Consider the following 57,162-nt stretch of genomic DNA (forward strand, 5'->3'; position numbering starts at 1 on the left):
AGACCTTCCCGGACGCCAAAGGCGACATCCAGCGCGGTCTGGAAGTGGCGGAATACTGCATCTCCGCACCGCAGATGCTCAAAGGGGAATACACCGACGCCGCAGGCCCGGGCATCGACATCTACTCCATGCGCCAGCCACTGGGCGTGACCGCGGGCATCACCCCGTTCAACTTCCCCGCCATGATCCCGATGTGGATGTTTGCGCCGGCCATCGCCTGCGGCAACGCCTTCATCCTGAAACCCTCCGAGCGTGACCCATCCGTGCCTCTGATGCTGGCCGAGCTGCTCGAAGAAGCGGGTCTGCCAAAAGGCATCATTCAGGTGGTGAACGGCGACAAAGAAGCCGTCGACGCGATCCTCTATGATGACGTAATCCAGTCTGTTGGCTTCGTGGGCTCCACCCCGATTGCCGAATACATCTACGGCACCGGCTGCGCACAAGGCAAACGTGTACAGTGCTTCGGTGGCGCCAAGAACCACATGATCATCATGCCCGACGCCGACATGGACCAGGCCGCAGACGCTCTGGTCGGTGCAGGCTACGGTGCGGCAGGCGAACGCTGCATGGCGATCTCCGTGGCTGTGCCTGTGGGCGAAGAGACCGCAGACAAGCTGCGCGACAAGCTGATCCCACGCATCGAGAAGCTCAAAATCGCACCTTACACCGCCGGTGACGATGTAGACTACGGCCCGGTTGTGACTGCCGCCGCCAAAGAAAACATCCTGCGTCTGGTGCAATCCGGCGTGGATCAGGGTGCGGATCTGGTGGTTGATGGCCGCGACTTCAACCTGCAGGGCTATGAAGACGGCTTCTTTGTGGGTCCGCATCTTTTTGACAATGTCACCAAAGACATGGACATCTACAAAACCGAAATCTTCGGCCCGGTTCTGTCCATGGTGCGCGCAAAATCCTATGAGGAAGCTCTGGGTCTGGCGATGGATCACGAGTACGGCAACGGCACCGCGATCTTCACCCGTGACGGCGACGCCGCCCGTGACTTCGCCAACCGCGTGAACGTCGGCATGGTGGGTGTGAACGTGCCGATCCCTGTGCCGCTGGCCTACCACACCTTTGGCGGCTGGAAGAAATCCGCCTTTGGTGACCTGAACCAGCACGGCCCGGATGCGTTCAAATTCTACACCCGCACCAAAACGGTGACCTCCCGCTGGCCATCTGGCATCAAAGAAGGCGGCGAGTTCCACTTTAAGCAGATGGATTGATCGAAAAACCAATCTGTGTTCATCTACCGGAAGGGGCGGCTTGGCTGCCCCTTTTTTGGGTCAAACATGGGGTGTGAATGTCGGTCTCTTTCAAAATACTGTCCTCTCTGGGCGTGGTCTATGTGCGCTATGAGGGCTTTGCGAATATGTCTGACACGCTGACCGCCTTTGCCGAATACGCCCAACATCCGGAATTCCGCCCCGGCCAGAAGCAGCTGGTGGATCTCACCCATCTCACCGGATGGGACGAAGACTTTCTCGAACTCATGAAAATACAGGCCCAAAAGGCCGACGCCTTCACCGGCAACAACGCCCAGACACTAATCGTCTACCTCGCCCCCACACCCGCAGGCCAGAAACTAGCCCGCATCGCCCTGCGAAGCTGGGAGCCTTTCCCCGCTGTGGTGCCCATGGTGCAGGAAAAAGAGCAGCCCGCCCTGTCGATCCTTGGCCTGCCATATGACACGATCAACCAGCTGTTGAGCCGCGCTGTTTGAGCGCCCGTCAGCTCTTAAATTTTTAGACATTTTGTCCGTATTGGAGCGCCCATACCCCTGCGTTTTAGGGTGGCGTTAAACCCGTCACCTCAGTAGTGATCGCCAGTTCGTCACCACACGAAGAGTCCCTATGGCGCGCGCGACACTCCCAAACCTCTCCACAGTCACAGCCCTCTTTCAGGCGTTTCTGCTCGCTGTCCTTATGTTCAGCCTGCCTCAACCCGCGCAGGCGCAAAACGCCGTTTCCGGCGTGCATTTTGACCTGAGAGAGCGTGACTTTCACGAAACACCTTATGCGATGCTCAACGGTGACTGGTGGTTTGAATTTGGCGCACACCTGACGCCGGAAGAGGCCCATGATGCTTTCATAGCAGATAATCTGGACGCCATCGCCGTGCCATCTGACTGGCGCGACACGCTCACAGAGGCCAACACCAACCCGTTCTCCCACGGCATCGCTACCTATCTCAGCCGCATCTCCTTGCCGGAAGATCCCCACAACCATCTGATACTTGTGTTGCCCCGCGTGGCCGATGCCTATGTGGTCTATTGGATCCCGGCGAATGACCCCGCGAACTGGCACGAACTTGGCGAAGATGGCACCCTCAGCGGCCCCATCGTGCCCGCCCACACCATGCGCGCCTACAGCCTCGAAGACTTTAGCGACGGCTACCTCATGGTGCATGTGCGCAAAGAGCTGCAAAGCTACGGCGGCATTCTCCGCGCGCCCTATATCGCACAATCCGGCGCGTATCAGAACTACCTGCAGATGCTGCGCCTCAGTGACGGCATGGTCATGGGCATCACGCTCTTTGTCTCGATCTTCAACCTGTTCCTGTTCCTGCTCTACCGCAAAGATCCGGCCACATTGATCCTGGTGCTGGGGGGCTTCGCACTGTTTTTGCGCGCCCTCACCATGACCGGCACGCTGGAGATCATCCTTGGCATGAACCTGCGCAGCTTCCTGACACGGCTGGAAATCGCCGACATCCTGCTCATTGCCTGGACCACCTACGCCATGCATCAGGCACTGCTGTGGCGTCGCTTCAGCAATCTGAAAGGCCCGATCCTGGTCGGCATGGTGGGCATGCTCGGCGCGGCCTTCATCTTCACAGCCCCCCTGCCGCAGGTCACCGAAGCCATCTCTCTGGTGCACCTCTATTGTTTCGCAACCTTTGTGCTGATCCTGGCCACCAGCGCCCGCGCCATCAGGCTCAAACAGCCGGACGCATGGTTCTACTCCGTTGGTTGGCTTTTACCGATGACTGCTGGCCTCCATGACATCTACAGCAGCAACCACTTTGGCGGCGTCTATCTCGCCAATCCGGCGTTTGTGATCTTCATCTCGGTCTACAGCTGGAAGGTCGGCCACCGCGTGATCACCGAACTCAACCGCGCAGAATTCCTGCGTCAGGCCCGCAAGAACCTCACAGAGCTGCATCAAAACGCCATGGCCTCCGCGCGCCATGACCAGCTCACCGGCCTCTTGGACCGCCACGCCTTCGACGATGAGCTGCTGCTGGCCTGGCAGGAGAAAGACAGCTGCGACGATGGCCTCTCCCTTGTGGTTCTGGAAATCGACTCATTCCAGGCAATCGCAGCCACCCACGGCCAAGAAGCCGCCGACATGACCCTGCGCAGCGTTGCCGAGCTGCTCAGCCATTCATTGTTGCGCAAGACCGATCGGATCTGCCGCTACCAAGAGGCCTCCTTCATGTTCCTGCTGCCCTGCGCCAATGGCAGCAAAGCCCGTGAGGTTGCCGAGCGCGTGCGCCACCGCATCAAATTGCACGAAGTCACCCTCGACGCCGGTGTCCACCTGCGCCTGCAGGCCAGCTTTGGCCACGCCACTGCCGAGCCCAATGCCGAGGGCCACTGCCATCAGTTGGTCCAACAGGCCCAACTGGCGCTGGACCACGCCCAGACCTGCGGCACCGGCATGATCGCGGGCTTTGATGCACTGACCACCGCGCAGAAAGCGCGGCTGCACTACCGTCTGACCTCGCTCGAAGCCAACAGTGACATCGAGGCCGCACACGTCGAACAGCACAGCCAAAGCTGGACCAAAGCCAGCTGACGCCCTCTGCATTTTTGCAAAACCACTCTGCGTTTTCGCCGCGCAATCCTTGGTATTTTGCCGCTTTCTCCCTTTGCAATGCATCGGGATCGGTGTTAATTTAACAACTGTTCAATTCGCGGAGGGGAGGCCGCGAAGCGCGCAGCTTTTGGCGGCTTCGGTCTCTTCCAGCATCAGCACCGCATCCGGCGCAACCTGCGCCTGGAATGTGACCAGAGGAAGAGACATGGATTTTGCACTGACCGAAGAACAGACCCTGATCTTTGATATGGCCAAAGGATTTGGCGAAGAGCACATCGCGCCTTTTGCCCAAGACTGGGAAGCCGCAGGCACCATCCCCAAAACCCTCTGGCCTCAGATCGCAGAGCTGGGTCTGGGCGGCATCTATGTGTCAGAGGCCTACGGCGGCTCTGGCCTCTCCCGCCTTGACGCCACATTGGTTTTTGAAGCCCTCGCCATGTCCTGCCCCTCCGTTGGCTCCTTCCTGTCGATCCACAACATGTGTGGCGGCATGATCGACAAATTCGGCTCTGAGGAGACCAAACAGAAATGGCTGCCCGACCTCTGCGCCATGAACAAAGTCTTCTCCTATTGCCTCACCGAGCCCGGCTCAGGCTCTGACGCCTCCGCCCTAAAAACCCGCGCGGAGCGCAGCAACGAAGGCTATGTGCTCAACGGCACCAAAGCCTTCATCTCCGGCGGCTCCTATTCCGATGCTTACGTTTGCATGGTGCGCACCGGTGAGGACGGCCCCAAGGGCATCTCCACCGTGGTGGTTGAAGACGGCAGCGAAGGCCTGTCCTTTGGCGCATTGGAAAAGAAAATGGGTTGGCTTGCCCAACCCACCTCTCAGGTCCAGTTTGACGATTGCAGAGTGCCCGCCGACAATCTGATCGGCGAGGAAGGCAAAGGCTTCAGCTACGCCATGAACGGTCTGGACGGCGGCCGCCTCAACATCTCCGCCTCCGCCCTTGGCGGCGCACAGAAAGCGCTCGATATGACCGTGCAATACATGTCAGAGCGCAAAGCCTTCGGCAAATCCATCAACCAGTTTCAGGCGCTGCAGTTCCGCCTGGCCGAATATGAAACCAAGCTACAGGCCGCCCGCACCTTCCTGCGTCAGGCCGCTTGGAAGCTCGACAACGGCGACCACGAGGCCACCAAATTCTGCGCCATGGCTAAGCTCATGGTGACCGACGCCGCCTTTGAAGTGGCCAACGGCTGTTTGCAACTGCACGGCGGCTACGGCTATCTCGCGGACTATGGCATCGAGAAAATCGTGCGCGACCTGCGCGTGCACCAGATTCTGGAAGGCACCAACGAAATCATGCGCCTGATCATTTCCCGCCAGATGATCGCGGCGTGACCCAAAGACGGAGCGCAGACGTGTCTGACATCCACATCCGCAAGGCGGGCCAAACCGGCCGCATCACCTTCACCCGCACCAAGGCGCTCAATGCGATGTCCTATGACATGTGCCGCGCCATCGAAACCGCGCTGGATACATGGCGCGCGGATGATGCGGTCAAGATGGTTGTGATTGATGCAGAGGGCGACAAAGCCTTCTGCGCGGGCGGCGACATTGCCGAACTTTATGACACCGGCACCAAGGGCGATTTTGCCTTTGGCCAGACCTTCTGGGCCGATGAATACCGCATGAACGCCAAGCTGTTTGAATTCCCCAAACCTGTGGCCAGCTTCATGCAGGGCTTCACCATGGGCGGCGGCGTTGGCGTCGGCTGTCACGGCTCCCACCGCATTGTGGGCGACAGCAGCCAGATTGCCATGCCCGAAGTTGGCATCGGCCTTGTCCCTGATGTGGGCGGCTCACTCATTCTGGCACAGGCTCCGGGGCGTCTGGGCGAATACCTCGGCCTCACCGCGGCCCGTCTCGGCGCGGCAGACGCGATCTACACAGGTTTTGCCGATTACTACATCCCCGAAGACAGCTGGCCTGATCTCATCGCCTCACTGGAAGACACCGGCGATTGGGAGCTGATCGACGCCGCCGCACAGCCCGTCGCATCCGGTCCGCTGAAGCAGCAGAGCGATCAGATCAACGCCCATTTCGGCGGCGAGCGCCTGAGCGACATTCTCACCTCACTGCAAGACAGTGACAGCGACTTTGCCAAAGACGCGCTCAAGAAACTCTCGCGCAACTCTCCCATCGCCATGGGGGCGGCGCTGGAAATCATCCACCGCGTGCGCGGCCTGCCTGAAATCCGCTTCGCTCTGGATCAGGAGTACCGCTTCACCTTCCGCGCTATGGAACACGGCGATTTTCTGGAAGGCATCCGCGCACAAATCATCGACAAAGACCGCAATCCGCAATGGAAATACACATTGCAAGCGCTCCCGCCCATGGCTGTCACCAATATTGTGCTGCCGCTTGGCGCGGATAAGCTGACGTTTGAATAAGGGAGGCAATCGCCATGAAGATCGGATTTATTGGACTTGGCAACATGGGCGGCCCCATGGCGGCCAATCTGGCCAAGGCGGGCCACGAGGTCACAGGCTTTGACATGGCCGATGTCACCATCGAAGGCGTCACCATGGCCCCTTCCGGTGCCGAGGCCGCTGCGGGGGCTGATATGGTCATCACCATGCTGCCCAACGGCGCGATCCTGCGCGCTGTGGCGGCGGAAATCATCCCCGTGATGTCGCCCGGTGCAGGCTTTGTGGATTGCTCCACCGTGGATGTAGACAGCGCCCGTGCAGTGGCAGGCCACGCCGTTGCTGCCGGGCTTCTGCCGGTTGACGCACCTGTTTCCGGCGGTGTTGGCGGCGCCGCAGGCGGCACGCTGACATTCATGGCAGGCGGTTCTGCCGAGGCTTTCGCCAAAGCCGATCCTCTGTTTGACATCATGGGGCAAAAGGCCGTGCATTGCGGCGACGCGGGCGCTGGTCAGGCCGCCAAGATCTGCAACAACATGATCCTGGGCGTGACCATGATTGCCACCTGCGAAGCCTTTGCGCTGGCCGACAAGCTGGGGCTCGACCGCCAATCCATGTTTGACGTGGTCTCCACCTCCTCGGGCTACAGCTGGACCATGAATGCCTACTGCCCTGCCCCCGGCGTCGGCCCGCAATCCCCGGCTGACAACGACTATCAGCCGGGCTTCGCCTCCGAGCTCATGCTCAAAGACCTGCGCCTGTCCCAACAGGCGGCGGAAAGCGCGGATGCAGACACGCCTATGGGGCAAGCCGCCGCCGCGCTCTATGAACAGTTCGTGGAAAACGAAGGCGGCCTTGGCACCGATTTCTCCGCCATGTTGCCCCGCTTTGAGAAACGCGGACGCGGTTAACAAAGCGCCAGCACAGCGATCAGCCAAAGTTAACAGCCGCGCCTCTCAAGGCGCGGCTTTTCTTATTTTTAAGAGCCGTTTCTTGGTTACCAAATCCCGTGCCTGCCCACAAAATTGGTTAATCTTTCCCAACCATTGCCCCGTTTGCGCCTTTTTTGACCGCATAGCTGTTGTTGCCAAAACGGAAACAAAAACCGCACGGCACAAGAGCAGACCGCTGAGAGGGGCATCAGATGGCGATCGCAACGGAACTGAACATCAACACATCGGCCACCGCCGATGCCATGGCTGCCGAAATCTTCGGTGATCCTTCCCGCATCGTTTCGTCACAATACTTCGGAGACACGCTCAGCTCGGGCATTTACGCCGGCGCCGACAGCACCAGCCCCGGCGTCGCCCCGGCTGACAGCGGGGTCATCCTCTCCACCGGCTATGCCCGCGATTTCACCAACAACAGCGGCACCACCAACACCAATGTGCGCGGCAACACCTCCACCAACACCAGCGGCGAAAACAACAACGCGCTGTTCAACGCCGCCGCTGGCACCAACACCTTTGACGCCTCTTATATGGTGATTGATTTCAACGGCTCCGCAGGGGAGCTGCTCACCATCGACTTCGTGCTCTCCTCCGAAGAATACCCTGAATTTCTAAGCTACAACGACGCCATCGGGGTCTGGGTGAACGGGGTGGAAGCCCAGATCTCCGTGGGCGACGGCTCAGCCTCCATCGGCAACATCAACGACGCCAATGAAAACATCTACGTCGACAACAGCAACGATCAGTTCAACACCGAAATGGACGGCTTCACCGTCACCCTGACCTTCGTGGCCCCTCTGCAGGACGGGGTGAACGAACTGGTCATCGGCATCGCGGATGCCACCGATAGCAACTACGATTCCAACCTTCTGATCGCAGGCGGCTCGGTGCAGACCGCCATTGTGGCGCAGGATGACGAGGTCTCCATCAAATTCGGCGGCAGCAAAACCCTCGACGTTCTCGACAACGACAACTCCACCGCAGGCCCCACCCTGACCATCACCCATATCAACGGCATTCCCGTCAGCGCGGATCCCAGCACCGGTCTGCCCGACAGCGTGATCCTCGACACCGGGCAGGAGGTGACCCTCAACCCCGATGGCACCCTCACCGTGGATGCCGACACCGACAATGAAACCGTCTATTTCAACTACACCATTGAGGATTCCGCAGGCGAGACCGACACCGCGCTTGTGGAGATCGAGCAGCGCCCGCCCTGTTTCACACCCGGCACCCTGATCCGCACCGCAGCCGGCGATGTTTTGGTCGAAGACCTGCGCGCAGGCATGCTGGTGGAAACATTAGACTCTGGCCTGCAACCCATTGTCTGGATTGGAAAATCCGAAATTCCACCCCGCCCGGACTCCCTGCCGATCCGCATCAAGGCTGGTGTGTTGGACAATGACCGCGATCTGGTGGTCTCCCCACAACACCGCGTGCTGATCTATGGCGCGCGCGCCGAACTGCTGTTTGGCTGTGATGAGGTTCTGGTCAAAGCAAAAGACCTCGTGGACGGGCGTGATGTCACCATCTGCGAGAGCACCTCTCCGGTCACCTATTTCCACATCCTCATGTCCCAGCATGAGTTGCTTCTGTCCGAAGGCCAGTGGAGCGAGAGCTTTCAACCCGGCATGCAAACCCTGCGCAGCTTTGACCCGATCGCCAACCGCTCCCTGCGCGCAGTGATGAACCGCCGCAGCATCGCCCTCAGCGACATTTCAGCCCGCCTGAGCCTGCGCAGCTACGAGGCCCGCGCGCTGATGGCCGCCTGACGGACCTCCAATACCAATCAACTCCCCGAGGCCATGGCCTCCAGCGCCAGCCGTGTCTCTTCATCCGCCGGAAACAGCATCTCAATACGCAACTCCGACAACGCGATGTCCTCGGTCGAGCCAAACTGCGTGATAGTCGAGAAAAAAGACATCCTCACCCCGCCCAACTCATAAATCGCCGGAATAATCGCAGGCTTCATCCCCTCCATAGCCCGCGCTTCCTGTGTCAACAGCGCCGACATTCGCGTGATCGCATCCTCAAGCACATCGTCCTGACCAAAATGCGCGCTTTCCACCCGCAATCGCGCCACCATGTGCCCAAGGATTTCCTCATAGTTTACAAGCGCCTGATGCAGCACATCTGAGCCAATCATCATCTCAATCAGACTGTCGCCACAGGCCACCCCAAGCCCCGCCAGAATCTGCTCCGCCACAGAGTTCACCGCCACCAGACGCCAATGCCGGTCAAGCGCCATGGCCGGATAAGGCGCATGCCGCTGCAACGTCCAATCCACCGCCGCTTGCACCGGCGCCATCTCTTCCGCACTCAGGTCACGCTTGGCATAAGCCGGGCTCAATCCCGCCGCCATCAGCAGCCGGTTGCGCTGCGCAATCGGCACATCCAACTGCTCACAAAGGCGCAGCACCATGCCTCTGCTTGGGCGCGACCGCCCGGTTTCCAAAAACGAGATATGCCGCGCGCTCACCCCGGCAGACAGCCCTAGATCCAGCTGGCTCACCCGCCGCGCCTGCCGCCATTCCTTCAACGTTGCTCCAAACTCCAGCCCCACAGCGCGCCTCCCAGCTTTCCGATCACCATACCGCAGATCTGCGCCCACGCACTTACCTCAGAGGTAATTGTTTTGCCGCAGGAAGACGCGCAGCCTCCGGTCATCAGACAAAGGAGCACCTAAAATGACACAAGATCGCGTCATCACCTCTCTCAAATGCGGCTGCGGCCTCTCCATCGCCATGGGACTCGGCGCCCTGCTCGCGCTGCTCACCCAATCCTTCGGCCTGCTCAGCTGGTTCAGCGATCTGGTCCACCTGCCGCTGGATGGCCAGCAGCGCTTTTCGGACAAAACAGATCAGGTCCTCGCAGCCATCGGCGGCGGCGTGCTCGTCGGCCTCGGCGTGACACTGTGGCAGGTCACCACGCAGGTCTATGCCAAAGACCCGCAAACAGGCGGCAAAATCATCGCCTACGGGATCTGGAGCTGGTTTGTGGTCGACAGCCTCGGCTCCATCGCCGCAGGTGCGTGGTTCAACGCGGTGCTGAACCTCGGCTTCCTGCTGATGTTCATCCTGCCACTCCGGCTGGCAAACTCAGCAGACGCCCTCAAAGCCGCCTCCCACATTTGACCCAAACAAATACAGGCTTCAGCGCAGCGCGGCCCCTTCAAGGGCCGCCCTCTTCTCATTCGTCAAATATCCTGGGGGTGAAGGCCGCAGGCCGAGGGGGCAACGCCCCCTACCTCACTTCGCAGACCTCCCTCAGCGCCAGCGTTACTCCGCCGCCACCTTCTTCTTCGGAGCCAGCATGTCTTTCAGATAACGCCCGGTATGGCTGGCCGCGACTTTGGCGACCTTTTCCGGCGTGCCTTTGGCGACAATCTTACCACCGCCGTCACCACCTTCCGGGCCAATATCAATGATGTGGTCTGCGGTCTTCACCACATCCAGATTGTGCTCAATCACCACCACGGTATTGCCCTGATCCACCAATTCATGCAGCACTTCCAAGAGCTTGCGCACATCCTCAAAATGCAGACCGGTGGTCGGCTCATCCAGAATATAGAGCGTACGGCCGGTGGAGCGCTTCGCCAGTTCCTTGGAGAGCTTCACCCGCTGCGCCTCACCGCCTGACAAGGTCGTCGCCTGCTGGCCCACCTTGATGTAGCCCAGCCCCACCCGCATCAGCGCGTCCATCTTGTCGCGAATGCTCGGCACCGCTTTGAAGAACTCCTGCGCCTCTTCCACGGTCATATCCAGCACATCGGCAATGCTCTTGCCTTTGAACTTGATCTCCAGCGTCTCGCGGTTGTAGCGCGCGCCTTTGCAGGTCTCACATTCCACGTAGACATCCGGCAGGAAGTGCATCTCGATCTTGATGACACCGTCGCCCTGACAGGCCTCACAGCGCCCGCCTTTCACGTTGAAGCTGAAACGCCCCGGCTTATAGCCGCGCGCCTTGGCCTCCGGCAGCCCGGCAAACCAGTCGCGGATCGGCGTGAACGCCCCAGTGTAAGTCGCCGGGTTTGACCGTGGCGTGCGTCCGATCGGACGCTGATCGATGTCGATCACCTTGTCCAGATGCTCCAGGCCCTTGATGGTCTCACAAGGCGCGGGCGTCTGGCGCGCGCCGTTGAGGCGCATGGAAGCGGTTTTAAACAGCGTCTCAATGGTCAGCGTGGATTTGCCGCCACCAGACACCCCGGTTACACAGACAAATTTGCCCAGCGGGAAGTCCGCCGTGACCTTCTTAAGGTTGTTGCCCGTGGCCTTCACCACGCTCACGGTCTTGCCGTTGCCTTCACGCCGCTCGGTCGGCACCGCAATCTCTCGCGCGCCCGAGAGATACTGCCCGGTCAGCGATTTGGGATCGGCGGCAATATCTGCTGGCGTGCCTTTGGAGACCACCTGCCCGCCATGCACACCGGCCCCCGGGCCAATGTCAAAGACATAATCCGCCTCGCGCACCGCCTCTTCATCATGCTCCACCACAATCACGGTGTTGCCCTGATCGCGCAGGTTCTTCAGCGTCGTCAAAAGCCGGTCATTGTCACGCTGGTGCAGACCAATCGACGGCTCGTCCAGCACGTAGAGAACCCCGGTGAGACCAGAGCCAATCTGGCTGGCCAGACGGATGCGCTGGCTCTCCCCACCGGACAATGTGCCACTTGAACGAGACAGCGTAAGATATTCCAATCCCACGTTATTCAGGAACCCAAGCCGCTCCTGGATTTCCTTCACAATCGCCCGCGCGATCTCTTGCCGCTGCGGCGTCAGGCTCGCAGGCACGCTCTCAATCCAGGCCAGCGCCTCGCGGATCGACAGCTGCACCACATGGCCCACATGTTTCTCCGCAATCCGCACCGCAAGCGCCTCTTCGCGCAAACGGTGCCCGCGGCAGGCCCCGCAAGGGCGGTTGTTCTGATAGTTCTCAAACTCTTCGCGGATCCAATTGCTGTCGGTCTCGCGATAGCGGCGTTCCATATTGGGGATCACCCCCTCAAACACCCGCGACACCTGATAAACGCGCCCGCCTTCGTCATAGCGGAATTCGATTTCCTCATCGCCAGAGCCATACAGGAAGACCTGCTGGACCTTTTTGTCCAGATCCTTCCACGGGGTGTTCTTGTCAAAGCCGTAGTGCTTGGCGAGGCTTTCAATGGTCTGCAGGAAGTAAGGCGATTTGCCCTTCCGCCACGGCGCAAGCGCCCCGTCATAGACCTTCAGCGTGACATCCGGCACCACCAGACGCTCATCAAAGAACAGCTCTTTGCCCAAGCCGTCACACTCCGGACAGGCCCCAAAAGGCGCGTTGAAGGAAAACAGCCGTGGCTCAATCTCGGGGATTGTGAACCCACTGACCGGACAGGCAAATTTCTCACTAAACGTGATCCGCTCCGGATCGCCCTCCTTGGGGGCGGTCTCCAACACGGCAATGCCATCGGCCAGATCCAGCGCGGTGCGCAAGCTGTCCGCCAGCCGGGTCTCCATGCCTTCGCGCACCACCAGACGGTCGACCACCACGTCAATGTCATGGCGGAATTTCTTATCCAGCGTCGGCGGCGTGTCGAGCTCATAGAACTCCCCATCCACTTTCACCCGCTGAAAGCCCTGCTTGCGCAGCTCAAGGAATTCCTTGCGGTATTCGCCTTTGCGGTCCCGCACAATCGGGGCCAGCAGATAGCCGCGTGTACCTTCCTCAAGGCCCATAATGCGATCGACCATGTCCTGCACCTGCTGCGCCTCAATCGGCAGGCCGGTGGCAGGGGAATAGGGCGTGCCCACACGGGCAAACAGCAGACGCAGATAATCGTAAATCTCCGTCACCGTGCCCACAGTGGAGCGCGGGTTCTTGGAGGTCGTCTTCTGCTCAATCGAAATCGCCGGGGACAGCCCGCTGATGTGATCCACATCCGGCTTTTCCATCATATCAAGGAACTGGCGCGCATAGGCGCTCAGGCTCTCCACATAGCGCCGCTGCCCTTCCGCATAGATCGTGTCAAAGGCCAGCGAGGATTTGCCGGAACCCGACAGGCCAGTGATCACCACCAGCTGATCGCGCGGAATATCCACGTCGATGGATTTCAGATTGTGCTCGCGCGCCCCGCGCACCTCGATATTTTTCAGCTCGGCCATCAATACCCCCAACGGCTGCGGCAGCAGACAGCGGTCCCACGGACTCACTGCCCCTCAGTTATCGCGAACATACAGAGAACAAAACCATTCGCCAAGCCCGTTCGCAAGGCCCACACATAATCAGGGATGATTACGTTTTGAACCCCTCACCGGATGACGCTTTTTCGCACACGGGCGCGTGCCAATCCCAGATGTGCAAACGCCCCCGCCAAAAGCGCCCCAAGGATCACCCCAATCATCCCGCCATAGCCGGAAACCGCCAGAACACCCAGAAGGATCGGCGTGCCAATCGTGTTGCCCAGATTGCCCGCCTGCGCAAACACCCCGTTTGCATCCGCGCGGTCAGCGGCTGTCTCGTTTAGCACAGGCACCAGCGCAAAGCTCGCCCCTTGGATCAAGCCAAGCGCCCCGGCAAAGATCAGGCACACCAAGGGCGCGCCCGGCAGGACCAGCAACATGGCCGCCGCAGCCGCAGAGGCCAGAAAGCCGCAGACAATCACCTGCAAAACAGACAGATAGCGCAGCAGCCACACGCCCAGGGTCATCGAAGTCACCATGCTCATAAACGGCATCGCCCCCACGGTGAAAGTCCGCCACTCCGGCGCGATAAAGGGCGGGATCAGGGTCAGCAGGCTCACAAAACAGAAGGTATAAAACAGCCAGCCCACCGCAGCGGCATTCAGAAACGGCGAGCGGTAAATCTCCCAATGCCGCTTCAACAGCCCGCGAAGGCTCAACCCGCCCTGTCCGCTTGGCGCATCCTCTGGCAGCTTGAGCAGGCTTACCGCCACCACGCTGCCCGCCATCCAGATCGCATGAGCCAGAAACATCGCCTGCACGCCATAACTCGCCACCAAGGGCCGTCCGACCCAGGCAAACAGCGCAAAGGCCACGCCAAAAAACGTGCCCCACAACGTCAGCGAAAAGGCGCGTTTTTCCTCCGGCGCTACGCGCGCAATCAACGTCGGTGCCGCCACCACAATCGCCAGATGCGCCAACCCTTCGACCACGCGGCTCACAAGGAAGGCATCAAACGACACCCCCATGGCCTGCACAAAAGACACCATCGCGCTTAAGGTCAAGCCGCCAATCAACGTCCGGCGTATGCCGATGCGGCTCGCCAAAACGCCAGAGACCACGCCCAGCAAAATCCCCGCCGTTCCAAGGATCGACAGCGCAAAGCCCAAACTGGCCCCCGCCTCGGGATAGAGCAAACCAATCTGATCAAAGGTCACGCTGATCTTGGCAAACTGCCCCGCCGCGCCAATGCCTGCGAGCCAGATCACCACAACCGGCCAATACCATTGTGTTCCGGCCACCCAAACACTCCTTTGAACACCTCCGCCAGAGCGGAGGCGCATCTCAAATTCTCTTTTCTTTCAATCAGATGTGGATCACACGATCATAAGCATCGAGCACGCTTTCATGCATCATCTCACTCAGCGTCGGATGCGGGAAGACGGTCTCCATCAGCTCCTCCTCCGTGGTCTCAAGCTGCCGCCCGACCACATAGCCTTGGATCAGCTCGGTCACTTCCGCGCCCACCATATGGGCCCCCAGAAGCTCGCCGGTTTTGGCATCAAACACCGTCTTCACCATGCCCTCAGGCTCACCCAACGCAATCGCCTTGCCGTTGCCGATGAAGGGGAAACGCCCGACCTTCACGTCATAGCCCAGCTCTTTCGCCTTGGCCTCGGTGTAGCCCACGCTCGCCACCTGCGGATGACAATAGGTACAGCCCGCAATGCTTTCCGGTTTCACCGGATGCGGTTTGCCACCGGCAATCAGCTCCGCCACCATCACGCCTTCATGGCTCGCCTTATGTGCCAGCCAGGGCGCCCCCGCGATATCGCCAATCGCGTAAAGCCCCTCCACACCGGTGGCGCAATATTGATCGGTCACCACATGGGTCCGGTCAATCTTCACCCCCAGCGTTTCCAGCCCGAGGTTTTCCACATTCCCGACAATCCCCACAGCCGAGATCACCGTATCAAACTCCTGCGTCGTAAGTTTGCCACCGGTCTCGATATGCGCGGTCACCTTATCCTTGGCGCGGTCCAGTTTCTTGACCATGGATTTCTCAAGGATCTTCATGCCCTGTTTTACAAATTGCTTTTTGGCAAAGGCACTTATCTCCGCATCTTCAACCGGCAAAACGCGATCCATAACCTCCACAACCGTGGTCTCCGCGCCCAGCGTGTTGTAAAAACTGGCAAACTCGATGCCAATCGCACCAGAGCCAATCACCAGCAGTTTCTTGGGCATATGCGGCGGCACAAGCGCATCCTTGTAGGTCCAGACCCGCTTGCCGTCCCCCTCAAGCCCAGGCAGTTCCCGCGCCCGCGCGCCGGTGGCCAGCACGATGTTCTTGGCGCTCAGCGCCTCAACGCCCTTGTCACTTTTCACGGAGACCTTGCCTTTGGCGGGCAGCGTCGCCTCGCCCATAAAGACCTCAACCTTGTTCTTCTTCATCAGAAAGGCCACGCCGCTGCTCAGCTGTTTGGCCACTCCGCGCGAGCGTTTCACGACGGCGTCAATGTCATAGCCGATGCCCTCCGCCTTTAGGCCAAAATCCGCGGCCCGCTCCATCAGGTGGAACACCTCGGCAGAGCGCAGCATCGCCTTGGTTGGAATACAGCCCCAGTTCAGACAGATCCCCCCCATGTGTTCGCGCTCCACAATGGCAACCTTCAGCCCCAGCTGCGCCCCCCGGATCGCGGCAACATAGCCGCCCGGCCCCGCACCAATGACGATCATATCAAAGGTCTTCTCTGCCATGGTGCTGCTCCTCGCCTGCCAAGTCTTGCTTCAAGATCGGAGCCTACTGGGATTCTCAACCCGCTTCAACAAAGCCGCCCGCGCGCATGACGGGCAAATTTCCGCTAGAGATCGCGTCGCTTTCGGCGCACATTGCGCGCAACAGTTAGTCCCGCAATCCCCCGTAATCCCCTGTAATCTCCGGAGCGCTCCCATGAAAAAAACCATAAAAGACCTGCTGCTTGCCCTGCTCAACGCCACCCTCATTCTTGTGGCGCTGTGCCTGTTTCTGCTCTGGCAGCTGTCAGGCACCGCCGAACGTGTGGTCGAAAGCTTCGCGCAAAATCTGCAGATTGTGAAACCGATGCAGGAGCGGGTCGCAAACCTGCAAGCAGAGGTCAGCGGATTGCGCAGCGATCTCGCCGCCCTGTCAGAGCAAGGGGCCGCGCAAAACCTGCCGGGCTCTGCCGCCCTTCAGGCCCGCGCCAACGCGCTGCAATCCCAACTGGAGGACATCAACAGCAACCTGCGCACGCTGGCGGACACGCCAGATCGTCTGATGAGCGCAGGTGTCGAGCAGCTGTCGGCGCGGGCAAGTGCGGGCTTGGGCAAGCTTGCCGCCTGCCACCTGCCGCAAACCGACGACGCGCCGATCAACTCTGGCTCATAAGACCTGCTGTGGCTTACTGTGCGGCCTGCAAAAGCCGCACGGTGTGGCCATAGCCGCCTTTTTCAACATAAGCGGTTTCCAGCTCTGTTGAGGGCCGCGCCAGCGCCGCATTGCGATAAGGGAACCGGCCAAACTGGCGGATCACTTCGCGATGGGCCTGTGCATGCAAAAGGTTGCTCTCGCAATCTTTCATACGGTCCACAAACATCCGCACACATTGCTCCTGATCACACAGGTTTTCCGAGTGCATCAGCGGCAGAAAGAAAAACTGCCGCGCCGGGCCGTCAATCCTCTGATCCCACTTCTTGTGCAGCGCTGATTTCGCCGCACAGAGCGCCTTCCGGTCCGTGGCAAAAGCGGTGCCGCTGCCCCGGAACATATTGCGCGGGAACTGATCTGTGACGATCAGATAGGCCAAGGTGCCGCTGGCATAGGTCAGCCATTGACCCAACCCGCCATCACGCGCCTTTTCCCATGTGCTCATGAACCTATTACGAATGGTCTCATCCAACACATCAGAGACCTCATACCACCCCTTCGGACCAACCTCATCAAGCCAGAACGAAAGAACTTCTTCGGGACGAACCATGCCCCCACTCCTTCTCAAATTGCTCCCCCCCAAGGAGCTTCGTAATAAAAATGTTACACACAAACTTCGAGGGCTGAACAGTCACAAATTGCAACGGTGCGACACAGGGCGCGATTGGGGCAACACAGGTGCCCCAATGACACGCTCGCCTTATCCGGCAGTCGCCTCTTGCTCTTCTTCCATAGCGGTCTCAATGGCCACTTCCTGTGCCACCTCAACAACCAGCGGCGAGGCATGCGGCATCACTGCCGTGAAGCTGGCGGTGTCTTCCACAGCCGCCGCCGGACGGCGCGTGGTGCGATAAAGCGCATAGACCGCAAGGGCTGCAAGCAGGAACACCAGATAGATAAAGAAGCCGCTCGGCCCCACCAGATCCATCGCCGTACCGGTGATCATCGGACCGGCAATCGCGCCAACCCCATTCACAAACACCAGACCACCGGAGGCCGCTGCCATGTCCTCATAGTCAAGGAAGTCATTGGCGTGGGCAATCAGCATGGAATAGAGCGGGTTGGAAAAACCGCCAATGATCAGCGCGGCAATCAACAGCAGATAGTAGCTGTCCCCCGCCACAAAGCCGATTGCGCCCCCCGCTGCGCCAACAACGGACACAAACATAATCAGGCGGCGGCGGTCCATCCGGTCACTCAACCAGCCCAGCGGATACTGGAAGATCGTCGCCCCCACATAAAAGGCCGCAATAAACACACTGAGCTCCGTCAGGGTCAGCCCGGCACGGGTCGCAAATACCGCCGACATGCCAAACTGCGCAGAGAACACCCCGCCCAGCAGGAACATGCCCACCACCCCAAGCGGGGAGTTGTGAAACAGCTCTTTCAGGCTCATCGGCTTGGTGGTCTCAAACGCCGGTGTCGGCGAAATCGACAGCAGAATCGGCGCAAAGGAAATCGAAACCAGCACCGAGGGGATCACAAACAGCAAAAATCCTGTGGCATCAGGCACGGTCATCAGCCCCTGCGCGGTCACAATCCCGATCATCTGCACGATCATATAGAGCGACAACGCCTTGCCGCGCGTCTCATTGCTCGCGGCGTTGTTGAGCCAGCTCTCCGCGGTCACATACACGCCGGAGAAACAGAACCCCATGATCACCCGGCCCAGAATCCAGGCAATCGGATGCTCCAGCGTCGGGAACAGAATCAATACCGCCGAGATCATCGAGCCAAGCGCCGCAAAGACCCGCACATGCCCCACCCGCCGGATCATCTCCGGGGTCATCCGGCTGCCGCCCAGAAAGCCGACAAAATAGGCCGACATCACCATCGACATCTCAAAGGTGGAGAATCCCGCACTCTCGCCGCGAATACCCAGCAGCGTGCCGTGCATGCCGTTGCCCACCATCAAGAGCAACATCCCCAGAAGCAACGCCCAGGCGCCTTTAAAAAACTCAACCATTCTGAGACCTTCTCACCTTTGCATCCATTTGCAAATGCCGCGTGCACCCTATCGCTGTCAATCACGACAAACAGATGTCGTTTTGCACGCAGCCTGAATTATTTATCAGCGCAGCACCATCATCGCCTGCGCCTGCCCTGCCACCAGAGCCGTTTTCTCATTCCCGAAATATCCCGGGGGTATGGGAGCTGGCCCCCATTTAGACCTGTGTGTGGGGGCTGGCCCCCACTTAAACCTGCGTGTGGGGGCTGGCCTCTACACCATCCGCGCAATGCCGGCCCCTTTAGGGGATCAACAGCGACGCATCCCCGTAAGAGAAGAACCGATAGCCCTCTTTCACCGCGTGGTCATAGACAGTGCGGATCCGGTCCTGGCCCAGCAGCGCACTGACCAGCATCATCAGGGTCGATTTGGGCAGATGGAAATTGGTCATCAACGCATCCGCCACATGAAACTCAAACCCCGGATAGATGAAAATATCCGTGTTGCCTTCCCATGGTGCAATCTCTCCATCCGCCGCGGCGCTCTCAATCAGACGCAGCGCGGTGGTGCCCACCGGGATCACCCGCCCGCCAGCGGCCTTGGTGGCCGCAATCTCCGCTGCCGCCGCCTCGGTCACACGCCCCCATTCGGCGTGCATCTTATGCTCTTTGACGTTGTCGACCTTCACCGGCAGGAACGTCCCCGCGCCCACATGCAATGTCACATGGGTGAAACTCACACCGCGCGCCTTCAGCGCCGCCAAAAGCGCCTCGTCAAAATGCAACGAGGCCGTTGGCGCGGCCACCGCCCCGGAGTGTTTTGCCCAAACAGTCTGATAGTCTGTTTTGTCTTTGTCATCCGCCGCACGTTTGGCAGCGATATAGGGGGGCAACGGCATATTGCCTGCCGCCTCCAAAGCGGCGTCAAAATCATCGCCCTGCAGATCAAACTGCACCACGCCCTGCCCGTCTTCCTTAGAGAGCAGCCGCCCCTTCAGACCAGCAGCAAAGATGATCTCTTCACCCTCACGGATTTTCTTCAACGGCTTGATCAACGCAGCCCAGGCCCCACCGGCGCGCGGCTCCAAAAGCGTCACCTCCATGCGCGCCTGGGTCTCGCCCTCCGGCCCGCTGCGCACACGATAGCCTGACAGGCGCGCCGGAATAACCTTGGTGTCATTTAACACCAGCCGGTCACCGGGCTGCAGCCATTCCAGCAGGTCAGTCACCACCCCGTCGATGATCTCATCACCCTTGGCCACCAACAGCCGTGCCGAGCTGCGCGGCTCCGCAGGGCGTGTGGCAATCAAAGCCTCCGGGAGGTCGAAGTCAAAATCAGAAAGCTGCATCAGAGTTTGCGCCGTATGCTGTGTCAGTTGGAGGGGCTGGCGAGTCAGTTGCTCAGGTCCGGAGGCGGACGGCGGAAAATCTCTCTAAAGAAGCCCGGCGTCAAGGCCGAGAGTGGATTGACCGAAATGGATGTATCGGAGGTCGGACCCCGCATCCGGTAGTTGAACCCAATCAACCCCTCACCGCGCCGCGCAAAAGGCCGCCCCACCACATTCACCGCGTAAATCGGCGAAATCGTGCCCTGCATGTCAAACCATTGCTGCGCAAAACTGTAGGTGCCATTGGCCGAAAGACCGATAGAGGGGCCAACCGCACTGCTTTCCCCGACAATCAGCTGCGCGGGGGTGATGCGGAATTTGGCAAACACATCGGAGAAAAACAGCCCCGGCCCATTAAGCTGATCAATCAGCCCCACCACACTGATCGCATTCAGCAACGCCGCAATTGCCGGCACCTGCTGCACCCGCACCGATTTGATGCTCAGCCGACCATCATATTCCCCCTTGGCGCCGCGCGGGATCAGATCCAAGGTCATATCGCCGTTCTTGGCGGCTTTGATCACACCCATGGAGGCTGCTATCTGCCCGCCCTGACTGGATTTTACCTGCACCTGCGTGCCGTTGGCATGTGGCGCCAGCAGCCCGATCACCGCAGGTCCACCGTTGAAATTGCCGGAAAACCGCCCGGACAACCCGCCCTGCGTGCTCAGCTCAGCTGACATCGGCGCAAGCCGGATGCCATCGGTCACCACCACCTCATCAAGCTGCGCAGTGATCGGCCCGCTTGCATTGGCCGTTCCTGCCGCGCCGCCTGCACCGCTGCCGCCAGTGTCGGGCATATTGCGCATGTCCAGACGCCCACTGGTCAACTCAAGCGCAGGGGGCGCTGTGCCGCGGCCGCGCAGCCGCCCCGTGCCGCTCAACCAGCGCCCAACGGTCAGCTTGTCCAATGTGGCCACACCCAGCCCGCCGCTTGGGGCAATGGTGATATCACCTTCTGCCGCCAGACCCGGCGCTTCAAAGCGCACGCTGTCGATGGTGGGCGGCTCCTTCACTGTCATCTCAATGGCCAGGCTGCCGGGTGTCTTCGCCGCTTTGCGCCAGCCGATGGGCGGCACCGACATGCGCACGCCCACCAGATCGGAGGTCAACGTCAGCTTAGGCGGCACATCGCGGATGATCTCCATGTCATAATTCAGCGTGCCTACCTCAGAGACGGTGCCCTTGGGCAGCCCAACCTCAAAAGCCTCCAGCGCCGCTTCACTCAGCTCCGCCGTCCCCGTCAGCCAGCTGCGCCCTTCGTTCTCCTTGCCGCCAAACATGTGCCAATGCGCGGTGACAGGGATATCCGCCAGAGTGCCCGTACCCTGCACATCCACCCGCTCCGGCGTCGCATGCACCGTGAAATTGCCCTTCATCTCCTTGTCGGGGATGAAATGCGTGCTGGTCACATCCAACAGATCGCCGGAAATGTCGTAATGCACTTCCTCGACCGGCAGCTTATCCTTCAAGAGCATCTCTACATGCCCGGCCAGCACCGCGCGCCCGGGGGCAAAATCCACCGGCAGTTTCGCCTTGGTGAAAAGCTTCAGCGGCTCGCGATCCAGAAGCGACAGCACCGCGGTGATCGGCCCCTCGGCCTTCACGTCCGCCCGCCCCGGAGAGGGTTTCAGCCGCATGTCGAGCACGGTGAAGCTTGATCCGGTCACATCAATCCGGCCCCCCTGATCCGCTTCCACATAGCCTTCTTCCACAGCGACCTGAAACTTGTTGTCTTTGACAATGCCAAAGCCCACGCCGCCCTCAATCGGTGGCATGGTTTTCACCGCCCGCACCACCGCGTCCTCAAACTGGAAGCCGACGTAAAGATCGGGTGGCTCCGCCCCGCGAGACCGCACCGCCAGATCCACATTCTTGATCCGCGCTTGCCGGATATTCTCCGCCACCCATTTGCGCGGCTTTGGCTCCAGACTCTTGGGCCAGACCGACAGCACATTGGTGGCCTGCACCTCATCCATCTTGCCATTCAGCGCATAATCCCAATGCGGCCCATCCACACCCAAACGCCCGTCCAGCACCACCTGATTGCCCGACTGACGCACCACCAGCTGCCCCAGATCCAGCTCAAACGGATCGAGCTTCAGACGGAAATCCGCAAAACTGCGCTCCAGCGCGATCGGGTCATCGTCCAGATTGCGCGGGTTGGCGCGAAACTCATTCAGCGTCAGCTGCACCAGAAACTCATCCGGCACGCTGCCCTCGGGGCCGCGCAAAAATGCCTCTCCAAAGGCGGAGACCCGCACCAGATCGCTGGCCAATGACAGCTCATCAAAGCGGATCGCACTGCGCGCAGGCTCATAAGTCAGATAGCTACGCATGCTCTCAAACGGCACCGGCCGCACCTCGCCACCGGGCTGCAGAACCCCTTCGTCGAGCTGCAGCGTGGCGTTGACGTCGCCAAGGTGGCCCTGCTCATCAAGGCTCGCCCTCAACGCGCCCGAAATCGGCGCCCGCAGGATCTGCAACCAGCGCAGCGCCGCCGCCTGAGAAGCAAAATCCTCGCTTGGAATATCCTGAAAGTTCAGCCCGAAATCCGTGGCCAAAGTGCCGTAGCGCGTTGTCAGCGATGCCTCGATTGTGCTGGCATAGCTGCGCCCGCCCAGCACCGTCATCTGCGATGACAGCTCCACGGTGTCGCCCTCACGGCGCAGCGTGACATGCCCGCCATCGACGGTCCACGCCTTGCGCGCGCGCAGATCCTCAAGACGCAGCGTGACATCCTCGATCACAAAGGCATCCAGATGCGCCAGCGTCGGCAATTCCAGAAACTCTTCGATCTGCTCTCCAAAGGTGAACACATCCGTATCGGTCTGCAACGCGCCCTGCCCGGCCACCTGCCCCAATACGATCCGCAGGCGGCCATCCATCTGCCGCACACCGGTGAGGGTCACGCCCGACACACGCACATCGCGGAACGAGACCTGCCGATCCATCAGCGGCGCAAAGGCAAGGCGCACATTGATCCGCTCCACATTCACCGCGCCGCCGCCGGTCTCCGGCAGAACCTGCACCCCGCGCATCAGAATGCTTGGATCCCAATCCTGCTCAAATTCCAGCGCCACATCCTCGATCCGCACATCAATCGAGGCCAACTGGCGGCTCAACTCGGTCTCAATCTTGCTGCGCAGCCATTCCGGCGCAATGATCGGCCCGCGGCTCAAAAGGACCACCCCCGCCGCCGCGACCAACAGCGCAGGCACCGCAAGGCTCAAAAGCGCGAGAATGCCAAACCGGCGCACACGGCCCTTTGGCTCACCGTCATCATCGCCCTCATCCTCATCGGCTTCCACAGAGGCGACTGAGGTCTCCGGATCACTCAACGTGCCCTCTTCCGGCACAGCATCAGACGCAGCATCAGACACAGCCTCTTCCGGCGCATCCGCATCCCGTCCGCGCGCCGCATCCTCCGATGTCTCCGCTTCCAGAGCGGTCTCATCGTGGTGAGCGGCGTCTGCGTCCTCACCGGCCTGCACAGGCGCGTCCCCTTCCGGGGAAGTATCCAGACTGATCTTTGTCAGGGTTGATGCCTCTGTGTGTTCTGATATTCGGAAGCCTGTATCAACAAACTATAACGCCTGGCGCTGTTTGACCCAACCCCGGCAGACATGGCCCCTGGTGACCCATAACAAGGAGTGTGACCATGATTGATGTCAATGAGATGGCCCCCGATTTCACCTTGCCGTCCACAGGCGGTGCAGAGGTCACTCTCTCTGCCTTGCGCCCTGCGCCGGTTGTGCTGTTTTTCTACCCCCGTGACAACACCTCAGGCTGCACCAAGGAAGCCGTCGCCTTCTCCGGCCTGCTGGCAGAGTTTGAAGCCGCAGGGGTGAAGGTATTTGGCATCTCCAAGGACAGCATGGCAAGTCACGATAAGTTTGTTGCCAAACAAGAGCTTACCGTGCCTCTTTTGAGCGATGAAAACGGCTCTGTTTGCGAGGAATTTGGCGTCTGGGCCGAGAAAAAGATGTACGGCAAAACCTTCATGGGCATTGTCCGCAGCACCGTTCTGATTGACAGCACCGGCAAGATCTCGCGCACATGGCCCAAGGTCAAAGTGCCCGGCCACGCCGAAGAGGTGCTTGAGGCGGTGAAGGCGCTCTGATGGTGCAATCTCTTGCAGACATGGCGGTGGAGGTACTCACCACCGCTGACGGCCGCGCCAAAACGGCCCTTTCCAAACAACATGCCGCCACCTGGTTTGCCTCCCGTGAGGCCGGTGCGCCTTTGCCCATTGGCAAGGCCACGCCGCCGATGCAACCAGCCCGCCCGGCAGAGCCCGCGCTTCTCGATCCGCGTGACGTGCCGCGCCGCCGCCCCGGCAGCCCGCAGGGCCGCATTGCCATGCTGCATGCCGTCGCCCATATCGAACTGAACGCGGTAGACCTGCATTGGGACATCATCGCGCGCTTCACCGACACCGAAATGCCGCTTGGGTTTTATGACGACTGGGTGAAGTCTGCCGCCGAAGAATCCAATCATTTCAATCTGGTGTGCGACAGCCTTGAAGCCAAAGACAGCTTCTATGGGGCGCTCCCCGCCCACGCGGGCATGTGGCGCGCCGCCGAGGACACCGCCGATGATTTGCTCGGCCGCCTCGCCGTTGTGCCGATGGTGCTTGAAGCGCGCGGGCTGGATGTGACGCCAGGCATGATCAAGATCTTTGAGAACGCCAAAGACGAGCAAACACGGGAAGCCCTGCGCATCATCTATGCCGAAGAGGTCGGCCATGTGGCCTATGGCTCCAAATGGTTCAACTTCCTCTGCGGCCGCCATGCGCTTGACCCCAAAGAGCAGTTTCATACCCTCGTGCAGCGCTATTTCCACGGCGCCCTCAAGCCGCCGTTTAACGAGGAAAAACGCGCCGACGCCGGTCTACCGCCAGATTTCTATTGGCCCCTCGCCGACGAAGAACCACCGGCCTACGCCCGCTAGCACATCTGCTAACCTCTTCGAAAACATGGTTAATGGCGCGACGCTTGGACGCGCCATCGCCGATCTCGGCGACAATTCGCCGATCAATACGCGCATATGCGCCGTGCCCTGTACCAGAAGGTCAAAATCCTTGCCGCGCCCCCATCGCGCCGTTAAGACTTTGCCGCAAGATATCGGTTAACAGATGTCAGAACATGAATGTCTCGGGGGTGAGGCGTTCGGGGATGGGACAATACGAAGGGTACTAACGTGAGAACACGCCTCGCGATCCGATTGCATTCGGTGCTTGAACGCTTTTTTCCGGAACGACGTCTTTTCCTCAGATCAGACAACGACACCCGCTTCATCCGTCTGCGGCCCAGCACCCAGCTGATCGCCTTTCTTGGCTCCTCCGCCATTGTCGCCTGGACCATCATCGCCACAGCGATTCTGTTGATGGACAGCATCGGCTCCGGCAATTTCCGTGAGCAGGCCAAGCGCGATCAGATGACCTATGAGCAGCGGCTCAATGATCTCTCCGCAGAACGTGACGCGCGCACCGATGAGGCGCTCTCGGCACAGGCGCGTTTTAACACCGCGCTGGAGCAGGTCTCCATGATGCAGTCGCAGCTGCTTGAGTCCGAAATCCGCCGCCGCGAGCTCGAAACCGGCATCGAAGTCATTCAGGCCACCCTGCGCCGCACCATGCAGGAACGGGAGGCCGCGCGCGACGAAGTCGTAGCCCGCGATCAGGCCGAAGCCGAAACCCAGACCGCGCTCATCGGCACCTCACCGCTGGGCAACGACATGCTGGACGTGCTCGCCTCCGCGCTGACCGAAACCGCAGCCGAGCGAGACCAACTGGTGGCCGACGCCCGCGCCGCCTCTGAAGCCGCAGATGAAATGGAGCGCGAGCTGCTTCTGATGGAAGAGAAGAACGACCAGATCTTCCGCCAGCTCGAAGACGCAATGACCGTCTCCGTGGAGCCTCTGAATAAGATGTTCACCGCCGCAGGGCTTGACCCCAAAAGCCTGATGGATGAGGTCCGTCGCGGCTATAGCGGTCAGGGTGGCCCGTTGCTGCCTCTCAGCTTTTCTTCGAAAGGTGGCGAGCTGACCGCCGAAACCCTGCGCGCAAACCGCCTGCTGGAACAGCTTGATCAGCTCAACATGTACCGCATCGCCGCAGAAACCGTGCCTTTTGCCAACCCTGTGAAGTCCGCCTTCCGCTACACTTCAGGTTTTGGCATGCGCTGGGGCCGGATGCACAAAGGCACCGATTTCGCCGCCCGCTACGGCACCCCGATCCATTCCACCGCTGATGGCGTGGTGGTGCATGCGGGCTGGCAATCCGGCTACGGCCGTCTGGTAAAAATCAGGCACGAGCACGGAATTGAGACACGTTATGCGCATCTGGCGAAAATCCGCGTAAAAGTTGGTCAAAGAATCTCGCGCGGAGACCGCATTGGTGATATGGGCAACTCTGGACGCTCGACCGGCACGCATCTACACTATGAGGTGCGCGTCAATGGCCGTGCTGTGAACCCGATGACATTTATCAAGGCTGGAAGAGATGTTTTCTAAAAGCAAAATCAACGACCCCGCACCGAAATCTGACACTCCGGCCTCCCCCGCTGCCGAATCCGCTATTCCTGCGGCCCCTGCCAAAGCGAGCGATTTCAAATCCGCACCAAAGGCAAAGCCGCCAGCCTCTGTGCTGTCATCTGATCTGCACATCTCCGGCAATCTGAAAACCACCGGTGACATACAGGTCGAAGGCACCGTTGAAGGCGACATCCGCGCCCACCTGCTGACAGTCGGTGAAACCGCCACCATCAAAGGCGAAGTGATTGCTGATGACGTGGTGATCAACGGCCGCATCGTGGGCCGCGTGCGCGGTCTGAAAGTCCGCCTCACCTCCACCGCCCGCGTGGAAGGTGACATCATCCACAAGACCATCGCCATCGAAAGCGGCGCGCATTTCGAAGGCTCCGTGCAGCGTCAGGAAGACCCGCTGACCGGCGGCAAAGCCGCTCCGGTTGCCGCCGCAGCCCCTGCTGCCGCACCGGTCGCCAAAGGCGCCAAATAAAGTTCTTCCCATTGGGAAACATCAACCGCCGTTGCCTCCGGGCTGCGGCGGTTTTTCTTTGCGCCGGGTGCCGCCGCACCAACTTCGCATCGCAAGTGCCTCTTACAAAAGGCTTCCTTTGAACGCTCGCGCCTCCTACCATCACGCCCATGTGATTTATGAGGTACGTTATGTTCAACAAATTATTTGCAGAATTTATTGGCACCTTTTGGCTTGTTCTCGGCGGCTGCGGCAGCGCGGTCCTCGCCGCTGGCGTCGCGGATGTGGGCATCGGCTGGCTCGGTGTCAGCCTGGCCTTCGGCCTCACCGTTCTGACCATGGCCTATGCGGTGGGCCATATCTCCGGCGGGCATTTCAATCCGGCGGTCAGTCTGGGCCTGATGATTGCGGGCCGGTTTGAGGGCAAAGAGCTGATCCCCTATTGGATCGCACAGGTGGTTGGCGCCATCGCCGCCGCCCTCGTGCTCTATCTGATTGTCTCCGGCGCACCGGACTTCGCAGGCGCAGGTGGCTTTGCCTCCAACGGCTATGGCGAGGCCTCTCCGCAAGGCTATTCCATGATGTCCGCGCTGATCACCGAGATTGTGATGACAGCGGCCTTCCTCTTTATCATCCTCGGGGCCACGTCCCATGGCGCGCCCATCGGCTTTGGCCCTATTGCCATTGGCTTGGCCCTCACCCTGATCCATCTGATCTCCATCCCGGTGACCAACACCTCCGTCAATCCGGCCCGTTCCACCGGCGTTGCGCTCTTTGCAGACGGCCCTGCCCTTGCCCAACTCTGGCTCTTCTGGGTGGCCCCGCTGGTGGGGGCTGCAATTGGCGCGGTGCTTTGGAAACTCGCCAGCACGGATGACTAAAGAAACGTGAAGTCGTGGCGCGCGCCGCCGCACCGGCCCGCGCCCTGCCCATCCCCGCTGTGAGATAAATTTCAGCTCCCTAGGCACATCTCTGTGAGTGGGGCTTTGGCGCGTCTTTTGCCCTGCCTCACTTCACCTCTCCTTAACCACGTATCTCTAAGCCTTGATTTAGTTTTGACGAAAATCAGGGATCCTAAAATTGCTGGAAAATCAGCCCGCCCCGACCGCACAGAATGTGCCCCCCTTCCACGCCCCGGACACTGCCAAAGAACAAGCCGACGCGCTTGTGGCCCAAGCCCAGAACGCCCCGCTGGGCGACGGCGGCCTTGCCGCTTCCAAGCTTCTGTCCGAGGCGCTTGAGCTTGATCCGCACCACCACGAGGCCCAGCTTCTGCGCGAACAGCTGCACCAGATGTTTGTCCCGCGCTGGCATTTTCCCATGATGGCCGACAAAACCCGCAACGCAGCCTATGCCGAGGCCATTACCGCCAAGGTGAAACCCGGCGACATCGTGCTCGACATCGGCTCCGGCGCGGGCCTCACCGCCATGCTGGCAGCGCGCGCTGGCGCAGAACATGTCTACGCCTGTGAACAGCAGCCCATGATCGCCGAGGCCGCCAAGCGCGTGATCGCCGCCAATGGTCTCAGCCACAAGATCACCGTGATCTCCAAATGGTCCCACAACATCGTCATTGGCGAAGACATGCCGGAACGCGCCGATGTGGTGCTGTCTGAGATTGTCGACAGCAACCTTCTGGGCGAAGGCGCATTGGCCACGCTGGCTCATGCCATGGCCACCCTCGCCAAACCCGGGGCCCGCGCCATCCCCGAAAGCGGCACCGTCCGCGCGCAGCTGGTGGAAAGCGAGAAACTCGTCAACCTCTGGCGTCCGCAGGAGGCCGAAGGCTTTGACCTCAGCGCCTTCCACCATTTTGCCTCGGTTGCGCAGGTCACCCCCAATGACTTCACCGCCTGCGGCCTGCGCCCCCTTGGCCCCACCACGGATCTCTTCCATTTTGATTTTGCCAACCCGAGCATTGATCCCGATTGCGTGACAACCGAGCTCACCAGCGCGGGCAGCGGCACAATCCACGCGGTCTGCCTCAGCTTTGAAATGGTGCTCGCACCGGGCATCTTCGTGAGCAACGGGCTTGGCACCGACGATGATACAGACGGCCACTGGGGCCGCACCGCCTTCCTGCTGGACCGCGCCGTGCCCGCCCACAAGGGGGCTCGCCTGACCATCACCGCCCAGCACGATGCCACCAAGCTCAGCATCTCCGTGCACGAGCAACCCCATGTCATCGTCAACAACAGCGACAAGCCGATCATCCAAACCGCTTGGCAACCACAGCTCGACATGCGCGCCGTCACCGCGCACTGAGCCCGCTGCAAACCCGACAAAAAAACGCCGACCACAGAGCCCTCTGTGGTCGGCGTTGTCATGTCTAAACCGGCAACGTATAGCCCCCGTCGCAGATCTATTCTCAGATCACTCGGTTACGGTGACCTTTTTCATCACATCCGGCGCGCCGGTGATGGCACCGCTCTGACGGTGGCCGCGCTTGATTGCGTCAACCACATCCATGCCTTCGGTCACTTTGCCCACAACGGTGTACTGCCCGTTCAGGAACGTGCCTTCGTCAAACATGATGAAGAACTGGCTGTTTGCGCTGTTTGGGCTCTGGCTGCGCGCCATGCCCACCACACCACGCTCAAAGCTCAGGTCGGAAAACTCCGCAGGCAGATCCTGCTGATCGGAACCACCACGGCCCGAATAGCGCGCGTCGTAATCTTCGGAAGATACATCGCCGAACTGCACGTCGCCGGTCTGCGCCATGAAGCCCTGGATCACCCGGTGAAACGCCACATTGTCGTATTCGCCTTTGGCGGCCAGATCGGCAATGCGCGCAGCGTGCTGCGGAGCCACATCCTCAAACAGGTCGATCACGATGGTGCCATTTGCGCCTTCGCCTGCGACCTCGATCTCGATGCCGGAGGCCAGCGCAGGGCTGGCCAGCACGGCAAAAGCGGCTGCAAGCTTAAGCGTCGACATCAACAGCCACCTTAACGCTGATCATGCGGTCCGGGCTGGCAGGCGGCTCACCGCGGACAATCGCGTCCACATGCTCCATGCCCTCAATCACACGGCCATAAACAGTGTACTGGCCGTTCAGGAAGTGGTTGTCGGAGAAGTTGATGAAGAACTGGCTGTTCGCGCTGTCTGGCATCTGGCTGCGCGCCGCGCCCAAAGTGCCGCGGTCATGTGGCAGCTTGGAGAATTCCGCCTTCAGGTTTGGCAGATCAGAGCCACCGGTGCCCGCCATGCGGATGTTGAAGTCTTTTTCCATGTTGCCGTTGGCCACATCGCCAGTCTGCGCCATGAAGCCGTCAATCACACGGTGGAACGCCACGTTGTCATACTGGCCAGAACGCGCCAGCTCTTTCATGCGCTCGCTGTGCCCCGGCGCCACATCCGGCAGCAGCTCAATCACAACGGTGCCGTCTTTCAGTTCCATCAGGATGGTGTTCTCGGGGTCTTTGATCTCGGCCATTGGGGCGCTCCTCATCTGAATTCTTGGGCGCTAGTTAATCATCTGCGCCGCGAATGCCAAGTGATCGTTGACCCAGCCCGCCAGTACGCTAGGTAGACCACAACATAATTTCTTTGGAGATTTCGATCATGGCGTGGAAAACCCTCGATCAAATGGATCTGAACGGCAAACGGGTGCTGACCCGGGTGGACATCAATGTGCCTGTGGCTGACGGGATTGTGACCGACACCACCCGCATCGACCGCATTGTGCCAACCGTGCGCGACATTCTGGCCGCCGGTGGCAAGCCGATCCTTCTGGCGCATTTTGGCCGCCCCAAAGGCGAGCGCGTGCCGGAGATGAGCCTGCAGCAACTGGTGCCCGCACTTGAAGCGGCCTTTGGCACCTCCGTGCTCTTTGCCGCCGATTGCGTTGGCCCTGCCGCTGAGGCCGCTGTTGAGGCACTGCCTGAAGGTCAGGTGCTGCTCCTTGAAAACACCCGCTACCACGCCGGTGAAACCAAGAACGACGCCGAGCTGACCGCACAAATGGCCGCCCTTGGCGATGTCTTCTGCAACGATGCGTTCTCCGCCGCCCACCGCGCCCACAGCTCCACCTGCGGCCTCGCCCACGCCCTGCCCGCCTGCGCTGGCCGCCTGATGCAGGCCGAACTCTCCGCGCTTGAAGGCGCGCTGGCGACACCTGTGCGCCCTGTGACCGCCGTTGTGGGTGGCGCAAAAGTCTCCACCAAACTGGAGCTGCTCGGCAATCTTGTGGCCAAAGTGGATCACCTTGTGATCGGTGGTGGCATGGCCAACACTTTCTTGGCCGCCCAAGGCATCGACGTTGGCAAATCACTGGCCGAACACGACATGACCGACACCGCGTCTGAGATCCTCGCCAAAGCCAAAGAGGCCGGCTGCAACATCGTGCTGCCCACCGACGTTGTGGTCGCGCGCGAATTTGCCGCCAATGCCGCCAATGAAACCGTCGCCTCTGATGCTTGCCCAGCGGATGCGATGATCCTTGATGCGGGTCCAGCCACCGTGGCCGCCGTGGCCGAGGTGTTTGAAGCCTCCAAAACGCTGATCTGGAACGGCCCCTTGGGCGCTTTTGAGATTGAGCCTTTCAATGCCGCCACCGATGCGGCCGCGATCAAAGCCGCCGCGCTCACCAAATCCGGCGCGTTGGTCTCTGTGGCCGGTGGCGGCGACACCGTAGCGGCCCTGAACGCCTCCGGCGCAGCGGCAGACTTCAGCTACATCTCCACCGCAGGCGGCGCGTTCCTTGAATGGATGGAAGGCAAAGAGCTGCCCGGCGTGGCAGCCCTGAACCAGTAAACGCTGCGCAGTTAGGCAGCTTGGGCACAATCGCCCCTCATGGCTGGCGCTGATTTAAATCGAACCTCAAATTAAACCTCGATAGCGCCACCATAATTGAAGTCCTGACCCCGCTCGCCTATAGCGGGGGTAATGGGGACATAACCCTTTATTCTCAACAGATTTTGACCGGGGACACCAATGTCTAATCAAGCACAAGCCGAAAAGATTTCCGCCGGAAGCGGTTTTATCGCCGCGCTGGACCAATCCGGTGGCTCCACACCCAAGGCGCTCCGCCTCTACGGCGTTGAAGAAACCGCCTACAGCTCGGACGCGGAAATGTTCGACATGATCCACGCCATGCGCTCCCGTATTGCGCAGGCCCCAGCCTTCACCGGCGACAAAGTGGTCGGCGCGATCCTCTTTGAAATGACCATGGACCGCGACATCGACGGCCAGCCTTCCCCGACCTTCCTCTGGGAGCAGCGCGGCGTTGTGCCATTCCTGAAAGTCGACAAAGGTCTCGCGGATGAAGAAAACGGCTGTCAGGTGATGAAGCCGATGCCTGAGCTTGACGCACTCTGCGAACGCGCGGCCGCCAAGGGTGTGTTTGGCACCAAGATGCGCTCCGTGATCTCTGCCGCCAATGAGGCCGGCATCAAGGCGGTTGTGTCCCAGCAGTTCGAAGTGGGCAAACAGATCCTCGGCCACGGCCTCGTGCCGATCATCGAGCCAGAGGTGACCATCTCCATCGCTGACAAGTCTGAAGCCGAAGACATCCTGCTTGGCGCGCTGACCGCAGAGCTCGACGCCCTGCCAGAGGACAAGCAGGTCATGCTGAAGCTCACCCTGCCCAACACGGCCAACCAGTACAAACCCCTGGTGGACCACCCGCGCGTGATGAAAGTGGTTGCACTCTCCGGTGGCTACAGCCGCGAAGAAGCCAACGCACGCCTGTCGGAAAACACCGGCATGATCGCAAGCTTCTCCCGCGCCCTGACCGAAGGCCTTTCTGCCCAGCAGACCGAAGAAGAGTTCAACGGCACCATCGCGGACTCTATTGAGACCATCTATCAGGCCTCCATCGCAGGCTAAGGGCCGCAGGCATACCAAACATCCAAGGCGCTCCTCATTGGGGCGCCTTTTTCATGCCGCCTCTTCCCAGCCGCAATTCTGCGGGATGCTGGACGATCTCAGTCCCCTAAGAGACCCTTTGCGCAACGCCCGTTGTGTCCACGATCAGCGCTGCCACAAACCGCCGAAAAATCGCACCTACGCGATACCGTAAGGATACCGACGTGATGCCGAACATCGAATTTTCGCCGATTCCGCAAAATCCGCCAAAAATTAACGTCCCCCGTTTCATAGTAAAAAATCTTCGACATTTTTTGGGTGCAAAATCTGCTGCGCCTTAATATACTGTTTTTTAACTAAATTTAAGTAACGTGCGCCGCGTTTGGCCGATATTAACCCCTGATGTTTTATGCTGCCAAACGTTGTCATCCCGCCCACAGAGGTATAAAAACAACGCCTTGCGGCAATTTTTTCCGACATTGCCTTAAGAGTTTCACAGCAAGAATCACCTAAGCTACATTGGTCCGAAGACGCCGCAAAAGGCGCATTAGAGGCAAAAATGACAGGTACATCCCCCCGCCCAGCTCTTGGTGCTGTTGTGTTTTTTGGTTTGGCGTTTGCGCTGGCGATCTACTTTACCTTTGCCGCTGTGCAGGGCGACTACGGCCTGTTCCGCCGTGTCGAAATCCTCGCGGAGAAGCAACAGCTTGAGGCAGAGCTAGCCCTCGCTCAGGCGGAAGTTGCTTATATGGAAAACCTCACCCGCCGCCTGTCAGACAGTTATCTGGATCTGGACCTACTGGACCAACAGGTGCGTGACGTGCTGGGCATGATCCGCGCCGACGAAGTGGTGATCCGCTGAGCGCCGCGCCGGCTGAATGCGCATCGGATGCTTTCGCAAATCTCTCTGATCACAACGACTTAGCCCTGCACCCCGCTGCTCAAGAATACGCCTGCTGGCCCCGCTCCACAGCTTCATGAAAACCAAACGCTTTTTTCGCTCGCCACCGCTTCGGGCTTCCGCTACCATTTTCCCAAGTATGGTTTAAAGTTAAACCACTTAGCACTTGGGAGGAACCACGATGGCGGCGAAACGTGCGGCGAAAAAGCCCAACGTCTCGGGTGAAGAGCTCACACAATATTATCGCGACATGCTTCTGATCCGGCGCTTTGAAGAGAAAGCCGGTCAGCTTTACGGCATGGGTTTGATTGGCGGATTCTGCCACCTCTACATCGGTCAGGAAGCCGTTGTGGTGGGGCTGGAGGCCGCCACAGAGGAAGGCGACAAACGCATCACCTCCTACCGCGATCACGGCCACATGCTGGCCTGCGGCATGGACGCCAATGGCGTGATGGCCGAACTCACCGGGCGTGAGGGTGGCTATTCCAAGGGCAAAGGCGGCTCCATGCATATGTTTTCCAAGGAAAAACATTTCTACGGCGGCCATGGCATCGTCGGCGCACAGGTGCCGCTTGGCGCAGGCCTCGCCTTTGCGGACAAATACAAAGACAACGGCCGCGTGACCTTCACCTACTTCGGGGATGGTGCCGCCAACCAAGGCCAGGTCTATGAGACCTTCAACATGGCCGCCCTCTGGGATCTGCCCGTGGTCTTTGTGATCGAAAACAACCAATACGCCATGGGCACCGCTCAGGCGCGCTCTACCTCATCGCACGACATTTACAAACGCGGCGAAGCCTTTGGCATTCCGGGGGAAATGGTCGACGGCATGGATGTGCTTGCGGTGAAAGACGCCGGCGAACGTGCAATCAAACACTGCCGCTCCGGCAAAGGGCCTTACATTCTTGAGGTGAAGACCTACCGCTATCGCGGCCACTCCATGTCTGACCCCGCCAAATACCGCACCCGCGAAGAGGTGCAGAAGATGCGCGAGGAACGAGATCCCATTGAAAACGTGCGTCAAATGCTGCTGACCGGCAATCACGCCAGCGAGGATGATCTTAAGGCGATCGACAAAGAGATCAAAGCCATCGTCAACGCCTCCGCTGATTTTGCCAAAGAGAGCCCGCTGCCTGATGAGGCCGAGCTCTGGACAGACATTTACGCCTAAGCCCCGGACGAGAGGACATTTATCATGGCTACTGAAATTCTCATGCCAGCCCTGTCGCCCACTATGGAAGAGGGCACCCTGGCCAAATGGCTGGTGAAAGAAGGCGACACCGTACAATCCGGCGACATCTTGGCCGAGATTGAAACTGACAAAGCCACCATGGAATTTGAAGCCGTTGACGAAGGCGTCATCGGCAAAATTCTGGTTGCCGAGGGCACCGAAGGCGTCGCGGTCAACACCGCCATCGCCATCCTTGCCGAAGACGGCGAAGACGTCAGCTCGCTGGAAGCCGCCGCAGCTCCTGCTGAGGCCGCTGTTCCCGCAGTTGATGCCTCAGAAGCCAGCAGCGCCGCACCTGCCTCTGTCGCAGCGCCTGAGGCCCCCACGCCTGATCTGAGCCCCGATTGGCCTGAAGGCACCCCCATGAAGTCTCAGACCGTGCGTGAAGCCCTGCGCGACGCCATGGCCGAAGAGATGCGCGCCGACGGCGATGTCTATCTCATGGGCGAAGAGGTGGCCGAGTATCAGGGCGCCTATAAGGTCAGCCAGGGTCTGCTCGACGAGTTTGGCAGCAAACGGGTGATCGACACGCCGATCACCGAGCATGGGTTTGCCGGTATTGCGGTCGGTGCCGCCTTTGGCGGGCTGAAGCCAATTGTTGAATTCATGACATTCAACTTTGCCATGCAAGCCATTGACCAAATTATCAATTCGGCGGCCAAAACGCTCTATATGTCCGGCGGTCAGATGGGCGCGCCCATGGTGTTCCGCGGCCCCAATGGTGCAGCTGCCCGTGTCGGCGCGCAGCACAGTCAGGATTATGCCGCATGGTATGCGCAAATCCCGGGCTTGAAGGTGGCGATGCCTTATTCGGCCTCAGACGCCAAAGGCCTGCTGAAATCCGCCATCCGCGATCCGAACCCGGTGATTTTCCTGGAAAACGAGATCATGTATGGCCGCAGCTTTGATGTGCCCGACATCGACGACTTCACCATTCCTTTTGGCAAGGCGCGCATCTGGCGTGAAGGCTCTGATGTGACCATCGTGAGCTTCGGCATCGGCATGCAATATGCGCTTGAGGCGGCCGAGAAGTTGGCTGAAGACGGCATTTCCGCCGAAGTCATCGACCTGCGCACCCTGCGCCCGATTGATTATGACACGGTCATTGCCTCGGTAATGAAAACCAACCGCTGTGTGACCGTTGAAGAAGGCTGGCCCGTCGGCTCCATCGGCAACCACCTCTCGGCCACCATCATGCAGCGCGCTTTTGATTATCTGGACGCCCCGATGATCAACTGCACCGGCAAGGACGTGCCCATGCCCTACGCCGCAAACCTCGAAAAACTGGCGCTGACGACCACCGATGAGGTCATCGCGGCGGTGAAACAAGTGACTTATCGCTGAGGAGAGACGCAGATGCCCATAGAAATCCTCATGCCCGCGCTTTCTCCCACGATGGAAGAAGGCACTTTGGCCAAATGGCTTGTGAAAGAGGGCGACACGGTCTCCTCCGGTGATTTGCTCGCGGAAATCGAGACCGACAAGGCCACAATGGAGTTTGAAGCCGTCGAAGACGGTGTAGTTGGCAAAATTCTGGTTCCGGAAGGCTCCGAAGGGGTCCATGTCAACGCGGTCATCGCCATTTTGCTCGAAGATGGCGAAAGCGCGGACGATATTGGCGCCGCACCTGCTGCTACACCGGGAGCAGCTCCTGCAGAGGCATCCGAGCCCACCAAAGCGCCCACAGCCAGCGCCCCTGCTCCGTCCGCTCCTGTCAGCTCCGATGGCAACCGTATCTTTGCCTCCCCGCTCGCGCGCAGAATAGCGGCCGACAAGGGTATTGATTTGGCCACAATCACAGGCTCCGGCCCCCGCGGTCGGATTGTGAAAGCTGATGTAGAAGGTGCAAGCGCCGCCCCCGCCGCAGCCAAAGCACCGGCAAGTGTTTCAGCCGCCCCAGCTGCAAAGGCCGCCCCAATGGCCAGCGGCCCCGAAGCGGATACCGTCCTGCGCATGTATGCAGACCGCGATTTTGAAGAAGTCGCGCTTGATGGCATGCGCAAAACCATCGCCGCCCGTCTGACGGAGGCCAAACAGTCGATTCCGCATTTCTATCTGCGGCGCGACATCAAATTGGACGCGCTTCTGGCCTTCCGCAGCCAATTGAACAAACAGTTGGAAAAACGCGGCGCAAAGCTGTCGGTCAATGATTTCATTATCAAAGCCTGTGCTTTGGCCCTGCAAGAGGTGCCGGATGCCAATGCCGTCTGGGCCAGCGACCGGATTTTGAAGCTCAAGCCCTCAGATGTGGCCGTTGCGGTCGCCATCGAAGGCGGCCTGTTCACCCCGGTGCTCAAAGACGCGGAAATGAAGTCATTGTCCGCCCTATCAGCCGAGATGAAAGACCTCGCCGCCCGTGCCCGAGACCGCAAACTGGCCCCACATGAGTACCAAGGCGGCAGTTTTGCGATTTCCAACCTCGGCATGTTTGGCATCGACAACTTTGACGCCGTGATCAACCCGCCTCATGGCGCGATTTTAGCGGTCGGAGCCGGTGCGAAGAAACCGGTTGTTGATGAGGACGGACAAATCAGCGTGGCCACGGTGATGTCTGTCACCCTGTCTGTCGACCACCGTGTGATCGACGGCGCTTTGGGCGCGCAACTGTTGCAGTCCATCGTCGACAATCTTGAAAATCCAATGGCAATGCTCGCCTGAGCGTCGCTTTTTGGGAGGTGAGATGGCGCTTTTGCCCCTCTCACCTTCGAATAAGCCCGTATTCCAGCGGAATAACGCTGAGAGCGGCCCTCTTCACGCGGTTCTCCGCTGGGCCGATTTGTAAACCGGCACAAGTTTAAACATCTGATAAGACCCTCCCTATAACGTCGCTACGCATCACATGGGGTGGGCCAAGCGTCAGGAGAGACTTGTGTCAGAAACACGATGTTCAAGAGCCATAGCGCCCCACAAGCGCGCGTCCAGAAGCGCCGTACTGACATCTGTGGCCGCCGCGGCTTCCATGGCAGGTGCAACAGCCGCCGCGCTATCGGCATTCACCCCACTGCCCAGCGCGTCCCCCTTTTGGTCGCATCTTTTGACATTGGGAACCTTTGGCGCAGCTGTCGCCCCTGTTGCCTGCCTGATCGGCTTTACCTCGGCATACCGGATTTACGCCAAACGGAACCAAGAGCTGTCAGGCCAGATCGCGGACCTCAATGATCAAATGTCGAAACTTCAAGCCGTCGTGGCGAAGGTTTCAACAGATCTGGAAGATACATCCGAGAGCAGCGCAGCGTTAATCGCAGAGCCAGCCCTTGCTGCGCACCAAGCTTTCAAATCGACCCGTTCCACACAGGTTCAGTTTGGATCATTGGTGGATGCGTTTGAGTTTGCACCTTCCAACAAGGCTGCAAACGAAGATCACAAACAAAGCCGAGCGGCTTGATTTCACAAAAGAAATCACAAGCCGCTCTGACAATTCTCAATAAGGTTAGACTTTGATCTTCCCTGCTTCGGACAGCACCTGATCCATGCTGACCGCAGGCTGGTCACACCCAGCCTCACCAACCACTTTCGCAGGAACACCCGCGACGGTTTTGCATGGTGGCACTTCCTGAAGCACCACAGAACCCGCTGCGATACGGCTGCAGTGCCCCACGCGAATGTTGCCAAGCACCTTGGCACCTGCGCCGATCAGAACACCGTCGCCAATCTTGGGATGGCGATCTTCTTCCTCTTTACCGGTCCCGCCCAGCGTCACCGAGTGCAGCATGGAGACATTGTCTCCCACCACTGCGGTTTCGCCGATCACAATGGAATGGGCATGGTCAATCATGATGCCTTTGCCGATCTTGGCAGCCGGATGGATGTCGATGCCAAAAATCTCGCTGGTGCGCATCTGGATGAAGTAGGACAGGTCATAGCGCCCCTGCTCCCAGAGCCAATGACCGATCCGGTAGGCCTGCACAGCCTGATAGCCCTTGAAATAAAGAATCGGCTGCAGCAAACGGTGGCAAGCCGGGTCGCGCTCATAGATCGCCATAAGATCTGCGCGCGCCGACGCTGCGAGGGCCGGATCAGCGGCAAAAGCTTCATCCGCAATCTCGCGCAGGATCACCATCGACATCTCATTGGACGAGAGTTTCGCCGCAAAGCGATAGCTCAACGCGCGTTCAATGGAGTGATGGTGCAATACACAAGCGTGTACCAAACCACCCATCAGAGGTTCTTCACGCACGGCCTCTTGGGCTTCACGCGTGATCTGCTGCCAAACCGGGTCCAGCTCGGTTACTTTTGGTTGCATCTCAGCCATGGTCACACCTTTCTGTCCCTGTCAGACTACACTAGGTAATCAACAAGCGCCAAATTCAAAGGTGTGAATGCACATAAAACCAAATGGAATGGAACACCTCATTTTCTCGTGATTAAGGCTAAACAGTGATTTGCGCTGCCCGCACCAAAACTGGCTGAGATCTGTGCCACCTCAATGCGCCCACCAGCGCCAATGCCGTCTGCCTGCTGATCCGCTTGCGAGAATGTCCAGCTCGGTGTCTGCACCTGTTCCTCCCGCATCTGAACCTCTCCAACAAAGACTTTGATTAAGTAGGCTTCGCTCTCTTCTCCCAAAGGCACATCCAGCCCCTCCCAACTGTCCCCATCAAGTCGGGTGCGTCTGATCCAGCTCAATGTGAGGTCACCTGCGGCGTCCCTTTGCGCCTCGAGATGCGCAGGGGCATAGGGGCGAAGACCAATCCCCTCAAAAGCTTCCACATAGTGGGTGTATGTCGGATCAAACAACGCGCGCTGCGCGGGGCCGATGCGGTAGTTGCGCTCGGCACCCCGGTATTGGCGCGGCAAATCAATCTGTGTCACCGCCGGAGACATGACCACAAGCCAACTCCCTTCCGGCCAGGATGCGGCAAAATCGCCTTCGGTCCCAAGCTGCCCTCTTAGGCGACCTGACAACCGGTATCGGCGCTCCCCGACCAACTCAGCGGTCTGGAACTGAAAAGCCTCCCACCCCCCCGGTGTCCCATCACCGATGTAGGCGAGATTGCCGCCATTTAGCAGCTCAAGGCGCGGGAGGCTTTGAAGCGTACCTTGGATCATCTCGACCTCCAGCCCGGCGCTGCGATCCCACAGCCCTGCATCTGCAGACGGTAGCGGCGATTTGGTAATCCCAACGAAGGCAGGCACGTCCAGAAGCTGATTGAGCGCGTAGCCCTCGTCTGTATCACTGGAATAGACCGCCACACTGCCCGGCCACGGTTTGCCGGTGCAGGCAATATGGGGCGCATGGGGCACTTCGCCCCCCGTCATCAAAGGCACATCTAGAAAAAGCGACTGCACCGGCACCGGCGGCACGAACCCACTGCCCCTGGGCGGATCACTTTCCGTTTCTGAGGGCACATAGATCGAAGGCGCGATGCGTGCGCCCTCCAGAACCTGCGCCCCCTGCTGTGTCACGCGATCAAGCCGAAAGCTCTGTTGCTCCATGCCATCTTGGCCCAGCGCGACCACATCCCCCGCGCCCAGCTCCATACGGCTCGGAGGCAGAGCCAGCTTCACGCGGTCTCTGGCGACGCGGGACTCTGCGAGCCAGCGCTCAGCGGTCTGCCGCCCCTCACTGCGCGTCAAAACCTCTGTCACCTCGCTTTGCGCCACGGCAAAGGTGGTTTCATCATGCAAAATGGCTTCCTCTGAAGCCGCATCAAAGTCCCGCTCCGCCAAGGTGAAGTTCAACCGCACACGGCCCGCCATTTCCGCATTCGGTGCCCGGCTCAGCTCCCAATCCCCATCGATGTCACTCGAAAGCGCCAAATCATCTGTGTTCAACACTGTTTCGCCGCGCAAGCCCCGCATCACGAAACACAGGACGCCATCGCGTTCCAGCGCATCAAATCCATGGCGCAACATCAAAGGCTGCAAAGCGGCACGCCCATCTGCCACGTCACTCTGCACATAACCACGCACGACGCCGTAGAGCTGCGAAACATCGTAGTGCTCAACGCCAGCAGCAATGCAGATTTCCTCAACAACCGACGCCAAGGTGCGGTTTGTGGCCCGCCCATTGAGCCAATGCCCCTTGGCATAGTTCCCACCATCTGTCCAAATCTCCCGCTCATTGGGAAAGGCGGGAAACGGACGTGCATCCCATGCCCAGGCAAACATGCGCTGGGTATCAACCATAGTCCCGCCATATGCCCCCGAGACCGGATTGTTGGCTGGCTGCTTCCAATACTCATGCAAAGCCTGCATATAAGATTGCTGCATAAGGTCATCCCGCAACCCTCTGGAGAAAAAGGGCAACGCGGTTTCAGAGGATTTTTCATCCAGAAACTTATTGGGCTGGTTTGTACCCAAATCGATTGCTGCGCAGCCTATCTCCGTAAACCAGACAGGCTTTGAAGCTGGCACCCATGCTGTCTGAATGGCCTGACGCTGGCCTCCGATGCGCTCATGATGCGGGTTGGACCACCAATTCCTGATATCTTTGTAGCGATAGACCCAAGGCTCTCCAAAAGCCCCATCCTCAATCGGACTGCGGCTTTGCACATCCCGCGCTGCACGCGACGGGTAATACCAGTCATACCCTTCCCCGCCCGCAATCTGTGTCTTCAAGTATGTGAGATTATGAACCGCATCCCAGCGCTCCCCATCACTATGGTCCGCCTCATAACGCCAATCTGACAACGGCATATAGTTGTCGATCCCGACAAAATCGATCTCCGCATCCGCCCAAAGGGGATCTAGATGAAAATACACATCCCCGCTGCCATCCTGCGGATGATAGCCAAAATACTCCGACCAATCCGCCGCGTAGCCGATCTTGACGGATGACCCGAGCAGAAAACGCGCCTCCGCCGCAAGGGCGATCAACTGAGCAACAGCTGGAAATCCGTTGGCCCCTCTAATCTGGGTCAGGGCGCGCATTTCTGAGCCGATGCAAAAGGCGTCAACGCCCCCCGCCGCGGCACAAAGCGCCGCATTGTGCAGTATAAACCGCCGATAAGACCACTCCTCCGGCCCACTGTAGCTCACGCCGTCGCTCGACACCTGAAAGTCTGAAGCCTGCGCGGTGCCAAAGAACGCTGCGACCTCCGCATCCGCTGCGCTTGTGCCATCTGTCGTCCCAACCTGCCCCGGCGCTTTGGAAAGCGTGATACGCCCCCGCCACGGCAACACCGGCTGGTCTATGGCATCGCTCCATGGATCGTTGCGCCCATTGCCCTCCAGCTGCTCCATCAGAATAAACGGATAAAACATCACGTCCTGCCCAGCGCTCTGCAAATGGCGTATCGCCTCAATCACGGCTGCATCCGCAGGCGTGCCCCCATAAACCGGTCGCCCCGCGACGCGCGCCACTTCCTGCGCCTGCGCCCGAGGAACGCCCGTCACACGCCAAGGCATCTTCACACCATCTACGTCTCTCTGCTCGACCTTGGGCCGCAACTCACACTCTGCCGCACGAAGGTCATTGCCAAACCAACTGACAATCAGCGATGTGGCCTTACAATTTGGCAATTCCTCGGTCAGCGCTTCCACTGACGCGCAAAAATCTGACTTACCCGCCGGAGTGTTTTCATTCGCCGCCCGCGTTTCACCGGTTTCGCTCTGTAAATAGACTTGTGACTTGGCTAAGGCGTACTCACCTGTCCCCGGCATCAAGGCGACAGCACGCACGGTCTCGGCATAGTCTGAGGCATGTGACGGCACAGGCTTGGGCGTCGGTCTCACAACCTCAAAGCTGAACTGCGGCACACGATTGCCAAAGGGTGCCAGCTCCAGATCTTCAATCACCACATAAGCGGTCCCGCGATAACCTGGCACCATGCCTGCACCTTCCACCGCTTCCATCTTGGGATCGGGTAGTTGATCGGCGCTGCCGCTGTGTACACGAAAGGTGAGATCTTCTGGCGAGAGCTCAATACCATCCGCCCAGATTCGCCCCACGCGGGCAATCTCGCCCTCACACAGAGCGATCGCCAGAGACACCGAATAGCTGTAACTGCGCGTCTTGGGCTGGCTCGGGCGTCCCTTGCCGCCGCTCGCCTCTGTCTCAGTCACGGTTTCCAGAAAACGTGTTGTCCAGATCACCTGCCCTGGCAGGCGCACCCGCCCAAAGACACGCGCCTGTGCTGCACCTTCTGCAGATCCCGTCAGGCGAAAGCGCTCGACTTTGCCGGTTTCCACCACATCGGCACCGCCGCCCAGCAAGCTCTGATCAATCAGCTTGCCAACGGTCGCGCCCGCAAAGCGGCCAACCGCCGCGATTGTGATCCCGGCAACCGTCCCACCAAGCGATCCTCCAACAGCCGCGCCTGCCGCAGCCAAAATCACCGTTGCCATGTGCTGCACTCCTTATTGGCCGTTGTCTTTGAAAGATCCGTCTCGGGCGCAGGAAACGCAAAACGCCCAACGATGCGGCGACGCCACGGCAGGCTCAGCGCGTTCTCCACCACCGCATGTCCGCCATAGGCGTGGATCACACTGGCCTCCGCTCCCACGCGCCCTGCGATGCCAAGATGCTTGGCCACAGCGCCCGATTTCATACGAAACAACAGCACATCTCCCACAGCCTCCTCGACGAGCGACTTTGGCAGCAAATAGGTTGCCGCCGCCTGCCAGAGCACTTCCTCATTGCGTGCTTCTGCCCAGTCCTTTGTGTAGGGCGGCACCAAAGCGGCCTCTTGGCCGTAAAGCGTGCGCCACACGCCGCGAATAAGCCCCAGGCAATCGGTTCCTGCGCCCATCAGGCTTGCCTGATGGCGATAGGGCGTTCCAATCCAACGCCGGGCGATTTCCACCACCTTTGCCCCGTCTGCTGTGTTCATCGCAAACTGCCTCCGGTGTTGCTGCCACTCTTGGTGGGATAGCTGGTGATCCAGTCTTCTCCGGGAATGTCGGGAAAGCCTTGAAAATTGAGCCTGTTGCTAAATTTCGCCCCGCAGGTTGAAAACCGCTTGTCGCAGCCCGCAATCAGACGCAGCTGATCACCGGTAGCCAGCGCAGTCGGCATCGGCTCCCACAGTTCAATCACGCGCCAGCCACCCTCAAAGGTGTCGCGCTTGATCAACCCCGTGAGCCCGTCTGCCGCCCCGCTCAGCACGCGCAGCTGACCATGTGTGAACCACCCCGGATCAAAACCCAACAGAGTGCTGAACCGAAACACGCTGCGGTCGCGCAGCTCTTCCACCACCGGGTCAGCGACCATCGCAGGGTCACTCACATCCACCCCGCAGGACGCATCCCCCAACACGGCGGTACATGCCCTTTGATAGACCTGCCCACGCGGCATATTCAGCCGTTCTGACAAGCCGCGCAGCTCGGCCACAAAGGCACCACCAGCCTGCCGCATCTCCCCGATGGAGCCGCGAAACAGCACGCTGCGCTCGGTGGGCATCGCCCAGTTCACCAGCCAACAGGTGATCTCCGCCCCATCCAGACGCCCCGCTGCGATATCCTCGGCGCGCACCGAAGCATCGCTGAGCACCCCAACCGCCTCACTGTTGTCCACAGCCAGCCCGGTGCCTTGCTCAAGCGCACTTGCCGTCAATCCCGTGGAGGCACGGAAGGCAAAGCCTTCAAAGCTCAGATCCCGGTCATGATCCGTAAACCCCAGCCGAACACCATCATTCCGCTCGATCCCCCAGGCGCGCGCAACCGTTGTGGCCCCGCTTTGAAGATGCGCTAACAGCTCGGTTTGAAACGCCATCAGACCCGCACCTCGACAATCGGCACATTGGGCACTTCCCCGGCCTTGAAACTCGCAACGCTGGTCTGGATCTGATCCGTGTCAAACCGCACCGGCACATCAAACTCAAACCCTGCGGTGACCTCTGTCCCGGTAGCAGGAGGGGAGATCAATGTGATCTCGCCCGTCTCGCTGTTTACTGTGAAGTCGTTGCCTTCCACAAGCGCAGCACCGTCCACGCCGACCCGCACAGTGCCCTCTACCGGTTTATGGATCGGCCGCGCATAGCTCTGCGCGCCAGACACATAGGTTTTTGTGAGCTGAAACAGCGCATTGCCGCCATCTCCTGATCCAATCACCTGATCGTCAAACTGCACATCCTGAGACACAGGACATGATTTGTAGTCCGACCAGTCTTTCCAGCGAAACCCGTTGAGCTGCCCCTGCCGCGCCTCAAAAAACGCAATCAACGTCCCCAGATCATCCACAGAGCGCATCGCCAACCCTGCATCATAGCTGCGCCGCGAATGCGCCCATGGCGTGTTGCGCTCCTCAAATCCGTTCACCAGCGTCACCACCTCCGTGCGACGCTGCGGCCCTCCCACCGAGCCAAAACTCAACGTCGTGGGAAATTGCACCTCATGAAAACTCATCGCGCCCTCCTATCTGTTGCGTTGCGCCCGTGCCAAAGCCCGGCTCATCTGCGTGGCGATCTGCCCTTTGGAGCGCTGAAAACTCTCGGCATCCGGCGTTGAGACATTCACCACCACCCGCACCGGTGCCGCGCCCTGCGCGCTGCGCACGCCAAGCTTTCCATCCGGCCCGCGCGACAGCGGCAAAATCGCTTCGGGGCCCGCTTCCCCCATCAAGCCGCGCCCACCACGCATGGGAAAGCTCACCGGCCCGCTCACAACGCCCCCATTGGCGAAGGGCATCACGCGCCCCTGTGTGAAACCGGCCCCATCCGCAAACGGCAGCAGATCCCCCAGAAAACTGCCAACACCACTAGTGATGACCTGCCCGAGCTGATCCTGAACCGGCTGCGCCGCACTGCGATACGCTGCATTCACCATGCTCTGCGCCAGATTGCTCAGCGCGTCCGAGAGCTTGGCGCCATCAAACACGAGGCCATCAAAGGCTTTGCGCAGCCCGCGGTTCATGCTCTTTTCAAGGCTCGCCGCATCCTGACCCGTCGCGCTCAAAGACTGCTGCATCCGCCGCAGCGCCCCGTCAAAACCGGCCACCATCGCCGCCGCATCGCCGAGGCTGCCTTCCAACGCCTCAATCTCTCCGTCAAAGGCGTCAAAATCATCCATCTTCTGGCTCCTCATATTTGTCTGGATAGGCGCGCAATAAGGCGTCAAAGCCTGCGCGAGTGAGCGCGCTTTGGCCGCGCCCCTCTCCCAACAACAGCGACAATTCCGCTGGCGTGAGCGCCCAGAAGTCCGCTGGTGTCAGTCGCAATCCGCCAATCCCGGCGCGCATCAGTGCAGGCCAGTCAAACCGCGCCATCTGTCTCTCGTGCGCCATGGACCTCCGGCGCGCCAAATGCGCCAACCAACAGCTGCGCGGCCACCCGCGCCGCCTCCATCGGCCCACCTGCAATATCCGCCTGCTTCAGCTCGTCTTTCTCTCCGGCCCATCCGCCACCGCGCAGCCCGGCCAGGATCAGCGCCAGCACATCCCGGCTCGCAAACGCACCGTCTTCAAAGCGCGCAATCAAGGCCACCAGCGTGTCTTCGCCAAGCTGCGCCTCAAGCTCTGCCAACGCCCCCAACGTGAGCTTGAGCACATGACGCTGCCCGTTCAACGTCAGCGTCACTTCACCTGCAAACGGATTGGCCATTTTCACGCCGCCGCAAAGCTCAGCGCCCCGGCGCTGGCCATTGCCATCTCATAGGTCGCTTCAACGTCATGGTTGCCCGCATACTCGATGGACGTGATCTGAAACGCCCCTTCCACGATGCCAAAATCGGGAATAACCACCTGAAAATTCGGTGTTTCCCCGTCAAAGAAAATCTGGCGCGCGCGCTCATCCGTGGCGGCGTCTTTGAACACGCCCGATCCGCTCAGCGCGGCCGATTTTACCCCGGCTCCCGCCAGCAACTCTCGCCAGCCACCTTGGCTTTCAAGCGAGGTCACATCCACGCTTTCCGCGTTAAAACTGATCCGCGTCGCGCGCAGCCCCGCCACGCTCTCAAACTGACCACTCCCGGTCAGATCTACCTTGATCAACAGATCTTTGCCGCTCTGTGCACCCATCATCTCTCTCCGAAACTTAGTTTTGATCGTCCTCAACCCGCGCCCGAAACCGCAGATCAATTCGACGCAGATTTTTCTGCGTGTCCCGTCTCGCCGTTGCGCGATCAAAGACGAGAAACACCACACGCCCACGCGCCAACGGCAGCCGATTGCCAGCCAAAATATCGCTGATCGCCGCCCCGACGGTCTTGGCCCGCGCAAATCCTGTCGCCTCACAGACAACGGAGACAACAAAGCGATGCTCCGCGCCGCCGTTCAACTGATCAGAGCGGTCCCGCACGGTCTCTGCGCCCAGCGAGACAAACAGCTCAGGCACCCGACCGGCAGGCATCGCGTCATAGATCGCCCCATTCACCAGACCATCCAGAGCCACATCCGCCTGAAGCGCCTGATACACCGCCGCCTGAAGTGCCGCGCCTGCCCCATAGCTCATTGCGCTTCCTCCTCCGTGGTGTGGCAAATCAGGTAGCGCCCAAGGCCATCCGCCTCCGCCACAGCCTCGATTGTGAAAATCCTGGCCCCGTCGCGAAACCGGCAGTCCGGCGTCGGGCGCATCTGCGACCCGACCGGAGCCCCGCGCAGCGTGATCTTGTAACGCAGGCTGCTCAGCGACATGTCCCCGCCATCACGCTCCCGCCCGCTGCGCAGGCGCACGTCGGCCCAGACCGTTCCAAGAGCTTCCCATGTGCGGGCAAAGCCGCCTGCGCCGTCCGGTGCCGCCAAGGGCCGCTCCAGAACCAGCTTGCGCGACAGCGTCACCGCTTTGACCGCCGGGCTCATTGGTCTGCCCCCAGCCCCAAGCGAACCGCGCGATACCGCTCCAGCAAACTGGTCACGCCAAACGGCATACAGCCTTCACTCAGCGTGGTTTCCTGGCGGAACTCATAGTAATGCGCCGCCAACAGCAGAACCGCTTGCCGCAAATCTGCAGGGATCTCTGCCCAGATTGCGCCAAACCCCGCCTCAAAGCGCAGGGTCACGCTGCCGTTGGTGGGAATCCCTGGCAAGGCTCCGGCCACACCGCGCACTGATGGGCGGTGCGTGTCCTGCACAAGCTGGTAGGCACTTGAAGCGACCGTCACAGCCACGCCCTGCGCATCTGTCAGCGTCACTTCAAGGATTTGCGTGACCGGCGCCACCGGAAGCCCCTGCGCCACCCCATCGCGCCAGCCATAAACCGTCCAGCCAAAGGTCCGCCGGATCAGGATTTTGCCGGTGCGCGCTTCCACAGCGCTCATCGCCGCGCTCAGAAAGCTCTCCAACACGCCTTCCTGCAAACTGTCTTCCGCAAAGCCGCTGCCAAGCCGCAAATGCTCCTTGAATGCAGTCACCGGCAACGCCGAAACAGGCACCGAAGCTTCTTCGATTAACATCATGGAATAACTCCAAAATTCTCGCTTACGGTCAGAAGGGCGCGCGTCCTCACGTCGCTTCAACGGAGGGGGTAAGCCAGGCAACGTGACGCAGTCCGACGCGCGCCCGGGGCTTGGAGGATCACCCCCGCGCCCACCCGGGGATTACGACAAGGCAAACCGCAAAAATTTGATCGCCGCAAAATCGCTCACGTCGCCGCCAATGCGTTTGGTGGCATAGAAAAGAACATGCGGTTTTGCGCTGAACGGATCGCGCAGCACACGCAGATCAGGCCGCTCCGCCACAGTGTAGCCCGCCGCAAAATCTCCAAAGGCAATGGCATCTGCACCGCTGGCAATGTCCGGCATATCTTCAGCGATCAGCACCGGATAGCCGAGCAATCGCGCCGGCTCTCCTGCCGCCAACCCGTCTGACCACAGAAAGCGCCCGTCCGCGTCTTTCAACTTGCGCACCGCTCCGGCGGTCTTGGAATTCATCACAAAACTTCCATTGGCGCGATACTGCGCCCCAAGCGCATAGACCAATTCCACCAGCGCATCCGCACCGTTGAAATCCCCATCCGCACCCGTGGCGACATAGCCGATGTTGCCCCAGCTCCAGCTCACCTCAGCAACGGTGGGATGGGTCATGATCCCCGTGGGTTTGTCCACGCCATCCCCATTGATGAAGGCCGCCGCCTCAGCGCGGGCAAACTTGTCGGCGATCCGCCCCGCAAGCCAGCCTTCAATATCAAAAGCACTGTCATCCAACAGCCGCTGTGAGGCCTTGGGCAGGGCGGAAAGCTCATGCAGCGGAATGGCGATGCGCTCGATATTGGGCGTGCCGGTTTCAGCTGTAGCGCTGGTCTCATCCGCCCAGCCCGCGCCCACATCAGAGCTGTCAATCAGCACATCGTAAGAACCCGCCTCAACCGTCACAACATTGGCAATCGCGCGGATGCTCGCGGTGCTGTTGAGCACGGATTTGATGGTCTCTGCGGTCTGCGGATCCACCAGATAGCCGCCATCGCTGTTCACGCTTGAAGACATCGCCTTGCCCTCCAGCTCCAGCCCGCGCAGCCCGTCATCCTCCCCGGTGCGCAGATAGGCATCAAAAGCCTTCTGATGCGGGGCGTCAAAATCTGTGGCTGCCGCCAGATGCGGCCGCGCCGCGGAAATGGATTTGCGCTCTAACATGGTCAATCGCTCTTTCTGCTGTTTCAACTCTGCTTGAATGTCACCTATGAAGGCACTAAGATCGCTGGTGAATTTCTCCACCGCATCGGTCACATCCTGGATCGAAGACACATCTTCTCCGATCCGAGACCCGGTCTCGGTTTTCGACATCTTCCTGTTCTCGCTTCTGTTGTTTCCCGCGCTCTAACGCGCTGACATCACACGGCTTGCGTCTTCAAACGCAGCCACCATCGCCCGCAATGCAGGCATCGCGTCGTCCTCCTTCGCGGTCAGCCGCGCGCTTGGCAGCATCGGAAACGTCACCAATGACACCTCCCAAAGCTCAAGCTCCTGCAAAAGCCTTTGGCCTTTCGCACTCTTCGCCGCCTTCTGCGTGCGGTAGCCAATCGACAAACCATCAATCGCACCGGCCGCAATCAAAGCCGCCGCCTCGCGGCCTTTGGCCACACTATCGAGCAGTCGCCCTTTGACCCACAGCCCCTTGCCGTCCTCACGCACCTCATCCCAGATGCCAATCGGCTCACGCGGATCGTGCTGCCACAGCATCTTCACCTGACGTCCGCTTTCTGAGAGCGCCTTCAGCGACTTGGCGTAGGCACCGCGTTGCACCACATCGCCGCCCTGATCAGGCGTATCAAACAGGCTGGCATATCCGGCAATCACATTGCCGTCTTCCACCGTCAGCCCCTTCCCAACGCGCGCGAATTTGGTTTCAAGTTCCATCTGTTGCTGCATCCGCTTCCCTCTCACTTCGCCAAACGCGCCTCACGGCGTCACGCTCATCAGCGACTGGACGGCCTGAGACAGGATCACGCCAACCACGCCATATACCGTCAACCAGAGCCGCCGCTCCAAGCGCTCCATCAGCTGCTCAATCTTGTCCAACCGGCGGTTCAAACTATCAAACTGCAACTTTGCCAACCGCTCATGTGCCTCAAGCCGCAGACCCGGCGCACAGTCAAAATGCTCAAACCCGTAGCGCGGCTCACGCATCGGCATCCTCAGCCGCGCGCGCGAGCAGACCCAGCATCGCGCGTTTCTCCGTCTCGCTCAGAAAATCCGCCCCTGCGATACGGGTCCAATGCGCCTCCCGCTCTGGCGCCAAGGCAGGCACCTGATCGAGGTCTGGCTTAAGCTGCAAAGCCTCGCCGGTATGTTGCGCCAGCCAAGTCCCCACCGCTGCCGTGACCCGGCTCGCCAGAGGCAACACCGTCAGGCGGTAGAACGCGCGGTTCGCCTCCTGATAATTCGCATAGGTCGCGTCTCCGGGGATACCAAGCAGCATCGGCGGCACGCCAAAGGCCAGAGCGATCTCCCGCGCCGCGGCTTCTTTGGTTTTCTGAAACTCCATGTCGCTGGGCGAAAACCCCATGGGCTTCCAATCCAAACCACCTTCCAGCAGCATCGGCCGCCCCGCATTACGCGCGCCCTGATGGTGGCTCTCCATTTTGCTCACCAGCCGGTCATATTGGTCATTGCTCAGACTGCCCTGCCCCTCATGCCCCTTGTAGACAATCGCGCCAGACGGTCTTGCCGCATTGTCGAGCAAGGCTTTGGACCAGCGCGAGGCACTGTTGTGCACATCCATCGCCATCGCCGCCGCCTGCATGGGCGACAACCCATAGTGATCGTCCTGAGGGTGAAACATCTTGATGTGGCAAATCGGAGAGACATCCCCCACCGCAAACCGGTGTTTGCGCGCGCCCACCGCATATTCATAGGCTATCGGCCAGCCGTCATTGCCTGGCACCACACTCATGCGGTCAGAGCGCAGCACGTGCAGCTCTGCAGGCGCCTCCGCCGCACCGGAAACCGCTTCGACATAGCCATTGCCCGAAAGCAGCAACTGCCCGTAAAGCGCCTCAAACAGCTCCGCATGTCCCTGCCCGCCATTGGGCCGCGCCAAAAGCGTCAGAATAGGATGATCCTCAAAGCGCGCGCGGCTGTCCTGCAGGACCACTGGCAAAGCCGCTGCGGCTTCGGCAATCATCCGGACACAGCGAAACCCCACTGGATTGCCCGCAAAGCCTGTGCGCGTGAGCGAAACCGTATCGCGTGGGCTCCATGCCACGCGCCCCGCACCGTGCCAGGCCACAACCGGCCCCGTGGCGCTTGCCTTCTTCTCAGGCGTCGCTGTCGCGGGAGCCTTTGGCTCTGTGCCACGCTGAAAGATCTTTCCTAGCATTTATGACGCTCCCATTCTGAAGGCTCTTGCGCTGTCGAATTCCGCCAGGCGTTTGACGTTTCGCGCTTTGACCCTGACAGGTATCTAAAATTTGTCTTAACTTGCGGCTTCCTGATCGCACGGTCGGTGTTGCGCAGCTCACAGCTCGCGCAGTCGCGGCTGCCGCCAATGTGCCGATGGCGCAATGATCAGCTCATGCAAGGCCCAGACCAGCGCATCCACACGATCAGGGCTGCCTTGCCCCGCGAAACCCTGGGTGGTCATTTCACACATCTGATCTTCGAGCGTTTCAAGCCCGGTCATATGGGTCACACGCCCCTGCTCATAAAGCGCCGCCACAGGCTCAGCCCGCGCAGCCTTTCCACGGCTGGCGCGTACCGCTTTGTAAGGCACCAACGGGTCAATCTGATTGATGACCGCTTGCACCAGATCTCCGCCCTGATTGACCTCCGCCACCAGCCGGTCTGCGCCCCAGCTTTCCATCGCGGTCAGCGCCACCCGCGCCCAGGCATCCGGGCTGGCGGCCCGCACACTCACGTCATCGAGCACACAGGCACGCCACTCTTGCACCGCCCCTTTGGTGCAGGCCCCCACCACAATGATCCCGCATTCATCAGACCCCGCATGGCCGCTCACCGGCGGATCCACCGCCACCACGATCCGGTTCATCTCCGGCAGCGCCTCACATCTGAGGCCCTCCAGCTGGCTATGTGTCCAGAGCGCACCGTCCATGTCCTCCAGCAGCTCTCCGGCAAGCTCCTGCCGCCCCAGCCGCGTACCGGCATAGCGCGCCTCGACTTCTCGCAGGAAACTCTCTGCCAGATACGCCCTGTTGGCCTCAGTCGGCGCGCTGGTCTGCACCGTGCTGTCCACCTTCAGCAGTTTCTTCAACACGCCCACATTGCGCGGCGTTGTTGTCACCACCTGCCGCGGGTTCTTGCCAAGCCGCAACGCAAACTGCAACATGTCCCACGTCGCCTGCGCATTGCGCCACTTCGCCAGCTCATCCACCCAAGCCGCATCAAATTGCGGTCCGCGCAGGCTCTCCGGATCATGCGCAGAGAACGCCTGCGCAATCGCCCCATTTGGCCAAACAAGCCTGCGCCGCGCCGCCTCCCAGACAGGTCGCCGATCCGGCGGCGCGCAGGCAATCAGCCCGCTTTCGCCAAAAATCATCACTTCGCGCACCTGATCGATGGTCTCCCCGACCAGAGCCACCCGCCGCGCCTGTCCCAGATCATGCGGCTGCGCGCCTTCCACCATACTGCGCACCCATTCAGCCCCCGCGCGCGTTTTGCCTGCCCCGCGCCCTCCCAGGATCACCCAGGTCTTCCAGTCGCCGTCGGGCGGCAGCTGATGCGGCAGCGCCCAGAAATCAAACAAAAAGGGGAGCGCCAACAGCTCCCCCTCACTCAGACTGTCCAGAAAAGCCGCCTGAACCTCGGCAGGTTCGGAGGCGATCCAGGCCGCACCGGATCGAAGTTCGTGCCGCATCGAGGTCAAGGGGGCTGCTTCGGGCGGCATGGCCCTGTTTTGCATCGCGTTCTTCAAAGTCTGCCTCCATCAGTAAGGCCAACCGGATGCACTGCCGCAGATGACCATAGACCTGCGTTGCCTCGTCAAACTTTGCCCAATCCTCTGCGCGTAGCGCGTTATGTACACGCAGCAGATCTTGGTTGAGATCGGACAAAGTCTTCCGAAGCACGCCCAATTCAGGATCAAGCGTGCGCGCGCCCGGGGGCGGAAAATAATGTGTCATTGGTGCTCATCGCCTCTCATGCGCAGTGATCCCCTCCGCATAAGTCCTCATCCGGCCCACGCTTTCGGCAGAAAGCCGCCAACCAGAGGTGGTCCAGCATGGCCCAAACGCTATGAAGCACCGTGTCTCAAGTCAATATTTCAAGTCTTTGCAGACACTTAACGCAGCGTGCGCAGACCGTTGCGCATCCGCTTTGCAAAACCGGAAACGCTGTGTTTCCTGATGCCAAGCAATGCGCCACATTCCCGGCCTTATCGATTTATAGAGGTTTATGCGGTGGGGTGCTCAAAGTGTCATTTTGAGGGACCAAGTCATGGGTACGACTTTTCTTTCCAAGCTGTCATGGCGCGGAAAACTGGCGCTCGCAGCTGCGCTGCTGCTCATCACTGTGCAGGCAGGTCCGGCGGCAGATGCGATCACCAATACCTTTCAGAAACCAGCGCCCATCGAAGTGGAGATGGAAATGCGCCCAGAGGACATTTGCTAAACTCCTCTCTGCGCCCTGCGGAGCCATAACAACAAAAAACGCGGCCCCAATCGGAAGCCGCGTTTTTGATTTTCGCTTTGTCAGACCTTACTGATTGGCCCGTTCGGCCTCAATCTGGCGCCATTTGGCGACGTTCTGATTGTGCTCCGACAAGGTGGTCGCAAAGGCGTGTCCGCCGGTCCCATCCGCCACAAAGAAGATGTAGGGCGTCTGATCCGGATTGGCAGCAGCCTCAAGGCTTGCACGTCCCGGGTTCGCGATCGGCGTAGGTGGCAAACCCTGGATCACATAGGTGTTCCAAGGGGTTTCGCGGCGCAGCTCGCTCTGGCGCAATCCACGGCCCAGCACGCCAACACCCTCGGTCACACCGTAGATCACCGTCGGGTCGGTCTGCAGGCGCATGCCGCGGTCCAGACGGTTGGCAAACACGCTGGCCACCTGACGGCGCTCTTCCGGCACACCGGTCTCTTTTTCGATGATGGAGGCAAGGATCAAAAGCTCTTCGGCACTATCCAGCGGCACACCCTCTGCACGGCTTTCCCACGCAGCTGCCACCAGCACCTCTTGCGCCTTCTGCATCCGCGCAATCACGCTTTCCCGAGTGTCGCCGACACGCACCTCATAGCTGTCTGGCGCAAGGCTCCCCTCAAGAGGGCGTTCAATCTCGCCTGTCAGCAGATCGATGTTGTTCAGAGAGTCCATCACCTGCCAGCTGGTCACACCTTCGGCCACGGCAATACGGTAGCGTGTGTCCGACGCCGCGCGCACGCGGGTGAACTCAGACGGCGCGGTCTCTTCTGCAGGGTTGAAGGAGGCCACTTCCACAAATCTGCCAGTCGCTGGGTCCAGCTCACGCACCTGCACGACCTTGCGCGTCACGCCAACGCGATAGACAATCTCGGTGCCGCAGGTGCTCGCCCCGCCGCGCGTGACGATGTCAACGATCTCTTCCATCGACGCGCCAGCAGGCACCAGAAACGCACCGGCTTTCAGCTGGTCGGCCTTGTCGGAGTAATCCGCCCCCAGACGGAACAGCATCCCGTTGGCAATTGCGCCTCTTTTTTCAAGGTCTTGCGAGACACGGCTCATGTTCGACCCGCTCTGCACCCGCAGACACACAGGCTCTGTGAGTGGACCCGTGGCCCGGTAAGTAGACTGCCCAAAGAGAATGACGCCGCCCAGAAGGAACAGCGCCACAATCAAAAGCGTCAGCGCGTTAGACGCGACAGCGCGCCACATCAGCCGACCTTCCCGAAGATCACCGATGCGTTGGTGCCGCCAAAGCCGAAGCTGTTGGACAGCGCCACATTGATTTCACGCTCACGCTTCTGGTTCGGTGCCAGATCCACAGGCGTCTCAACCGCTTGGCTATCGAGGTTGATGGTGGGCGGTGCCACCTGATCGCGGATCGCAAGGATCGAGAAGATCGCTTCAATCGCGCCCGCAGCGCCAAGCAAATGGCCGGTCATGGATTTGGTCGAAGACATGGTCACCTTGCCCGCATGCTCGCCCATCAGGCGCTCAACTGCGCCAAGCTCGATGGTGTCGGCCATGGTCGAGGTGCCATGCGCGTTGATGTAATCCAGATCTTTCGGCTCAAGACCCGCTTTCTTCAGCGCGGCACGCATGGAGCGTTCGCCACCTTCACCGGTCTCAGAAGGTGCGGTGATGTGGTAAGCGTCACCAGACAGGCCATAGCCCAGCACCTCGGCATAGATCTTCGCACCGCGTGCTTTGGCGTGCTCATATTCTTCCAGCACCACGATGCCAGCACCTTCGCCCATCACGAAGCCATCACGGTCAGCATCATAGGGGCGCGAGGCTTTCTTGGGGTCATCTTCATATTTGGTGGAGAGCGCTTTACAGGCGTTAAAGCCCGCAATGCCGATCTCACAGATCGCCGCTTCGGCGCCACCGGCAACCATCACATCCGCATCGTCAGAAGCAATCAGACGGGCCGCATCACCAATGGCGTGCGCGCCGGTTGAACAGGCTGTCACAACCGCATGGTTGGGGCCTTTAAAGCCGTATTTGATGCTCACCTGACCGGAGATCAGATTGATCAGCGCGCCAGGGATAAAGAACGGAGATACACGGCGTGGGCCTTTCTCGTTCAAAAGCAGTGTGGTCTGCTCGATGGACTGCAGGCCACCGATGCCGGAGCCGATCATCACACCGGTGCGCTCCAGCGCCTCCGTGTCTTCTGGCTTCCAGCCCGAGTCTTCCACAGCCATCTGCGAAGCGGCCAGACCATAGAGAATAAAATCATCCACCTTGCGGCGCTCTTTCGGAGCCATCCAATCATCAGGATTGAAGGTGCCGTCGCTGCCATCGCCATAGGGCACTTCGCAGGCGTATTTGGTGGTCACACGCTCAGGATCAAAACGAGTGATGGTACCCGCACCGGACTGACCGTCCAGAATACGTGTCCAGCTTTCTTCCACGCCCGACGCCAGCGGGGTGACCAGACCGAGACCGGTGACTACTACTCGACGCATTTCATTGCTCTCCTAGCCTTTGGCAATTTGCCCACCCAAATAGCTTGGATTGCCTGTGGCGTGCAAGAGCGCGTGCGCTGGCTTTTGCTGATATCGCACGCTTAAGGCACTTTGCGTTTGCCCCGGGGGGCCGAATTGCGCTGCTGTTGAGACCACAGAGGGGAGGAAGGGAGCGGTCGGGCAGCGCAATCCGAGAAAACGCAAAGTGCTCAGAGACAGAAGCGGGTGCTACAGGAACTCCGCCACCGCCTCCGGTTCTGGTTTGGCCACTTCAAGGGCCTCTTCCACAGTCAGCGATTTGCGGAACAATGCGCGCCCAATCAGAACGCCCTGAATATTCGGATCATACTTCAGGCGGGAAATATCATCCGCGCCGCGCACCACACCGCTTGCGGTCACCGGCCAGCGGCTTTGCTCTGCGATGCCGGAGATCAGACCAAGCTGCGCCTCAACGTCGGTCATGTCGCTGTCGATATCGGTTACAACGATGCCAGCGAAAGGCGCTTCGGAGAAGGCGTTGACATAGGCAATCGGGTCAAAGGCTCCGGCCTTGCGCCAGCCTTCGGTCATCACCTGCCCCTGCCAGACATCCACCGCCAGCACGATCTGGTCCGGATGGGCATGCGCCAGTTCAATCGCCGTATTGGGGTCATAGGCCGCCATGGTGCCCAGCACGATCCGGCCTGCGCCTTTCTCGATCCAGTGCTCCACCTGCTCACGGGAGCGCATACCTCCGCCCAGCTGCACAGGCAGCCCTGCCCCCCGA

General features: G+C 60.0%; 53 protein-coding genes (2 of these 53 cut by a window edge). 23 read left to right on the forward strand and 30 right to left on the reverse strand.

What is annotated here, in order from left to right:
* The 7 genes from J7412_RS12740 to J7412_RS12770 form a co-directional block, all read left to right on the forward strand.
* Window positions 1-1,223 carry the 3' portion of a CoA-acylating methylmalonate-semialdehyde dehydrogenase gene (locus J7412_RS12740; RefSeq protein WP_209078978.1) on the forward strand. The gene continues 277 nt to the left of window position 1, outside the view, so only the last 1,223 of its 1,500 coding nucleotides appear in the window; its start codon lies off the left edge, out of view; the stop codon is at window positions 1,221-1,223.
* Between the two features lie 77 nt (window positions 1,224-1,300).
* Window positions 1,301-1,720: a hypothetical protein gene (locus J7412_RS12745; protein WP_209062330.1), complete on the forward strand. Its 420-nt coding sequence runs from the start codon at window positions 1,301-1,303 to the stop codon at window positions 1,718-1,720.
* 130 nt (window positions 1,721-1,850) lie between these two features.
* Window positions 1,851-3,797: a diguanylate cyclase gene (locus tag J7412_RS12750; RefSeq protein ID WP_209078979.1), complete on the forward strand. Its 1,947-nt coding sequence runs from the start codon at window positions 1,851-1,853 to the stop codon at window positions 3,795-3,797.
* 226 nt (window positions 3,798-4,023) lie between these two features.
* The gene (locus tag J7412_RS12755) at window positions 4,024-5,163 is read left to right on the forward strand and encodes an acyl-CoA dehydrogenase family protein (RefSeq protein ID WP_209078980.1); all 1,140 of its coding nucleotides are present in this window, start codon (window positions 4,024-4,026) and stop codon (window positions 5,161-5,163) included.
* A 20-nt stretch (window positions 5,164-5,183) separates the two neighbouring features.
* A complete protein-coding gene (locus tag J7412_RS12760; RefSeq protein WP_209079119.1) occupies window positions 5,184-6,215 on the forward strand; it encodes an enoyl-CoA hydratase/isomerase family protein in 1,032 nt (343 codons plus the stop codon).
* A 14-nt stretch (window positions 6,216-6,229) separates the two neighbouring features.
* On the forward strand, window positions 6,230-7,102 hold the full coding sequence (gene mmsB, locus J7412_RS12765) for a 3-hydroxyisobutyrate dehydrogenase (protein ID WP_209078981.1): 873 nt from the start codon (window positions 6,230-6,232) through the stop codon (window positions 7,100-7,102).
* Window positions 7,103-7,335: 233 nt separating this feature from the next.
* The gene (locus J7412_RS12770; protein ID WP_209078982.1) at window positions 7,336-8,913 is read left to right on the forward strand and encodes a Hint domain-containing protein; all 1,578 of its coding nucleotides are present in this window, start codon (window positions 7,336-7,338) and stop codon (window positions 8,911-8,913) included.
* Window positions 8,914-8,930: 17 nt separating this feature from the next.
* Here J7412_RS12770 and J7412_RS12775 read toward each other — a convergent pair whose 3' ends face one another.
* Window positions 8,931-9,704 (reverse strand): helix-turn-helix transcriptional regulator, encoded by a 774-nt coding sequence (locus J7412_RS12775; RefSeq protein WP_209078983.1) that lies wholly within the window; start codon window positions 9,702-9,704, stop codon window positions 8,931-8,933.
* A 124-nt stretch (window positions 9,705-9,828) separates the two neighbouring features.
* On the opposite strand from J7412_RS12775, the gene J7412_RS12780 reads away from it, so the two are divergent.
* A complete protein-coding gene (locus J7412_RS12780; RefSeq protein WP_209078984.1) occupies window positions 9,829-10,275 on the forward strand; it encodes an excinuclease ABC subunit A in 447 nt (148 codons plus the stop codon).
* A gap of 144 nt (window positions 10,276-10,419) precedes the next feature.
* On the opposite strand, the gene uvrA is transcribed toward J7412_RS12780, so the two are convergent.
* The 3 genes from uvrA to lpdA all read right to left on the reverse strand — a co-directional run bounded on the left by uvrA (window position 10,420) and on the right by lpdA (window position 16,059).
* On the reverse strand, window positions 10,420-13,281 hold the full coding sequence (gene uvrA / locus J7412_RS12785) for an excinuclease ABC subunit UvrA (protein ID WP_209078985.1): 2,862 nt from the start codon (window positions 13,279-13,281) through the stop codon (window positions 10,420-10,422).
* A 146-nt stretch (window positions 13,282-13,427) separates the two neighbouring features.
* Window positions 13,428-14,600 (reverse strand): MFS transporter, encoded by a 1,173-nt coding sequence (locus tag J7412_RS12790; protein ID WP_348540499.1) that lies wholly within the window; start codon window positions 14,598-14,600, stop codon window positions 13,428-13,430.
* Window positions 14,601-14,664: 64 nt separating this feature from the next.
* Window positions 14,665-16,059 (reverse strand): dihydrolipoyl dehydrogenase, encoded by a 1,395-nt coding sequence (gene lpdA / locus J7412_RS12795; RefSeq protein WP_209078987.1) that lies wholly within the window; start codon window positions 16,057-16,059, stop codon window positions 14,665-14,667.
* A 193-nt stretch (window positions 16,060-16,252) separates the two neighbouring features.
* Between lpdA and J7412_RS12800 the strand changes: the two genes are divergently transcribed.
* Entirely contained in the window at window positions 16,253-16,708 is a 456-nt protein-coding gene (locus tag J7412_RS12800) for a hypothetical protein (protein ID WP_209078988.1), read from the forward strand.
* A gap of 13 nt (window positions 16,709-16,721) precedes the next feature.
* Here J7412_RS12800 and J7412_RS12805 read toward each other — a convergent pair whose 3' ends face one another.
* The 4 genes from J7412_RS12805 to J7412_RS22105 form a co-directional block, all read right to left on the reverse strand.
* Window positions 16,722-17,297 carry a DUF924 family protein gene (locus J7412_RS12805; RefSeq protein WP_209062299.1) on the reverse strand — a complete coding sequence of 192 codons (576 nt, stop codon included), beginning with the start codon at window positions 17,295-17,297 and terminating at the stop codon, window positions 16,722-16,724.
* A 150-nt stretch (window positions 17,298-17,447) separates the two neighbouring features.
* Window positions 17,448-18,713, reverse strand: coding sequence for an MFS transporter (locus tag J7412_RS12810; protein WP_209078989.1), 1,266 nt, complete (start codon window positions 18,711-18,713; stop codon window positions 17,448-17,450).
* 283 nt (window positions 18,714-18,996) lie between these two features.
* The gene (queA, locus tag J7412_RS12815) at window positions 18,997-20,043 is read right to left on the reverse strand and encodes a tRNA preQ1(34) S-adenosylmethionine ribosyltransferase-isomerase QueA (protein ID WP_209078990.1); all 1,047 of its coding nucleotides are present in this window, start codon (window positions 20,041-20,043) and stop codon (window positions 18,997-18,999) included.
* A 44-nt stretch (window positions 20,044-20,087) separates the two neighbouring features.
* Window positions 20,088-23,576, reverse strand: a complete 3,489-nt coding sequence (locus J7412_RS22105) for an AsmA-like C-terminal region-containing protein (RefSeq protein WP_209078991.1) — start codon at window positions 23,574-23,576, stop codon at window positions 20,088-20,090.
* 167 nt (window positions 23,577-23,743) lie between these two features.
* Here J7412_RS22105 and J7412_RS12825 point away from each other — a divergent pair, with 167 nt between their 5' ends.
* The 6 genes from J7412_RS12825 (at window position 23,744) to J7412_RS12850 (ending at window position 29,347) form a co-directional block, all read left to right on the forward strand.
* Window positions 23,744-24,205 (forward strand): peroxiredoxin, encoded by a 462-nt coding sequence (locus J7412_RS12825; protein WP_209078992.1) that lies wholly within the window; start codon window positions 23,744-23,746, stop codon window positions 24,203-24,205.
* Complete coding sequence (locus tag J7412_RS12830) at window positions 24,205-25,035, forward strand: ferritin-like domain-containing protein (RefSeq protein WP_209078993.1); 831 nt, start codon at window positions 24,205-24,207, stop codon at window positions 25,033-25,035. Before J7412_RS12825 ends, J7412_RS12830 begins: the two co-directional genes overlap by 1 nt.
* Window positions 25,036-25,284: 249 nt before the next feature.
* On the forward strand, window positions 25,285-26,598 hold the full coding sequence (locus J7412_RS12835) for a M23 family metallopeptidase (RefSeq protein WP_209078994.1): 1,314 nt from the start codon (window positions 25,285-25,287) through the stop codon (window positions 26,596-26,598).
* Entirely contained in the window at window positions 26,588-27,103 is a 516-nt protein-coding gene (locus tag J7412_RS12840; protein ID WP_209062286.1) for a polymer-forming cytoskeletal protein, read from the forward strand. The genes J7412_RS12835 and J7412_RS12840 overlap by 11 nt, the downstream gene beginning before the upstream one ends.
* A gap of 170 nt (window positions 27,104-27,273) precedes the next feature.
* Window positions 27,274-27,963 (forward strand): aquaporin Z, encoded by a 690-nt coding sequence (aqpZ, locus tag J7412_RS12845; protein ID WP_209078995.1) that lies wholly within the window; start codon window positions 27,274-27,276, stop codon window positions 27,961-27,963.
* A gap of 235 nt (window positions 27,964-28,198) precedes the next feature.
* Entirely contained in the window at window positions 28,199-29,347 is a 1,149-nt protein-coding gene (locus tag J7412_RS12850) for a 50S ribosomal protein L11 methyltransferase (protein ID WP_348540503.1), read from the forward strand.
* Between the two features lie 108 nt (window positions 29,348-29,455).
* On the opposite strand, the gene J7412_RS12855 is transcribed toward J7412_RS12850, so the two are convergent.
* Window positions 29,456-30,019 (reverse strand): peptidylprolyl isomerase, encoded by a 564-nt coding sequence (locus tag J7412_RS12855; RefSeq protein WP_209062280.1) that lies wholly within the window; start codon window positions 30,017-30,019, stop codon window positions 29,456-29,458.
* A complete protein-coding gene (locus J7412_RS12860; protein ID WP_209078997.1) occupies window positions 30,006-30,518 on the reverse strand; it encodes a peptidylprolyl isomerase in 513 nt (170 codons plus the stop codon). The genes J7412_RS12855 and J7412_RS12860 overlap by 14 nt, the downstream gene beginning before the upstream one ends.
* A 128-nt stretch (window positions 30,519-30,646) precedes the next feature.
* On the opposite strand from J7412_RS12860, the gene J7412_RS12865 reads away from it, so the two are divergent.
* From J7412_RS12865 to J7412_RS12895, 7 genes are all read left to right on the forward strand, one after another.
* The gene (locus J7412_RS12865; RefSeq protein WP_209078998.1) at window positions 30,647-31,837 is read left to right on the forward strand and encodes a phosphoglycerate kinase; all 1,191 of its coding nucleotides are present in this window, start codon (window positions 30,647-30,649) and stop codon (window positions 31,835-31,837) included.
* Between the two features lie 180 nt (window positions 31,838-32,017).
* A complete protein-coding gene (locus J7412_RS12870) occupies window positions 32,018-32,911 on the forward strand; it encodes a fructose bisphosphate aldolase (RefSeq protein ID WP_209078999.1) in 894 nt (297 codons plus the stop codon).
* Window positions 32,912-33,449: 538 nt separating this feature from the next.
* On the forward strand, window positions 33,450-33,752 hold the full coding sequence (locus tag J7412_RS12875) for a septum formation initiator family protein (protein WP_209079000.1): 303 nt from the start codon (window positions 33,450-33,452) through the stop codon (window positions 33,750-33,752).
* A gap of 220 nt (window positions 33,753-33,972) precedes the next feature.
* A complete protein-coding gene (pdhA, locus tag J7412_RS12880; RefSeq protein WP_209062264.1) occupies window positions 33,973-34,962 on the forward strand; it encodes a pyruvate dehydrogenase (acetyl-transferring) E1 component subunit alpha in 990 nt (329 codons plus the stop codon).
* Window positions 34,963-34,986: 24 nt separating this feature from the next.
* Entirely contained in the window at window positions 34,987-36,366 is a 1,380-nt protein-coding gene (locus tag J7412_RS12885; protein WP_209079001.1) for a pyruvate dehydrogenase complex E1 component subunit beta, read from the forward strand.
* Between the two features lie 12 nt (window positions 36,367-36,378).
* On the forward strand, window positions 36,379-37,680 hold the full coding sequence (locus tag J7412_RS12890) for a pyruvate dehydrogenase complex dihydrolipoamide acetyltransferase (protein WP_209079002.1): 1,302 nt from the start codon (window positions 36,379-36,381) through the stop codon (window positions 37,678-37,680).
* A 211-nt stretch (window positions 37,681-37,891) separates the two neighbouring features.
* Window positions 37,892-38,407: a hypothetical protein gene (locus J7412_RS12895; protein WP_209079003.1), complete on the forward strand. Its 516-nt coding sequence runs from the start codon at window positions 37,892-37,894 to the stop codon at window positions 38,405-38,407.
* 45 nt (window positions 38,408-38,452) lie between these two features.
* Here the strand turns inward: J7412_RS12895 and cysE are convergent, their stop codons facing one another.
* From cysE to J7412_RS12980, 17 genes are all read right to left on the reverse strand, one after another.
* Window positions 38,453-39,274, reverse strand: a complete 822-nt coding sequence (cysE, locus tag J7412_RS12900; protein WP_209079004.1) for a serine O-acetyltransferase — start codon at window positions 39,272-39,274, stop codon at window positions 38,453-38,455.
* A gap of 98 nt (window positions 39,275-39,372) precedes the next feature.
* Entirely contained in the window at window positions 39,373-43,311 is a 3,939-nt protein-coding gene (locus J7412_RS12905) for a glycoside hydrolase/phage tail family protein (protein ID WP_209079005.1), read from the reverse strand.
* Entirely contained in the window at window positions 43,299-43,796 is a 498-nt protein-coding gene (locus J7412_RS12910) for a peptidase (protein ID WP_209079006.1), read from the reverse strand. Before J7412_RS12910 ends, J7412_RS12905 begins: the two co-directional genes overlap by 13 nt.
* Complete coding sequence (locus J7412_RS12915; protein WP_209079007.1) at window positions 43,793-44,677, reverse strand: DUF2163 domain-containing protein; 885 nt, start codon at window positions 44,675-44,677, stop codon at window positions 43,793-43,795. The genes J7412_RS12910 and J7412_RS12915 overlap by 4 nt, the downstream gene beginning before the upstream one ends.
* A complete protein-coding gene (locus J7412_RS12920) occupies window positions 44,677-45,309 on the reverse strand; it encodes a DUF2460 domain-containing protein (RefSeq protein WP_209079008.1) in 633 nt (210 codons plus the stop codon). Before J7412_RS12920 ends, J7412_RS12915 begins: the two co-directional genes overlap by 1 nt.
* Window positions 45,310-45,318: 9 nt before the next feature.
* A complete protein-coding gene (locus J7412_RS12925) occupies window positions 45,319-45,972 on the reverse strand; it encodes a phage tail tape measure protein (protein WP_209079009.1) in 654 nt (217 codons plus the stop codon).
* Complete coding sequence (locus J7412_RS12930) at window positions 45,965-46,168, reverse strand: rcc01693 family protein (RefSeq protein WP_209062241.1); 204 nt, start codon at window positions 46,166-46,168, stop codon at window positions 45,965-45,967. The genes J7412_RS12925 and J7412_RS12930 overlap by 8 nt, the downstream gene beginning before the upstream one ends.
* The gene (locus J7412_RS12935) at window positions 46,155-46,502 is read right to left on the reverse strand and encodes a gene transfer agent family protein (RefSeq protein WP_209079010.1); all 348 of its coding nucleotides are present in this window, start codon (window positions 46,500-46,502) and stop codon (window positions 46,155-46,157) included. The genes J7412_RS12930 and J7412_RS12935 overlap by 14 nt, the downstream gene beginning before the upstream one ends.
* 2 nt (window positions 46,503-46,504) lie before the next feature.
* Window positions 46,505-46,918 carry a phage major tail protein, TP901-1 family gene (locus tag J7412_RS12940; protein ID WP_209079011.1) on the reverse strand — a complete coding sequence of 138 codons (414 nt, stop codon included), beginning with the start codon at window positions 46,916-46,918 and terminating at the stop codon, window positions 46,505-46,507.
* Between the two features lie 16 nt (window positions 46,919-46,934).
* A complete protein-coding gene (locus J7412_RS12945; protein ID WP_209079012.1) occupies window positions 46,935-47,351 on the reverse strand; it encodes a DUF3168 domain-containing protein in 417 nt (138 codons plus the stop codon).
* Window positions 47,348-47,698, reverse strand: coding sequence for a head-tail adaptor protein (locus tag J7412_RS12950; RefSeq protein ID WP_209079013.1), 351 nt, complete (start codon window positions 47,696-47,698; stop codon window positions 47,348-47,350). The genes J7412_RS12945 and J7412_RS12950 overlap by 4 nt, the downstream gene beginning before the upstream one ends.
* Complete coding sequence (locus J7412_RS12955) at window positions 47,695-48,294, reverse strand: head-tail connector protein (RefSeq protein WP_209079014.1); 600 nt, start codon at window positions 48,292-48,294, stop codon at window positions 47,695-47,697. The genes J7412_RS12950 and J7412_RS12955 overlap by 4 nt, the downstream gene beginning before the upstream one ends.
* Window positions 48,295-48,435: 141 nt before the next feature.
* On the reverse strand, window positions 48,436-49,617 hold the full coding sequence (locus tag J7412_RS12960; RefSeq protein ID WP_209079015.1) for a phage major capsid protein: 1,182 nt from the start codon (window positions 49,615-49,617) through the stop codon (window positions 48,436-48,438).
* A 33-nt stretch (window positions 49,618-49,650) separates the two neighbouring features.
* Window positions 49,651-50,190 carry an HK97 family phage prohead protease gene (locus J7412_RS12965; RefSeq protein ID WP_247743914.1) on the reverse strand — a complete coding sequence of 180 codons (540 nt, stop codon included), beginning with the start codon at window positions 50,188-50,190 and terminating at the stop codon, window positions 49,651-49,653.
* Between the two features lie 42 nt (window positions 50,191-50,232).
* Window positions 50,233-50,466, reverse strand: a complete 234-nt coding sequence (locus J7412_RS12970) for a hypothetical protein (protein WP_209079017.1) — start codon at window positions 50,464-50,466, stop codon at window positions 50,233-50,235.
* A complete protein-coding gene (locus J7412_RS12975) occupies window positions 50,453-51,652 on the reverse strand; it encodes a phage portal protein (RefSeq protein WP_209079018.1) in 1,200 nt (399 codons plus the stop codon). Before J7412_RS12975 ends, J7412_RS12970 begins: the two co-directional genes overlap by 14 nt.
* 138 nt (window positions 51,653-51,790) lie before the next feature.
* Window positions 51,791-53,191 carry a terminase family protein gene (locus J7412_RS12980; protein ID WP_247743915.1) on the reverse strand — a complete coding sequence of 467 codons (1,401 nt, stop codon included), beginning with the start codon at window positions 53,189-53,191 and terminating at the stop codon, window positions 51,791-51,793.
* A 533-nt stretch (window positions 53,192-53,724) separates the two neighbouring features.
* Here J7412_RS12980 and J7412_RS12985 point away from each other — a divergent pair.
* Window positions 53,725-53,898: a hypothetical protein gene (locus J7412_RS12985; protein ID WP_209062221.1), complete on the forward strand. Its 174-nt coding sequence runs from the start codon at window positions 53,725-53,727 to the stop codon at window positions 53,896-53,898.
* Window positions 53,899-53,985: 87 nt separating this feature from the next.
* Here J7412_RS12985 and mltG read toward each other — a convergent pair whose 3' ends face one another.
* The 3 genes from mltG to J7412_RS13000 form a co-directional block, all read right to left on the reverse strand.
* A complete protein-coding gene (gene mltG / locus J7412_RS12990; RefSeq protein ID WP_209062219.1) occupies window positions 53,986-55,137 on the reverse strand; it encodes an endolytic transglycosylase MltG in 1,152 nt (383 codons plus the stop codon).
* Complete coding sequence (gene fabF / locus J7412_RS12995; RefSeq protein ID WP_209079019.1) at window positions 55,137-56,396, reverse strand: beta-ketoacyl-ACP synthase II; 1,260 nt, start codon at window positions 56,394-56,396, stop codon at window positions 55,137-55,139. The genes mltG and fabF overlap by 1 nt, the downstream gene beginning before the upstream one ends.
* A 228-nt stretch (window positions 56,397-56,624) precedes the next feature.
* Window positions 56,625-57,162: the 3' portion of a 1-(5-phosphoribosyl)-5-[(5-phosphoribosylamino)methylideneamino] imidazole-4-carboxamide isomerase gene (locus J7412_RS13000; RefSeq protein WP_209079020.1), read on the reverse strand. It continues 206 nt past the right edge of the window; the window shows 538 of its 744 coding nt (coding positions 207-744); the start codon falls outside the window, past its right edge; its stop codon occupies window positions 56,625-56,627.

The organism is Shimia sp. R9_3 (assembly GCF_017743755.1).
GTDB lineage: Bacteria > Pseudomonadota > Alphaproteobacteria > Rhodobacterales > Rhodobacteraceae > Shimia.

What these genes read in the sequence shown, in the direction of transcription:
- J7412_RS12745 (WP_209062330.1), top strand. Translation starts at nt 1,301, where the DNA reads ATGTCGGTCTCTTTCAAAATACTGTCCTCTCTGGGCGTGGTCTATGTG.
- J7412_RS12750 (WP_209078979.1), top strand. Translation starts at nt 1,851, where the DNA reads ATGGCGCGCGCGACACTCCCAAACCTCTCCACAGTCACAGCCCTCTTT.
- J7412_RS12755 (WP_209078980.1), top strand. Translation starts at nt 4,024, where the DNA reads ATGGATTTTGCACTGACCGAAGAACAGACCCTGATCTTTGATATGGCC.
- mmsB (WP_209078981.1), top strand. Translation starts at nt 6,230, where the DNA reads ATGAAGATCGGATTTATTGGACTTGGCAACATGGGCGGCCCCATGGCG.
- J7412_RS12770 (WP_209078982.1), top strand. Translation starts at nt 7,336, where the DNA reads ATGGCGATCGCAACGGAACTGAACATCAACACATCGGCCACCGCCGAT.
- J7412_RS12780 (WP_209078984.1), top strand. Translation starts at nt 9,829, where the DNA reads ATGACACAAGATCGCGTCATCACCTCTCTCAAATGCGGCTGCGGCCTC.
- uvrA (WP_209078985.1), bottom strand. Translation starts at nt 13,281, where the DNA reads ATGGCCGAGCTGAAAAATATCGAGGTGCGCGGGGCGCGCGAGCACAAT.
- lpdA (WP_209078987.1), bottom strand. Translation starts at nt 16,059, where the DNA reads ATGGCAGAGAAGACCTTTGATATGATCGTCATTGGTGCGGGGCCGGGC.
- J7412_RS12800 (WP_209078988.1), top strand. Translation starts at nt 16,253, where the DNA reads ATGAAAAAAACCATAAAAGACCTGCTGCTTGCCCTGCTCAACGCCACC.
- J7412_RS12805 (WP_209062299.1), bottom strand. Translation starts at nt 17,297, where the DNA reads ATGGTTCGTCCCGAAGAAGTTCTTTCGTTCTGGCTTGATGAGGTTGGT.
- J7412_RS12810 (WP_209078989.1), bottom strand. Translation starts at nt 18,713, where the DNA reads ATGGTTGAGTTTTTTAAAGGCGCCTGGGCGTTGCTTCTGGGGATGTTG.
- queA (WP_209078990.1), bottom strand. Translation starts at nt 20,043, where the DNA reads ATGCAGCTTTCTGATTTTGACTTCGACCTCCCGGAGGCTTTGATTGCC.
- J7412_RS12825 (WP_209078992.1), top strand. Translation starts at nt 23,744, where the DNA reads ATGATTGATGTCAATGAGATGGCCCCCGATTTCACCTTGCCGTCCACA.
- J7412_RS12830 (WP_209078993.1), top strand. Translation starts at nt 24,205, where the DNA reads ATGGTGCAATCTCTTGCAGACATGGCGGTGGAGGTACTCACCACCGCT.
- J7412_RS12840 (WP_209062286.1), top strand. Translation starts at nt 26,588, where the DNA reads ATGTTTTCTAAAAGCAAAATCAACGACCCCGCACCGAAATCTGACACT.
- aqpZ (WP_209078995.1), top strand. Translation starts at nt 27,274, where the DNA reads ATGTTCAACAAATTATTTGCAGAATTTATTGGCACCTTTTGGCTTGTT.
- J7412_RS12855 (WP_209062280.1), bottom strand. Translation starts at nt 30,019, where the DNA reads ATGTCGACGCTTAAGCTTGCAGCCGCTTTTGCCGTGCTGGCCAGCCCT.
- J7412_RS12860 (WP_209078997.1), bottom strand. Translation starts at nt 30,518, where the DNA reads ATGGCCGAGATCAAAGACCCCGAGAACACCATCCTGATGGAACTGAAA.
- J7412_RS12865 (WP_209078998.1), top strand. Translation starts at nt 30,647, where the DNA reads ATGGCGTGGAAAACCCTCGATCAAATGGATCTGAACGGCAAACGGGTG.
- J7412_RS12870 (WP_209078999.1), top strand. Translation starts at nt 32,018, where the DNA reads ATGTCTAATCAAGCACAAGCCGAAAAGATTTCCGCCGGAAGCGGTTTT.
- J7412_RS12875 (WP_209079000.1), top strand. Translation starts at nt 33,450, where the DNA reads ATGACAGGTACATCCCCCCGCCCAGCTCTTGGTGCTGTTGTGTTTTTT.
- pdhA (WP_209062264.1), top strand. Translation starts at nt 33,973, where the DNA reads ATGGCGGCGAAACGTGCGGCGAAAAAGCCCAACGTCTCGGGTGAAGAG.
- J7412_RS12885 (WP_209079001.1), top strand. Translation starts at nt 34,987, where the DNA reads ATGGCTACTGAAATTCTCATGCCAGCCCTGTCGCCCACTATGGAAGAG.
- J7412_RS12890 (WP_209079002.1), top strand. Translation starts at nt 36,379, where the DNA reads ATGCCCATAGAAATCCTCATGCCCGCGCTTTCTCCCACGATGGAAGAA.
- cysE (WP_209079004.1), bottom strand. Translation starts at nt 39,274, where the DNA reads ATGGCTGAGATGCAACCAAAAGTAACCGAGCTGGACCCGGTTTGGCAG.
- J7412_RS12905 (WP_209079005.1), bottom strand. Translation starts at nt 43,311, where the DNA reads ATGGCAACGGTGATTTTGGCTGCGGCAGGCGCGGCTGTTGGAGGATCG.
- J7412_RS12910 (WP_209079006.1), bottom strand. Translation starts at nt 43,796, where the DNA reads ATGAACACAGCAGACGGGGCAAAGGTGGTGGAAATCGCCCGGCGTTGG.
- J7412_RS12915 (WP_209079007.1), bottom strand. Translation starts at nt 44,677, where the DNA reads ATGGCGTTTCAAACCGAGCTGTTAGCGCATCTTCAAAGCGGGGCCACA.
- J7412_RS12920 (WP_209079008.1), bottom strand. Translation starts at nt 45,309, where the DNA reads ATGAGTTTTCATGAGGTGCAATTTCCCACGACGTTGAGTTTTGGCTCG.
- J7412_RS12925 (WP_209079009.1), bottom strand. Translation starts at nt 45,972, where the DNA reads ATGGATGATTTTGACGCCTTTGACGGAGAGATTGAGGCGTTGGAAGGC.
- J7412_RS12930 (WP_209062241.1), bottom strand. Translation starts at nt 46,168, where the DNA reads ATGGCGCGGTTTGACTGGCCTGCACTGATGCGCGCCGGGATTGGCGGA.
- J7412_RS12935 (WP_209079010.1), bottom strand. Translation starts at nt 46,502, where the DNA reads ATGGCCAATCCGTTTGCAGGTGAAGTGACGCTGACGTTGAACGGGCAG.
- J7412_RS12940 (WP_209079011.1), bottom strand. Translation starts at nt 46,918, where the DNA reads ATGGGTGCACAGAGCGGCAAAGATCTGTTGATCAAGGTAGATCTGACC.
- J7412_RS12945 (WP_209079012.1), bottom strand. Translation starts at nt 47,351, where the DNA reads ATGAGCTATGGGGCAGGCGCGGCACTTCAGGCGGCGGTGTATCAGGCG.
- J7412_RS12950 (WP_209079013.1), bottom strand. Translation starts at nt 47,698, where the DNA reads ATGAGCCCGGCGGTCAAAGCGGTGACGCTGTCGCGCAAGCTGGTTCTG.
- J7412_RS12955 (WP_209079014.1), bottom strand. Translation starts at nt 48,294, where the DNA reads ATGATGTTAATCGAAGAAGCTTCGGTGCCTGTTTCGGCGTTGCCGGTG.
- J7412_RS12960 (WP_209079015.1), bottom strand. Translation starts at nt 49,617, where the DNA reads ATGTCGAAAACCGAGACCGGGTCTCGGATCGGAGAAGATGTGTCTTCG.
- J7412_RS12965 (WP_247743914.1), bottom strand. Translation starts at nt 50,190, where the DNA reads ATGGAACTTGAAACCAAATTCGCGCGCGTTGGGAAGGGGCTGACGGTG.
- J7412_RS12970 (WP_209079017.1), bottom strand. Translation starts at nt 50,466, where the DNA reads ATGCCGATGCGTGAGCCGCGCTACGGGTTTGAGCATTTTGACTGTGCG.
- J7412_RS12975 (WP_209079018.1), bottom strand. Translation starts at nt 51,652, where the DNA reads ATGCTAGGAAAGATCTTTCAGCGTGGCACAGAGCCAAAGGCTCCCGCG.
- J7412_RS12980 (WP_247743915.1), bottom strand. Translation starts at nt 53,191, where the DNA reads ATGCAAAACAGGGCCATGCCGCCCGAAGCAGCCCCCTTGACCTCGATG.
- J7412_RS12985 (WP_209062221.1), top strand. Translation starts at nt 53,725, where the DNA reads ATGGGTACGACTTTTCTTTCCAAGCTGTCATGGCGCGGAAAACTGGCG.
- mltG (WP_209062219.1), bottom strand. Translation starts at nt 55,137, where the DNA reads ATGTGGCGCGCTGTCGCGTCTAACGCGCTGACGCTTTTGATTGTGGCG.
- fabF (WP_209079019.1), bottom strand. Translation starts at nt 56,396, where the DNA reads ATGCGTCGAGTAGTAGTCACCGGTCTCGGTCTGGTCACCCCGCTGGCG.